At 45.0% G+C, this 57,671-nt stretch carries 31 protein-coding genes, 1 tRNA gene and 1 pseudogene (2 of these 33 running past the window's edge); 17 read left to right on the forward strand and 16 right to left on the reverse strand.

Annotation, left to right across the window (positions count from 1 at the left end):
* The 3 genes from DW800_RS04845 to DW800_RS04855 form a co-directional block, all read right to left on the reverse strand.
* Positions 1–1,057: the 5' end (the start) of a SusC/RagA family TonB-linked outer membrane protein gene (locus DW800_RS04845; RefSeq protein WP_373176811.1), read on the reverse strand. 2,324 nt of this gene lie to the left of the window's left edge; only the first 1,057 of its 3,381 coding nucleotides appear in the window; it begins with the start codon at positions 1,055–1,057; its stop codon lies beyond the left edge, outside the window.
* A 629-nt stretch (positions 1,058–1,686) separates the two neighbouring features.
* A complete protein-coding gene (locus DW800_RS04850; RefSeq protein ID WP_005834397.1) occupies positions 1,687–2,691 on the reverse strand; it encodes a 2-oxoacid:ferredoxin oxidoreductase subunit beta in 1,005 nt (334 codons plus the stop codon).
* 99 nt (positions 2,692–2,790) lie between these two features.
* Positions 2,791–4,638, reverse strand: coding sequence for a 2-oxoacid:acceptor oxidoreductase subunit alpha (locus DW800_RS04855; RefSeq protein WP_005830698.1), 1,848 nt, complete (start codon positions 4,636–4,638; stop codon positions 2,791–2,793).
* Positions 4,639–4,842: 204 nt separating this feature from the next.
* Here DW800_RS04855 and DW800_RS04860 point away from each other — a divergent pair.
* A tRNA-Arg gene (locus DW800_RS04860) sits at positions 4,843–4,914 on the forward strand.
* 135 nt (positions 4,915–5,049) lie between these two features.
* Here the strand turns inward: DW800_RS04860 and DW800_RS04865 are convergent.
* From DW800_RS04865 to DW800_RS04870, 3 genes and pseudogenes are all read right to left on the reverse strand, one after another.
* Positions 5,050–6,171, reverse strand: coding sequence for a heparin lyase I family protein (locus DW800_RS04865; RefSeq protein WP_117589189.1), 1,122 nt, complete (start codon positions 6,169–6,171; stop codon positions 5,050–5,052).
* 120 nt (positions 6,172–6,291) lie between these two features.
* Positions 6,292–8,403, reverse strand: a pseudogene (locus DW800_RS20115) (glycosyl hydrolase family 95 catalytic domain-containing protein); the annotation flags it as partial.
* 13 nt (positions 8,404–8,416) lie between these two features.
* On the reverse strand, positions 8,417–10,378 hold the full coding sequence (locus tag DW800_RS04870; RefSeq protein ID WP_022402192.1) for a sulfatase: 1,962 nt from the start codon (positions 10,376–10,378) through the stop codon (positions 8,417–8,419).
* A gap of 250 nt (positions 10,379–10,628) precedes the next feature.
* Between DW800_RS04870 and DW800_RS04875 the strand changes: the two genes are divergently transcribed.
* The 14 genes from DW800_RS04875 to DW800_RS04940 all read left to right on the forward strand — a co-directional run bounded on the left by DW800_RS04875 (position 10,629) and on the right by DW800_RS04940 (position 36,767).
* Positions 10,629–12,530, forward strand: a complete 1,902-nt coding sequence (locus tag DW800_RS04875; protein ID WP_117589176.1) for a hypothetical protein — start codon at positions 10,629–10,631, stop codon at positions 12,528–12,530.
* A 37-nt stretch (positions 12,531–12,567) separates the two neighbouring features.
* Complete coding sequence (locus DW800_RS04880; protein WP_119957840.1) at positions 12,568–16,605, forward strand: two-component regulator propeller domain-containing protein; 4,038 nt, start codon at positions 12,568–12,570, stop codon at positions 16,603–16,605.
* A gap of 16 nt (positions 16,606–16,621) precedes the next feature.
* Complete coding sequence (locus DW800_RS04885) at positions 16,622–17,743, forward strand: aldose epimerase family protein (protein WP_117703832.1); 1,122 nt, start codon at positions 16,622–16,624, stop codon at positions 17,741–17,743.
* 29 nt (positions 17,744–17,772) lie between these two features.
* The gene (locus DW800_RS04890) at positions 17,773–18,216 is read left to right on the forward strand and encodes a cupin domain-containing protein (RefSeq protein ID WP_016272381.1); all 444 of its coding nucleotides are present in this window, start codon (positions 17,773–17,775) and stop codon (positions 18,214–18,216) included.
* Between the two features lie 255 nt (positions 18,217–18,471).
* Positions 18,472–21,678 carry a SusC/RagA family TonB-linked outer membrane protein gene (locus DW800_RS04895; protein ID WP_117703820.1) on the forward strand — a complete coding sequence of 1,069 codons (3,207 nt, stop codon included), beginning with the start codon at positions 18,472–18,474 and terminating at the stop codon, positions 21,676–21,678.
* Between the two features lie 25 nt (positions 21,679–21,703).
* Positions 21,704–23,470 (forward strand): RagB/SusD family nutrient uptake outer membrane protein, encoded by a 1,767-nt coding sequence (locus tag DW800_RS04900; RefSeq protein WP_057088687.1) that lies wholly within the window; start codon positions 21,704–21,706, stop codon positions 23,468–23,470.
* A gap of 123 nt (positions 23,471–23,593) precedes the next feature.
* Positions 23,594–24,883 carry a DUF4995 domain-containing protein gene (locus DW800_RS04905; protein WP_035447737.1) on the forward strand — a complete coding sequence of 430 codons (1,290 nt, stop codon included), beginning with the start codon at positions 23,594–23,596 and terminating at the stop codon, positions 24,881–24,883.
* A 16-nt stretch (positions 24,884–24,899) separates the two neighbouring features.
* Complete coding sequence (gene hepC / locus DW800_RS04910; protein ID WP_117703821.1) at positions 24,900–26,897, forward strand: heparin-sulfate lyase HepC; 1,998 nt, start codon at positions 24,900–24,902, stop codon at positions 26,895–26,897.
* 332 nt (positions 26,898–27,229) lie between these two features.
* Complete coding sequence (locus tag DW800_RS04915) at positions 27,230–28,834, forward strand: sulfatase (protein WP_057088683.1); 1,605 nt, start codon at positions 27,230–27,232, stop codon at positions 28,832–28,834.
* A gap of 14 nt (positions 28,835–28,848) precedes the next feature.
* Positions 28,849–30,477 carry a hypothetical protein gene (locus DW800_RS04920; protein ID WP_022402182.1) on the forward strand — a complete coding sequence of 543 codons (1,629 nt, stop codon included), beginning with the start codon at positions 28,849–28,851 and terminating at the stop codon, positions 30,475–30,477.
* Positions 30,478–30,503: 26 nt separating this feature from the next.
* Positions 30,504–31,436 carry an ROK family protein gene (locus DW800_RS04925; protein WP_117703822.1) on the forward strand — a complete coding sequence of 311 codons (933 nt, stop codon included), beginning with the start codon at positions 30,504–30,506 and terminating at the stop codon, positions 31,434–31,436.
* A gap of 10 nt (positions 31,437–31,446) precedes the next feature.
* Entirely contained in the window at positions 31,447–32,742 is a 1,296-nt protein-coding gene (locus DW800_RS04930) for a sugar MFS transporter (protein ID WP_022402181.1), read from the forward strand.
* Positions 32,739–35,345, forward strand: coding sequence for a DUF4962 domain-containing protein (locus DW800_RS04935; protein ID WP_016272390.1), 2,607 nt, complete (start codon positions 32,739–32,741; stop codon positions 35,343–35,345). The genes DW800_RS04930 and DW800_RS04935 overlap by 4 nt, the downstream gene beginning before the upstream one ends.
* A 54-nt stretch (positions 35,346–35,399) precedes the next feature.
* Positions 35,400–36,767 carry a sulfatase gene (locus DW800_RS04940; protein ID WP_238615503.1) on the forward strand — a complete coding sequence of 456 codons (1,368 nt, stop codon included), beginning with the start codon at positions 35,400–35,402 and terminating at the stop codon, positions 36,765–36,767.
* 576 nt (positions 36,768–37,343) lie between these two features.
* Here the strand turns inward: DW800_RS04940 and secDF are convergent.
* The 5 genes from secDF to DW800_RS04965 all read right to left on the reverse strand — a co-directional run bounded on the left by secDF (position 37,344) and on the right by DW800_RS04965 (position 45,291).
* Positions 37,344–40,340, reverse strand: coding sequence for a protein translocase subunit SecDF (gene secDF, locus DW800_RS04945; RefSeq protein WP_057088677.1), 2,997 nt, complete (start codon positions 40,338–40,340; stop codon positions 37,344–37,346).
* A gap of 83 nt (positions 40,341–40,423) precedes the next feature.
* Positions 40,424–42,508: a M3 family metallopeptidase gene (locus DW800_RS04950; RefSeq protein ID WP_008662578.1), complete on the reverse strand. Its 2,085-nt coding sequence runs from the start codon at positions 42,506–42,508 to the stop codon at positions 40,424–40,426.
* Positions 42,509–42,543: 35 nt separating this feature from the next.
* Complete coding sequence (locus DW800_RS04955) at positions 42,544–43,644, reverse strand: endonuclease/exonuclease/phosphatase family protein (protein WP_008662580.1); 1,101 nt, start codon at positions 43,642–43,644, stop codon at positions 42,544–42,546.
* 92 nt (positions 43,645–43,736) lie between these two features.
* Complete coding sequence (locus tag DW800_RS04960; RefSeq protein ID WP_009037631.1) at positions 43,737–44,627, reverse strand: rhomboid family intramembrane serine protease; 891 nt, start codon at positions 44,625–44,627, stop codon at positions 43,737–43,739.
* Complete coding sequence (locus DW800_RS04965; protein WP_005830648.1) at positions 44,608–45,291, reverse strand: rhomboid family intramembrane serine protease; 684 nt, start codon at positions 45,289–45,291, stop codon at positions 44,608–44,610. The genes DW800_RS04960 and DW800_RS04965 overlap by 20 nt, the downstream gene beginning before the upstream one ends.
* A 246-nt stretch (positions 45,292–45,537) precedes the next feature.
* Between DW800_RS04965 and DW800_RS04970 the strand changes: the two genes are divergently transcribed.
* Positions 45,538–45,804, forward strand: coding sequence for an HU family DNA-binding protein (locus tag DW800_RS04970; RefSeq protein WP_005830643.1), 267 nt, complete (start codon positions 45,538–45,540; stop codon positions 45,802–45,804).
* 155 nt (positions 45,805–45,959) lie between these two features.
* Entirely contained in the window at positions 45,960–47,777 is a 1,818-nt protein-coding gene (gene argS / locus DW800_RS04975; RefSeq protein ID WP_117703823.1) for an arginine--tRNA ligase, read from the forward strand.
* Between the two features lie 107 nt (positions 47,778–47,884).
* On the opposite strand, the gene DW800_RS04980 is transcribed toward argS, so the two are convergent.
* The 5 genes from DW800_RS04980 to DW800_RS05000 all read right to left on the reverse strand — a co-directional run.
* Positions 47,885–49,789: an LruC domain-containing protein gene (locus tag DW800_RS04980; protein WP_117703834.1), complete on the reverse strand. Its 1,905-nt coding sequence runs from the start codon at positions 49,787–49,789 to the stop codon at positions 47,885–47,887.
* 232 nt (positions 49,790–50,021) lie between these two features.
* Positions 50,022–52,448: a type I DNA topoisomerase gene (gene topA, locus DW800_RS04985; RefSeq protein WP_119957841.1), complete on the reverse strand. Its 2,427-nt coding sequence runs from the start codon at positions 52,446–52,448 to the stop codon at positions 50,022–50,024.
* Between the two features lie 145 nt (positions 52,449–52,593).
* Positions 52,594–54,225, reverse strand: coding sequence for a TonB-dependent receptor (locus DW800_RS04990; protein WP_119957842.1), 1,632 nt, complete (start codon positions 54,223–54,225; stop codon positions 52,594–52,596).
* 15 nt (positions 54,226–54,240) lie between these two features.
* Entirely contained in the window at positions 54,241–57,285 is a 3,045-nt protein-coding gene (locus tag DW800_RS04995; RefSeq protein ID WP_119957843.1) for a tetratricopeptide repeat protein, read from the reverse strand.
* Positions 57,286–57,389: 104 nt separating this feature from the next.
* A protein-coding gene (locus DW800_RS05000; RefSeq protein WP_119957844.1) for an NUDIX domain-containing protein crosses the window boundary here: on the reverse strand, positions 57,390–57,671 show its 3' portion. The gene runs 258 nt beyond the window's last position; 282 of the gene's 540 nt are visible here — the last part of the coding sequence; its start codon lies beyond the right edge, outside the window; the stop codon is at positions 57,390–57,392.

Consider the following 57,671-nt stretch of genomic DNA (forward strand, 5'->3'; position numbering starts at 1 on the left):
CCCAGTAAAGTACCTCGCTGCCGTCGTATTTTGGGCCGAAGGACAAGGTGGTGGAACGGAGGCTTTTGTAGCTTTGTCCGTTTAGGGTTCTCTGATAGAAGCCTCCCGTCTGTTTCTCATAATCGCTGTATGCGGTGTTGTAGGTTCCCGGCCCGTATACGGTCTGTACTTTTGGCAGATAAGCCGGTAAGTTTGCCATGACTTGGGCATTGAAGTCCACCGTCAGCTTGCCGCTTTTGGCGCGCTTGCTAGTGATGACTACCGCACCGTTTGCAGCCTCCGAGCCGTAGAGAGCTGTGGCGGAAGCTCCTTTCAGAATACTGAGGCTCTCGATGTCCTCTGGGTTGATGTCTACCAGACCATTGGAACGGATTTGTCCGTCGTTGCCAAATTCGGCGAAGTCCGTGCTTTTACCCGTGCCGCCGTTGCGGATGGGTACACCGTCCAGAATGATGAGTGGCTGGTTATTTCCAGTGATGGAAGTCAGTCCGCGTACGTTGATGGAGACAGCTCCGGCAGAACCGCCTTGTGTCTGTGTGATGCGGACTCCCGGTGCTTTACCGTACATGGCAGAGGCAAAGTTGGGTGCTCCTGCCTTTACCAATTCGTCTGCACTGATGGTACTGATGGCATAGCCGACACGTTTCGTGTCTTTTTTGATACCCATTGCCGTTACTACGACTTCTTTCAGTTGCTGGGTATCTTCGCTGAGTGTAATCTTCAGGTCGCCTTGCTTTTTTCGTTTTGCCAGGTTTATCTCCCGGGTAGCATAGCCCATGTAAGCGATAGAGAGTGTTGCATCTGCAGGAACGGTCAGTGTGAAGTTGCCGTCCACATCGGTAATGACGCCGTTGTTGGTGCCTTTCTGTATGACGCTGGCACCGATAAGCGGTTCTCCCGTTACATCTCTTACAATGCCTGTAATGGTTCGGTTCTCTTGTGCAAAGGCTGTTCCGGTGAAAAGAAATGTTAATAACCAACTTGCAATAATCAAACTTTTTTGGAAGTGCGACGCTGAATGTGGAATGTCACACCGTTTTCTCATCCTGATTTTCATACTACTGAAAAATAATTGATTTATCTTATTATAAATGTTACGTCCTTTCGGCGGATATTTTAGCAAGAGGTATGCCAAACGAAAGGCAGACTATCCTTTTAAGAATGAATGATATTGATAATCAATTGCTTATTTTCTATCGGGAAAAAGGGAAGTTCGGGTGTTTGTGGTGTGGAGATGTGGAAAAAATCCACAGTAGGTATTCCACAATTTCCCTCTCTTCCCTTGAAGTCTTGTTGTCGACCCTTATTGGTAGCCTTGTTCATCGGAGGTATGCTCTATCACTACAATAAAATCTGGTGCAGTTGCAGTGGTTGCATTTTTTTTCAGGGTGGGAGTGTTTTTGACCTTTATCCGGGAAGGATTACTCGAACGAAAGAGCTATCAGCCTGCGGTTTGTGAGATTGATATTAAGCCAGTATAAATCAGAGAATCACTTTCAAAATGTGACTACTATGGTTACTGTGGCAAATATAGTTATTCTTGATGGAAGAACTGCATGTTTGGCGTAATAAGTATCTATGTTTGGGAGAGAAAGGATAGGGAGGTACTCTTACTTTTAGGAAATTAATATCATGTTTGCACCTTATTTGTTTCGTGCAAACATGATATTAATAAATCTTAGTGGTTTATTTTACTTCCCACGTATCATTCGTCATCAATAACTCCTCGAAGTTGTGATACTTCTTCTTGGCAGACACCTCTTCGATTTGTTCATGAACAGCATCGTCGTAAGTAGGAGCTTCCACATCGCGGATAACACCGAGTGCAATCGGGAAGTCGGGACCTTCCATCAGGGCAAGCTTCAGTTGCAGGGTGTTGTCCATGCAGTGGGCATCGTGGATGAGGATATCCTTCTCTGTAATGCCGTTCTCACCGAGTTTCACGACTTTTAGACCAAAGCCTTCCTGCATCAGTCCGTATTCGTTGTTCTCGCCGAAGAGCATTGGTTCGCCGTGTTTCAAGTAGATAGCATTCTTGGCGCGGTCTTCCTTTTTGGCTACGGAGTCATGCGTACCGTTATTGAAGATAACGCAGTTTTGCAGAATCTCGCAAACGGAAGCCCCTTTGTGAGCCATGGCTGCCTTCAATATTTCCACTGTCCCCGGAGCATCGGTAGCTACCGCGCGGGCAAAGAAACGGCCGCGGGCACCGAAGCAAAGCTCTGCCGGGTGGAATGGATCTTCTACCGTACCATAGGGAGACGACTTGCTGACGAAACCACGTGGAGAGGTCGGAGAATATTGACCTTTGGTCAGACCGTAGATGCGGTTGTTCAGCAGAATCATGTTCAGGTCGATGTTACGGCGTACGGCGTGGATGAAGTGATTACCGCCGATGGCCAGACCGTCACCGTCGCCGGAGATTTGCCATACCGTCAGGTTGGGATTGGCAACCTTGGCACCTGTAGAGATGGCAGCAGCACGTCCGTGGATGGTCTGCATCGCATACGTATTCATGTAATAGGGCAGACGGCTGGAGCAGCCGATACCTGAGATGACGGCATTCTCCCAAGGAGCTTTGCCGATTTCTGCCATTGCTTTGTGCAGTGAAGCCAGAAAGAAGTGGTCACCACAACCCGGACACCAACGGGGTTGTCCTTTTTTATAGTCTTTTGCTGTATATTCGCACATAATCTTTTTTAATTGATAGTTGATAATTGATAGTTGATAATTGGTGGCTGGTCATTGATAATCCGCATATTACGCATGGTTATTATCAATTGTCAACTGTCAATTATCAATTAATTTATTGAACGCTGCGACCAGCTCGGCAACGACGAACGGTTGTCCTTTGACTTCGTTGAACTGGTACGGGGTGAAGTTGTCTATCTTCATACGTAGATAACCTGCAAATTGTCCGAGATTCTGTTCGGCAACTACCACCTTCTTGTACTTCTTCAGAACGGTTTCCGTGTTCTTGGGGAGCGGATTCAGATAAGTGAAGTGAGCGAGGGCAACCTTCTTGCCTGCCTTGTTCATCTCTTCCATGGCCGAATACAAGTGGCCGTATGTACCGCCGAAACCGACAATCAGCAAATCGGCATCGTCTGCACAGCCTTGCACTTCTACATCAGGTACGGGGATTTTGGCAACCTTCTCGGCACGCAGGTGGCACATCAAGTCATGGTTTTCGGGATCGGTGGAGATGGCACCGGTATTGCTGTCTTTCTCCAGACCGCCGAGGATGTGCATATAGCCTTCTTGTCCGGGGATGGCCCAATAGCGGACACCTGTTTCGGGATTGCGTTTGTACGGAGTATAGTTGTCCTTCATTTCGGAAGTCACGTAGGGAGGGGTGATGGCGGGATAGTCTGCCAGTTTGGGCAGCTTCCAGGCGCCGGAGCCATTGGCAACAAAGCCGTCGGTCAGCAATACGACCGGGGTCATGTGCTCCAGTGCAATTTTGCTTGCCATGTAGGCTGCGTCGAAACAGCTTGTGGGTGAAGAGGCGGCGATGACGGGCATTGGGCTTTCACCGTTGCGGCCGAACAATGCCTGCAACAAGTCTGTCTGCTCTGACTTGGTGGGCAGACCGGTAGAAGGACCGCCACGTTGCACGTCGAGCACAACCAGCGGAAGTTCTGTAATGACTGCCAGGTTCATAGCTTCCGATTTCAGGCAGACACCGGGACCGGAAGTGGAGGTCACAGCCAGCGCACCTGCAAAAGCGGCGCCGATAGAAGTGGCGCAACCGGAAATCTCGTCTTCGCATTGCACGGTCATCACGCCCAGAGACTTGTGCTTGGAGAGTTCGTGCAGTACATCGGTTGCCGGAGTAATGGGATAGGAGCCGAGGAACAGCTTCAAGCCAGCCTTTTCAGCTGCGGCGATGAAACCGTAAGCAGTTGCTTTGTTCCCCGTGATATCCATGTATCTGCCGGGAACGGTAGTCTTACTTTCAATCTTATATGTATGGGCTACGGAAGCATGGGTGTTGTGTCCGTAGTCATATCCTGCATGGATGACCTTGATATTTGCTCCGGCAATTTCGGGCTTTTTGGCGAATTTCTCGCGGATGAAATCTTCGGCTATTTTCAGATCGCGGTTGAACAGCCAGCATACCAGGCCTACTGCAAACATATTGCGGCATTTCAGCATGGACTTGTTGTCCATTCCGGTGTCGGCAAGGCAGTCTTTCACCATCTTCGAGATGGGGGCGGCGATGACATCCTGCTTAATACCCATTTCCTCTATCGGATTATCGGTCTTGAAAGCGGCCTTTTCCAAGTCTGACTTCTGGAAAGCATCTGTATCGATGATGATACAAGCAGTGGATTTAGCAAACTTATATTGGGTTTTCAGTGCGGCGGCGTTCATCGCTACCAATACGTCGCATTTGTCACCTGGGGTATAGACTTTCTCTGCACCGATATGTACCTGAAAACCGGAAACACCGGTGAGTGAGCCTTGCGGGGCGCGGATATCTGCCGGATAGTCGGGGAATGTACTGATATCATTGCCCACGGTAGCCGAAACTGTTGAAAAGATGTTGCCGGCGAGCTGCATACCATCGCCGGAGTCTCCGGAGAAGCGGACTACCACTTGCTCCAGTTCTTTGACCATCATGTCGTTTGCCATAACTTACGAATTACTATAGATTATTTGAGGATTACTATTCCGTTTACATAGGCAGCAAATTTCGGAAAGTTAATCGGATTAACAAAACTTTTTTCGGAAAATCGGCAGAATACATTATCTTTGCATCCGTAATCAGCTTGCGTCGTGTAAAAATAGTGTAGAAGTTCTATAAATATTCTACATATTCCGCTGATTATCAGTTGAGGCTCTGTAGTTCAACGGATAGAACAAGAATTTCCTAAATTTTAGATAGGGGTTCGATTCCCCTCGGAGCTACTTTTCAAGCCCGTCTCCATTAAGGTGGCGGGCTTTTTGTTGCTTGTTGAATTCGGCTATTATTTCTTCCTTTTTTGTTTTTCTACGAAAAAACAAGAAATCAATCGTTCTGTGTTGAGTTGAAAAATATGGGATTTAAAATTGCGTGATTCTTGTCGTTACTTTTCGGAACTGCTCTTTATAACCGGCTAGGTTATAGCAAACCGGAATGGTACTGTTGCCGACACGGTATATGCCGAATTTGAAGTAATATCCTTCTTCGTCATTGCGGCCAATCAGTATCTCCTCATTGTTTACGATATGTTCTTTCACTTCCTTTTCTGATTGACGGTAGGACATGGTTACGTCAAGAAGTCCGGGTTTAAGAATGGTTTCTTTTTCTTTTCCATATTCGGTCCAGTCTATATTTACCTGAAAAGTTATCCAGCAATCTTTGGGGAAATTCTCGAATGGCATTTTATATGCTATTGTCGAGGTTTTGAAGGTAGAGGTGACTGGATGCATGATTTCTGCCTTGTCAGGATTGGCATTACAGCGGTCGGTCTTGTCCGTCAGCCATTTGCGGTCCGAATTGGCTTTGATGTAGAAATAACCTTGTGAAAAGCCGAAGGCAAGCGGGGGATAACCGCCTTGTTCTATCAGCCAACCGTTCGGTTTCCCTGCTCTGTAGAGGGTATCTCCTTGGGCGTTGATTTTGATAATTTTATCATATGCCGTATTTTTCTTGAAAATCATTCGCCTCTCCAGTTCCAGAAACTCCTTGGTACTGAGTCTCATTACTTTGCCATCAGGGTCGGACACAAGTGTACGGCTTGGCATGCCGTGCCATTGGGCAAAGATGGTAGATACGTTTTTGTCAAGGGTATGTGGAATGTAAACAGAGAATGTGTAGCTCATGGATGAACCTTGCGGGCAACTTCCCTTGCCATAATGATAGACGGTCTTCATCTTTTGAGCATTGGGATATTCATCTGCCGGATAGTTTTTGAAATCGTCGGATACGGCATAGCAATAGCATAGTTCGGCGCGACCTTTGGTTTCTCCTTTAGAGTAGCCTTCCAGAGTGTTGTCATCTTGTTTCAGCTCAAAACGGTAAGAAGGCTGTCCTTGAAAGGGACGGGAGTAGTCCAGTTGTATGGCATGGGACTTATTGGTACCTACGGCCACCCAACAGCCGTCGACAATCTGTCGGATACGAGCAGAGTCGGCCTGTACATTCACACGTTCCTTGATGGGAGTTAATTCCGGCCATTCCATTATTTCGGGCAAACCTTTTCTTGATTTCACTCCATAGAAGTTGGATTGGGATTTGTTTTTTGCCCGGATAAGGCGTAGTTTGCATTTTGTTGATTTGTCAGGGGCCAGCGTTACGCTTTCTCCGGTTTTCAGGTCCAGTTCATAGGTCTCATTACCCAGCGGTTTGATGGAGACGGTACGTCCTGCAGATAGCTGATGGACGGCATCCCATCCGGATAACTGTATACGGCAAGGTTGTCCTTTTTCACTGGTCAGGCTGACCCATTCGGTTCTTCCGTCTTGGCGTTGAGCCGAGACGGTAAATCCTCCTTCCGCCCTGAGGGCATGGAAAGCACAATCTTTCCAATGGTCTGGCACAGCCGGGAAGATACGTATAGTCTCATCCCAGCTTTGTATAAGCAGCTCAGTAAGGGAGGCCGCAGCACTTAATGGGGTTTCTATTACCGGATTCTTGCCTTGACTTTCCACATAGAATGTATTGGGTAGCAGAATGCTGATTCCGATTGGTTTGTTGATGAAATGTGCCAAGCGTTCGTAAGCCTTGTTACCGTTACCCAAATAGGCATATAGAGAAGCTGCTCCGGTATAGGAATATCCTGCTAATCCTTTCCCATCTTCTAAAGACAACCAGTGTTCGATGGATTTCTCCAGGAATTTACGGTTCTCTGGTACATCGGGATGTAAAAGTCGGAAAGGGTAGAAGGCCAATAGGTGCGAATAATGGCGGTGGGACTTCTCCAGCGGTTTGTTGGCGGCAATCATCAGACCGTTTTCATTGGTGGGATATGGAGCCAGTCGTGTCAGGATTTCTTTCCAGCGTGCATAGTCGGGATGAGTGCTTGAAGTTCTGTCATGACATGCTATCAATGTTTGGAGCAACCAGCTCAGTGAAGCTAATCCGTAATTGCTGTCATTGTATTTTTGGAACCCTTCATATTCGGGAGACTCAATATGGGTGAGATGCCATGTGTTTTCTTTATAACACAGTATTTTATCGAATACGGCAAATGCGTCCAGTGCTTTTGGAACTACTTGTTGTTTGATATCTTGCCAGTCAGCACCGGCATATCGCAGGTACATATAATAGTTTTGCAATGCCCAGGTGTAGTCACCTATCTTGCATGGTTCAATAGAACGGACAAGTGAAGGAAACACTTCATCCATCAGTCGCTGGAAGTTTTTGCCTTGTTCCATCCTATTGGCTGGTCCTATGGGCATATAAGTCAGTTGTATATTTAGGTTCCACCAGAAACTGGGCCATGGGCTCAGTTTGAAGAAAGTGCCCATTACGTCCATTGCCGGGCCATCCGGATGAGAACAAGTGGCAAGTTTGTACATCTGTATGAAATAAAAGTTCTCCAGTTTTTTGTCCGGAATGGAAAGGAAAGAACGTTCGTGGTAGGCATTCCACCACTGGCGTGTCTTTTGTTTCAACAATTTAGTTCCTGTAATCTGTGTTGCTTCTACAGTCTTCATGGCTTTGGCAAGAGAGAGGGATGAAGCCGGCACTTCATTGGCTGTAGACACGTACAATACGGAACGTGATTTTCCGCCCGGCACCTCTTTCCAGTAGGTTGCATAGTCTCCTCCCGCCAACAAGGACTGTACCCAACTACCTTCTTTGTCTTTTTGGTTGACGACAGGTGCGGGGTTGTCCTTGTATTTTAATTTTTCTTTCAAATGGGGAAATACTCTTATGCGGGGAGAGCATGGGTTCCCGGGAATCCCCTTCCAGCGGTAAGGGACTCCGGAGGAAACTTCCACGATATTCACTTCTTCGGGTTGGGGAGTATAGGCGTGGAAAGTCAAGTCTCCTTTGTCTGTTTTTAGGTGTCCGGTCAGTTCGGCATTGTAAATGTCGAGATAAAAAGTGCCTGAAAGTATCTTCCCTTCAGGGAATAATAGCATTTTACCGACATCAAGCCTGCAAAAATCCACCATTTTATCTGCCTCTTCCGTGCCGATGGAGGTTTTTCGGTAGGGAGCTTTCCTATGATCTGTGACATCGGGACGTCCCAGATGGAAAACTAATGCATTGAGTGTGGAATCGGCATATACCATCATGCCGACCAATCCATTACCTAAAAAAGCACCTTCATTCCATTGCATGGGTAATTGTTCCCATATCAAGGCATGTTGGCGCATATACTTTTCCATGTCCGGAAACGAAGCTCCGGACATGGAAGTACATATGAAAAACAATAAAATTACGATTTTGATTGTACTACGCATAAATTTATTCCTTTTAGTTGGGCAACGGTATCATTGCTCTACGACCATAGTTAAATTTCAGACCTCTTTTATAAGCTTCAGGACCATATAGGTCTTGGATATCCATTTCACCCAAGTTCACGAGGATTCCCCGCGCCATGAGTCCGGCATCTTCGTTTTCAAGGCGTGGCAGGGTTTCTGCGGCTTCTCTCAGCTCCGACAGGAAAGGACGGATACAGTCACGCATATCAGGGTCTAAAGATAAGCATTCCAGTGAAGAGTACCCTATTTTTCTGTATTTTTCCTCTGTGGGAATAATTAGGCGGGCAACGCTTTCTTGACTTTTACCCAGATAGGCTGCGGCATAGGCGGCTTCGGAAGCGATGTAGGGATTACTGTCTTGGAGGAGTGCCAACAAGGCTTGCGGACAAGAAGATATTTGCTTTTCTCTGGCAAGTTTGGCATATCCTACTACTCCCCAGAATCTCATTTCGGATAGCGGATTGGTAATTGCTTCTTCTAACATAGACAGAGAGGCGGTGGTTGCTGTTCCAGCTGTTTCAACAAGAGTATAAAGTTCGTTCAGAGGATATTTCTCCTTGCGCACTTTGTCGTAAAGAATATGACCGGTGCGTGAAGTGGGAAGGAAGAACCCCAAATCACCGGTGACACGAATATGGTCAGATAGTGCTTGGCGCATTTTGGACAAGATTTCTGCATATTCGGGAGTACCGGATAAGTCGTGCAGTTCATCCGGATCTTTTTCAAGGTCAAACAGCATTTCTGCCGGATGGGCTTCGAAAGTCAGTTTCCAGTTAGGGTTGGTATTATGCCCTTCCAATACTAGTTTATCCCATGCTTTGTTGGAAGGCATTCCCCATTGATAATAATTGCGCAGGGCAAACTGACGATAGGGGATATAACTACGGATATATTTGAAACGCCCATCGGTAACGGCGCGTACCGGCATGAAATGATGCAATTGATTGGCTGCTAATGCAAATTGCATCTGGCGTTTTTCTTTGTTTGCAAACTTGCCGTAAAGTGCTTTGCCCTGCATCTGTTTGGGTGGTTTTACCCCTGCAAGACTAAGTACGGTAGGCCCTAAATCCGTGAAGTTGACCAAGCTGTACTCTTTGCCTGAAGCCTGCTTGGCCAGGTGTTGCCATTTGGGCGGGAAATAGACAATCAGAGGTACTTTTAGACCGCTTTCGTACAAATATCCTTTACCACGGGGTATACAACCGCCGTGGTCACTGAAGAAAAATATAATTGTATTTTCATCCAAGCCTTTCTCTTTCAGGTCTTTCAGGAAGAATCCCAGCCAGGTATCCACGTCTTGTACTGCTTCTAAATGACCGGCATAGTCGGAACGTACTTCCGGCAAGTCGGGAACATAAGCAGGCAATGAAAGCAGTGCCGGGTATATGCCTTCCCGTGTGTAATCTCTGCGTCCGTCTGTATGGAAAGTTCGGATGCGTCCCATGTGTGAGGTTACCGTGTTGAATACAGCGAAAAAGGGTTGGTTCTTTTTTCGTTTGGGACTATTGTATGAGGCTTTGTTGCTACATTCGTCCCAACATATTTTATTGTCAGTGGTAGAGTTGTAGTGTGTCTTGCTGTTGTTTGTACAGTAATATCCGGCTTCGCGTAATTTCTGTGGAAAGAAGATGTCAGCAGGTGTATCGTAGGGCACAGGATGGATGTCCATGCCGTAAGTGCTTGAATAGCATCCGGTAATCAGTGAAGAACGGGCAGCCGAGCTCTGGGGAGCTACGGACCATGCGTTCATAAACTGTATGCCGCGGGCGGCAAGGCTGTCCGCATTGGGGGTATGTACTCCTCTGTTGCCGTAGCAACCGAATTCGTATGCACTAGTATCTTCAAAGGTGAGCCAAAGAATATTGGGCTTTTCGTTTTTTGTGTCTGCCGCCTTTGTCTGTGTGGAATACAATCCGCAGAAGGCAGTACACATTAATAAAGGTAGGTGTCTCATAAAGCATTAAGAATTAAGAACATTTGTTTCCCGCAGCTAAAGTAGTCCGTTTGTGTTTAACTGAGACTTCCTTATGTTTAAAAGTGTACCAATATTGTTTTGGCAAGTGAGGTTTCAACAATATTAGCATTGATTCAACAATATTACAAGAGGTTTAAACGCCCATTGGCATGATATTGAATAAAAAGAGAGTGAAATACTGATAACAAAGGACTAACTTTGAGCATTAAAATCTAACCATGAAAGAGATATGAAAAACATGTTGTTTATGATGGTGCTGTTTTGTGTATCATCTTTGGCAGGACAAGCACAGAATGTAAATGCGAACTCTTTTGATGATTCATTGCGTAGTGAAGCGGATAAGCTGTTGACGGAATGGATGGATGCTTTTCTGGCTTATCAGTGCACCTATTCCGATTCCGCACTTGATGGAGGAGTCTTATGCCCTGCATGTGCCCGTATGCATGGACGTATAGGTGATGCCGTACTTCCTTTGATGTATTTGGCAGAAAAGACCGGAAACCAAAAATATTTGCTTGGAGCCAAGCGCTTGATGGCGTGGATGGAGAATGTGCACCGTCCGGACGGGTCATGGATGAACGATGTACATGTATCGGATTGGAACGGTACGACGGTATTTGCAGCGATTGCTCTTTATGAAGCTTTGCATTATCACGGACATCTATTGGATGATTCAACCCATCATCATTGGAAACAGCGATTGGTAGAGGCTGGTGAGTTTATGATGAACAATCCTTTCATTTATAGCCGAAGGCGAGAAGGCATGAGAAATATGAATGTAAATTATTCTGCTTCAGCAACCTATGCACTATATGCTATCGGTGAAATGTGCAATCGGCCTGAATTTAAGAAGGAAGCCGAAGAGATAGCTCTCGGATTAAAAGAATATTTTACCGTGAATGACTGTTTCTTGTATGGCGAGGGACCTAATATCGCCTCAGAAACTCCAAACGGTTGCCGTCCGGTAGATTTGCTTTATAATGTAGAAGAATCACTGCCTAATATGGCATATTATGCAGTGATGGCAAACGACATGGAACTATTTTCGCTTGTGGAACGTTCCATGGATACTCATCTTGAGTTTATGTTACCCGATGGCGCTTGGGACAACAGTTGGGGAACACGAAGCTTTAAATGGACTTATTGGGGCGGGCGTACCAGTGATGGCTTTATGGGAGGTTATTATTTGATGGCTGCTGCCCGTCATCCGGAATATTTGGAAGCCATTCGCCGCAATATCCGTTTATTGAGTAAGGCTACCCATGGTGGACTTCTTTATGGAGGAATGCATTATTTTGCATCCGGTGTTTCTCCTTGTATTCATCATACATTTGGGCATGCCAAGGCGTTGGCTTCTTTTTTAGAACTGCCTTCTGTGAAAATGACTTCTTTGGAAAAGCTTCCCCGTGACTCCGTTTACGGAGTGAAGTTCTTTAAGGATATTCGTACGTGGCTTTTATCCCAAGGAGATTGGCGTGCCACATTTACCGGATATGACGCCGAATATAAAGTGAAAGGGACTCATCCAATGGGAGGTGCTCTTTCGTTGTTGTGGCATGCTCAGGCAGGACCTATATTTGCTGCGACTATGAACCGGTATAAATTGATTGAAGCTCCCAATATGCAGGACAATGTCCGTAAATATCTGATGGGAGGTACCCCCCGGGTTGAATCGATTCAGGATGAAGTTGCATATAGTAATCTGGACGATTTGAATACGGACATTACTTGTTTTATAGAAGACGGGTTCTGTCGATTTAATGTAAATTCTCATTTGGTTGATATCAATCAACAGTCTCCAAAGCAGGGAGAAGTACCGGTAGAGGTGAACTATGCATTTTCAGAACAAGGAGTGAGCATAAGCGTGGAACGTTGCAATGACTCGGCTTACCTTGTGTTGCCAGTTATCGCGTCGCCCAAAGAAGAGGTGAGGATAAGTACGCGAGAAGCTTCCATAAAAAAAAATAAGGGGATATTGTACATCACTTGCGAAGCAGGATATATAGATGTAGCACCGACAGATAGTGATGGACGAATCTTTAATCCGGTTCCAGGATTCTCTTTTGTACCTTTGCGAATAATACCGGAAAGTATTGGCAAGAAAATACAGATTAATATTTACTTTTGCTAATGTATTTTATTTATTTGCCTCATAATAGATTACAAACATGAAAATACAGCAATATTTGTTAGTGCTTTTAGAAGTATTATTCCCCTACATGTTGAATGCCGATGTCACTGAAGATATTCACTTTTCCCATATTGGTTTGGAGGAAGGATTGTCGCATAGTACGATTTTTGCGATTAATCAGGATAAAGGAGGGAATTTATGGTTTGCGACGTATGATGGTGTGAATAAATATGATGGTTACAACTTTATTGTATATCGTCATCAATATACCAATCCCAAAAGTATTGCCAGCGATATATCCCGTTGCATCACAATGGATGATTCAGACCGGATTTGGATAGGAACTCGTGAGGGGTTGTCTCTTTACAATCATTATAAGGATGAATTTTCCAATTATTATTATAAGAGAAATGGTTTGAACGTAGCTGTGACCAGTATTATCCCGATAAAAAAAGATTGGTTGATGTTGGGTACTGCCGAAGGCATTCTGCTTTTTGATGTAAAGAAAGAGTGTTTCCTTTCGGATACATTATCCTCTTCTTTGCATGGATTGCAGCCGGCAGCTTTGGTACGCCAGGGTGATTGTATCTATATAGGTACTGAGGAAGGTGTATATATTTATACTTTGTCAAACGGTATTTTGGAGAAACTAGTGGATGTGCCTACTGGCATCCGGGTTCATGCCATTCTGTGCCAGATGTTTAATAGAATATGGCTGGCTACGGAGGGAGATGGACTTTATCTGTACGACATGAAGACAAAGGAGCTGAAGAATTACCGTTATGAAGATGGGAAATCAGGATTGAACTCAAACTATGTGCGTTCTTTAGCACTGGATACAGAGAATCGCCTATGGGTGGGAACCTATGGTGGATTGAATATCTACAAGGAGGGATCAGACAGTTTCTCGTCCATTAAAAGCTCTGAGATTCAGGAAGGAAGTTTATCGCAGAATTCAGTCCGGAGTATTTTCAGAGATTCGCAGGGTGGCATGTGGCTGGGTACTTACTGGGGAGGGCTGAATTATTATCATCCTTTGTGTAACCGTTTCCAGCGTATCAAACATGTCCCGTTCTTGAACTCACTCAGTAATAATGTGGTCAGTTGCATTGTTGAGGATAACAAGCATAATTTGTGGATTGGCACGAGCGATGGCGGTTTGAATTACTATGATAATGCCTCTCAGCTATATAAGAATTATCTATTCAATTCGGGCAATCTAGATGTACCTTTCAAGGATATCAAGACGGTGTATGTAGATGAGGTACAAGATAGAATATATGTGGGGGCACATGCCGGAGGAATGATGGTTTTACATCGTAAATCCGGTTACATAGAATATTATAATCGTCACAATAGCAATTTGCCGAGCAATAATATCTATTCTATCATTTCAGACGGGTATGGGGGGCTTTGGGTGGCATCGCTGGAATATTTATTGCATTTTGATATAGATAAACGCAACTTTACGATTGTTGATGTAGATGAGGACGGGCACAAATTGCAGCAATACAATCGCTTGTTGTTTTGTGACTCAAAGAAACGTATATGGGCTGGGGGAGAAATGGGAATTTCTGTTTTTAACCAGGTAGGTACCTCTTTGCTCCCTAATACGGATTTTCAGATAGCTTCTGTGTTGAAGCAAGCGTTTGTGAATTGTTTTTATGAAACATCTTCCGGATATCTGTGGATTGGAACACGTAACGGATTGTTTGCTTTGAAAGAGAGTGATAAGCAGTTCCTGCAATATACCACAGAAAACGGTCTGCCGAGTAATGTTATTTATGGAATTCTGGAAGATGCTTACGGGCGTTTATGGATAAGTACGAATCAAGGGTTGAGTTGCCTGAATCCGGAGAGTGGGAAGTTTCGTAATTTCACGATTATGGACGGATTACAAGGCAACCAGTTTAATGCTGGGGCTTATTGTCGAAAAGACAATGGCTACATGTTGTTTGGTGGAGTCAACGGCATTACTTCATTCCGTCCTGAAACGTTGATTGATAATCCTTATGCTCCCAAACCTGTAATCAATAAATTATTTGTTCATAATAAGGAGGTATTACCGGATGATGAAACCGGAATCTTAAAGGAAAGTATTACATACGTGAATCGTATAACTTTATCTTCATCTCAGAATTCATTCGCCATTTCTTTTGTCGTTTCCAATTATATAGCGGGTAAACATAATACATTTACCTACAAACTGGAGGGATATGATAATGTATGGTATAAGCAGAATGATATCAGCCTTGTTTCTTACTCCAATTTACCGGCAGGGGATTACACTTTTTGTATAAAAGCAGCAAACAATGATGGTAAATGGAATGAGGAACCCGCCATACTTCATATACATATATTGCCGGTTTGGTATTCTACTTGGTGGGCGCTTTCCTTGTTTGCTTTGTCGTTTGCTTTGTTGGTGTTCGGTATCGTACGCTTCTTCTGGCTACGCAAGAGTATGCAGGCTGAAATACGAATGGAACGGCTTGATAAAGAAAAGCGGGAAGAGATAAGCCAGATGAAAATCCGTTTTTATGTTAATATCTCGCACGAGTTACGGACTCCGTTGACTTTGATTGTTGCGCCCTTGCAGGAATTACTTGATCGTATCAGTGGGCATTGGGAGCATGAACGGTTGCTTTATGTGCAGCGGAATACCAACCGTCTCTTGCATTTGGTTAATCAGTTAATGGATTTCCGGCGTGCTGAGTTAGGGATATTTGAACTCAGGGCTGTGTATTCCAATGCTTATAAGCGGATATTGAACTGTTTTATGAATTATGAAAGTTTGTCTAAAAGGAAGGATATAGACTATAACTTCTATACAGAGTTGCAAGATAAAAATGTTCTTTTCGATGAGAACTATCTGGATTTAATTGCAAATAATCTGCTTTCGAATGCCTTTAAATATACCGAAGTCGGCGAAAGTATCACTGTGAAACTTTACATAGAAGGTGACAATCTTGTCTTGCAAGTGATAGATACAGGCATTGGCATCCCATTGGAGAAGCAGGAAAAGATTTTTGAACGTTTTTATCAGGTGGAAAATGGACGTGAAGGGAGTGGTATCGGGCTCTCATTGGTTCAACGTCTGGTGGAATTACATCATGGGCGGATTATTCTACAGAGTGAAGTTGGTAAAGGTTCTACTTTTACGATTTATCTGCCGCAGGATGAATCCGTATATACGCAAGAAGAGTTGCTTGGAGGAAGTGGGAATGAAGGAGAACAACGTGTATATTCCACCAATGCAAATGACATTTATATCGGTGATGACGAAAAGTTGGGGGAAGAGGATAGTACGGATGAAGTAAACGGTAAACGTGGTACTATCTTGGTCGTAGAGGACAATAGGGAACTGAGACGGTACTTGGTGAACGGTCTGTCTGCGCTGTTTGATATGTTGGAAACGGAGAATGGGCAAAAAGCGCTGGATATTCTGAAAGACAAGGATGTAGATTTGATTATAACAGATGTCATGATGCCTATAATGGATGGCGTTAGGTTATGCAAGTTAGTGAAACAGAATCTACGTACTTGCCATATTCCGGTTTATATGTTGTCTGCCAAAGTAGATATCAAGTATCAGTTGGAAGGTTTACAGGTAGGAGCCGATGATTACATTGCCAAACCGTTCTCTATGGAAGTGTTGAGAACCAAGATTCTGAATATGCTGCGTACACGTTATCGTATATTCGAGCGATATTCCAATATGACGGAAATAAAACCGGAAAAGCTTACGAACAATACGATGGATGAGGAACTGTTGCGGAAGGCTATTGCTGTTGTTGAGAAAAATATGGATAATGTGGAATTTTCTACAGAACAGTTCGCGCGTGAGATGAATATGAGCCGTTCGAATCTTCATTTGAAATTAAAGGCGATAACGGGAAAATCTGCTATTGATTTTATACATAAGATACGGTTTAACCGAGCATGTCAGTTATTGAAAGAAGGAAAGTATACCGTTTCAGAAATCAGTTTTATGGTGGGCTATAACACTCCTTCTTATTTTGCGGCACGTTTCAAGAAGTATATCGGTTGTTTGCCTACAGAATATGGAAAGAAATAGTATAAATCATCAGGTTATGAAGATGCGTATTATTGGAACGTTGATTACCATCTTGGGGTTGTCAGTCTTGTGGGGGCAAACGGATTTATGTCGGCCGTCTGTATTTAAGGATGGTAGCATTTGGAAAGGAAGTGATGTGATAGAAATGTTCACCTTGACCAATGCAAGCGGCATGTCTATCAAAGTGACAAATTATGCCGCTTCGCTGACTGACGTTTCCGTTCCTGACAGACAAGGGCAGTTTGAACATGTGGTTTTAGGATTTGACAGTCTGGAATCTTATCTGGAAAGACATCCTAAGTTTGGAGCCACCATAGGAAGGTTTGCCAATCGCATTAGAAATGCAGAATTCAGCCTGAACGGACAAACTTATCATCTGGAAAAAAACAATAAAGAACATTCCATTCATGGTGGAACAAACGGGTTCAATCGTCAAGTCTTTAAAACAGACACATTTTATACCGTCAAAGATACGGCTATCGTGGTATTCAAATACAAAAGTGCTCACTTGGAAGGTGGATTTCCCGGCAATATAGAGCTTTCAATAGCTTATAAACTGACTAATCATAATGAGATTGTTCTGGAATATACAGCTACTACGGATAAGCCTACGGTAGTTAATTTTACAAATCATAGTTATTTTAATCTGACAGGTTGCACCAGAAACGTGTTGAATCATATTTATAGGATTTATGCGGATTCCATAACTCCTACCGATTCCATGGGTATCCCTACCGGAGAGTTAATGCCTGTGGTGGGTACTGTATATGATTATACTTCTCCACAATCGGTGGAAAAAAGAGTACAGAAAATGGGAAAAGGATATGATGTGAATTATAGACTGGATAAATACCCAGATTCGTTAGAGTTGGCAGCTATCGTAGTGGAACCTATATCCGGTAGAGTGTTGAAAGCATACACTACTGAACCGGGAATGCAATTTTATATTCCAAATTCAAATATGGATTATCTTATTGGTCATGGTGAAAAGAAATATGGCCGATATTATGGATTTTGTCTTGAAATGCAGCATTTCCCCGATGCTCCCAATAATCCTCAATTTCCTGCTACAAGTTTGTTGCCGGGAGAAATATATCGGCAGGTCACTATTTATAAATTTGAAACAATATCAGAATAATATATTTAATCAACTAAAGTTTACTAATTATGAAAAAGAAAACATGGAAAAGATGTGTATGTATGATTGGAGTAGTTCTTTTTGCGGTAACGGGTTTGAATGCCAATAATAGAGTGCCTGATAGTCCTATTAAGAAAACAAGAAGCAATACTTTTATTATAGAGAAAGAAAAAGCGTGGGAGCCGGCAGGTGAAGGTGTGGCCAGACAGATTATGGGCTATGATGGGCAAGTAATGTTGGTTAAAGTCAAATTTGAGAAAGGGGCTATAGGAACTCCTCACACGCATTACCACACGCAAACGACTTATGTGGTAAGTGGTAAATTTGAGTTTACAGTGGGTGATGAAAAGAAGATTGTGGAAGCGGGAGACGGTATTTATATTGAACCGGATATTTTGCATGGCTGCGTTTGTCTGGAGCCTGGAGTTTTGATTGACTGTTTTGCTCCGATACGAGCTGATTTCTTGAAATAAGCCTTGAAAAGATGTTTTGTACAATTTGTTTTTCGTGCAATCCAAGCAGATAAAGCTATTGCTTAATCGGATGATTTTCCTTTTGTGGTAATCTGTGAAGTTGTTTTTGCACAAAAATAGTGTGTAGTGAACAATATTGGTATGGAAAAAGTGTAAAAGTAAAAGTAACAAAAACAATACTTTTGCACTTTTTTTAGTGCTTGTCGTATGTTTGTCATCAGAAAAATTCTAAAGTTAAACCTTAGATTATTTATTATGTACAAATTGAAAGAATTGTTTTTAATGTTTATCCTCGCTTTTGTCAGTTTGGCTGCATACGCACAAAGTTTGACAGTAACTGGTAAGGTGATTGATAGTGAAGGATATGAAGTGATTGGAGGTAGTGTAACCATTAAAGGTGTTGCCGGTGTTGGAACAGTTACCGACGTAAATGGTAACTATACTCTGAAAGTGAATGATGCATCCAAAGATGTATTGGTTTTCTCGTATGTAGGTATGACTCCGCAAGAAGTGAAAGTCAATAACCGAAGTGTAATCAATGTGACTCTACAGGCTGATGCCGTATTACTGGAAGACGTTGTGGTAATTGGTTATGCTGCCGTTCCTCGTAGAGATTTGACCGGGTCGGTAACCTCCGTTAGCAGCAAAGAACTTTCTAAAGTGCCAGTAAGTGATGTTACACAAGCCTTGACCGGACGCATGGCAGGTGTGATGGTGCAGCAGAGTGAAGGTACTCCGGGTGCTTCCATTTCCGTACGTGTGCGTGGAGGTATCTCTATCACACAAAGTAACGAACCTCTTTACATTATCGACGGCTTTCCCAGTGAAGACGGTATGTCTACCCTCGACCCCGCTGAAATTGAAACCATTGACGTGTTGAAGGATGCTTCGGCCACTGCCATCTATGGTGCTCGTGGTGCCAATGGTGTAGTTGTAATCACTACGAAGAATGGTAGTAAATCAGGTGGCAAGGCTACAGTGACTTTTGACAGTTATGTCGGTGTCAAAAAGATTGCAAACAAATTGGATGTACTTAATGCCGGTGAATTTGCCAGATTGGATTACGAACGTACATTGTGGAGAATGGGTACAGGAGATTCCGGTGCGGATGGTATGACCAAATGGGAAGAGAGATACGGTAAGTTCAGCGATCTCGCTTCCATATATAATGGTCGCAAGGGTATCGACTGGCAAGATGAAACCTTGGGTCGTAATGCTATTACTCAAAACTATCGTGTAGGTGTATCCGGAAAGACGGAGAAGATGAATTACAGTCTGGCTTACTCATACTACAACGAAGAAGGTGCTATGGTATACAGCGGTAGTAAAAAGCATAACATCTCATTCAACATGAATCATGAGATAAACAAATGGTTAACGGTAAATTCACGTATCAGTTACGACCAGATGCGTGTGGAAGGCATGGGTACATCAGAAGGTGGTGACCGCTTCAACAAGATGCAGCACATCTTGCAGTATCGTCCTACAGTAGGTATTATGGGGGTAGATGAAGATTTATTATACGGCGAAGATCCTCTGTTGGCAGATGATAATGGCAACGTTATGCAGAATCCGCTGATTTCGGCAGCAGAAGAGCTCAACGATAGGGAATGGCGTACTTTCCAGGCCAATGGTGGCGCTACCATTAAGCTGCTGAAAGGACTATCTTTCCGTAGTACGGTAGGTATGCGCTATCAGACTCGCCGTAATGATGTATTCTATGGTGATGAGTCTATTACAGGTAAGCGTTCCAGTATTCAAGGTTCAATTACTAATTTGGAAAATAGCAGTTTTCAGACTTCCAATGTTTTGACCTATTCTTGGAAAAACAAAATTCATGACTTTACAGTCATTGCCGGACATGAATATGTGGAAAGATGGTCACGCAGCTTTTCTGCAAGTGCCAGTCAGTTTCCGAATGATGAAATAGGTTTGGGAGACCTCTCACTGGGTGTTCCAGGTGTTCCCACTTCCAGTGAAAACTACGATGATAAATTGCTTTCCTTCTTTGGACGTATAAACTACAACCTGATGGATAAATATCTTTTTACTGCTTCAGTCCGTGCTGACGGTTCTTCCAAGTTCGGTAAGAACAACAAGTGGGGATATTTCCCGGCTTTCTCGGCTGCATGGCGTTTAAGCGAAGAAGAATTTATCAAGGATCTGGGAATCTTCTCCGACTTAAAATTCCGCATCGGTTATGGACTTGCGGGTAACAATCGTATTGGTAGTTATCAAAGTCTTGCTCTTATGAATTCTGTTACTGCTGCCAATGGCAACGGTGCACAAGCAGGCTATGCTTCTCGTCAGGTGCCTAATCCCGATTTGAAATGGGAGGCAAATAAGACATTCAACGTAGGAATAGATTTTGGTTTCTTGAACCAGCGTATCACATTCTCGCCGGAATTCTACATCAATCGCAGTAGCAACTTGCTGCTGAATGCCAAACTGCCTAACTCTTCCGGTTATACTAGTATGGTTATCAACGCAGGCGAAACTCAAAATTCGGGTGTGGATTTGACTATCAATACGGCAAACATCGTATCCAAAGATTTTACTTGGAACACTTCGGTTACTTTCTCCCACAACAAGAACAAGGTTAAGAAACTGACAGGTGAAGATGTACAGTTGTATCTGGCCAACTTTGGTTATAGTGGTGCGGGGGCATCCCATCAGATTGGAGTAAATCAACCATTGGGACAATTCTACGGTTATGTGACTGACGGATTGTATCAGGTGGAAGACTTCAATTACGATGCTACAACCAAAACTTATACATTGAAGGACGGTGTACCTTATCATGGCGACAAGAAGAATATCCAGCCAGGTTACTGGAAATTTAAGAACGTGGACGGTAGTGAAGACAACCAAATTACTGAAAGTGATAAGACCATTATTGGTAATGCCTTGCCTGATTTCTATGGCGGTATCAACAATTCTTTCAGTTGGAAGGATTTTGACTTGAGCATCTTCTTTACTTACAGCTATGGTGCGGAAGTACTGAATGCTACTAAGTTGACCAATACCAAGACTGCCCTTACTAATAAAAACGTTCTGTCGGTAGCTGATGATGCTCATCGTTGGGTGACTATTAATGCCAATGGTGAACTGATTACGAATCCGGAAGAACTGGCAGCAGTGAACCAGGGAAAAACAGTAGCTCATTTCGGTGATAACGGATCCAACAACACCTACATTCATTCTTGGGCCATTGAAGATGCTTCTTATTTGAAATTGAGTAATATCACTTTAGGGTATACCTTCCCCAAGAAAGTGATAAATAAAATTGGTCTGACCAAATTGCGTCTGTATGCAACGGGCAATAATTTGTTTACATGGACTCCTTATACCGGTTTCGATCCGGAAGTATCTACCATGAGTAGCGCGTTAACTCCCGGTGTCGATTTCGGTGCTTACCCCAGAAGCCGCTCTTTCGTATTTGGTGTGAACGTAGCATTTTAATTAGAATTAAAAAGGGAATAATAAGATGAAAAACAAAATGATATATGCGCTTGGCGCAATGATGCTTGTAGGGGTTACTTCTTGTGACCTGACTGAAAAGCCCAGCTCATTCTACGAGAAAGATACTTATTTCGTGACAGAAGGAAAAGCCCAGATGGCTGTAGTCGGAATCTATGACTGTCTTGAAACTACAGACTATTATGGACAAAATATCATGCCGTTCTTTGGGTCGGACGACATGTTCATGGTACGTGGAACCGGTTCGGACGGAACTCGCCGTGACATATCCCACTATCTGTACAATGCTTCTAATACTTGGATTGCTAGTGTATGGAGATGTGCTTACCAAGCTCTCGATCGTGCCAATGTGGCTATTGCCAGCATCGAGGCTATGTCAGGTTTTGCAGAAAACAAAAACCTGCAGGAAATTGACGGGCAAGCTCGATTCCTCCGTGCCTACATAGCTTTTGACCTAGTGAAATTCTTTGGTGATGTACCGTTCAGCACGGAATATACGAATGGTTTTGCTAATACATCCAAACCTCGTACCGACCGTGAGCTGATTTATGACCAAATCATCGAAGATTTGAATTATGCAAAAACATATTTGAAATCTGGTCGTGAAGTGGCTTCTTCTGAAATACCTTGTAGCGGTGCTGCCCATACTTTACTGATGCGTGTCTATTTGCAACGCGCTGGCTATAGCCTGAACTGTTCATCGCGTCAATTGACCCGTCCGGATGATACTACCCGAAAGGGATATTTTGAAGCGGTGATTAAAGAATGGGAAGCTCTGAAGGCTGAAGGCTACCATGGTTTTTATGCAGGTGGTTATGAGCAACTGTTTAAGAACTATTCTCAGCTGACATTGGACAATCAGGAATCTCTTTGGGAGATCGCTTTCGAACCCAACCAAGGTTTGAAGGACAATGCCGGTGTATGGGCAACTTACAACGGACCACTTGTAGATGCTCCGGGAAGTTATCCCGGCACAAGCAGTTATATGGGACGTGCCAATGCTTTCTTTGTGGTATTACCATATTGGAAGTCTTTCTATGAGTCAAATGAGGATGGAAGCATAAAAGATGTACGTCGTGACGTGAATTTCGTGGATTATGCTATCAAGTGGGACAAAAATAAAGAAACTCAGGAAAAATCGCATACTTCTGCCGATATCAACAAAAATCTGAACAGATATCCGGGCAAATGGCGCAGAGAATGGATGGCTCCGGGTTTTGTGGATCCCAACAATACAGGCGTCAATTATGCTCCGTTGCGTTATGCTGATGCTGTTCTGATGGCAGCTGAAGCTTATAACGAAATCGGCAACACAACCGAAGCATGGAAACTATTGAATGACGTCCGTGTACGTGCCGGTGCTACTCCTATAAGTACAGCCAATTATTCAAGCTTGTTGAAGGCTCCGAAATTGTATGATTTGCCATTTATTCCGGATGGTGATGATGCCGGCAGATTCCGTACAGCATTGTATTGGGAACGTGCTTTTGAACTTTGCTACGAAGGTCAACGTAAATATGATTTACTACGATGGGGTATTCTGGAAGCATCTTTAAAAGCTGCTCAGAACTACATGGAATCATGGATTCCGGGACCAGATGAATATATAACGGATGCTGCACGTAAAGATTGGAATCCGGTGAAATGGGCTAAGTCCAATTACGTAGCAGGCCACAACTTTACCACAGGCAAGCATGAACTTTACCCCATTCCATTGGCCGAAATCCAATCGAACGCGGCTTTGAATGGAGAAAACAATCCGGGATTTGAGTAATTTCATTTTCTGGGTATGAACTGACAATGGATGGAGAAAGTATAAACATCTTACTGTTTCTCCATCCTTGTATGTAAGGATGATAATTTGAGCAGATATAACCTATAGAATATGCATATATTTATGAAGAAATTTTTATTATTTTGTTACGCAGTTGCTACATTGCAGGGATTCTCTGGCTGTTCACCCAGTCAACCAAAGGAAGATTACGGCTGGTTGAAAAACGCGATAGACACTTCTGTGCAACAACTGGAAGAAACAGTGGCGGATGTAGGGGATTCAGTCTTGTTGCCCCGTTCCATCTGGACGGGATACGATATGGATTTTCTCTGTAGCCAGTTACAAAGAGAGCCTGTAACTTTTAAAGACTCCTTGCGGATGAAACCTGTGAAAGATGCCTTGGGAAGCCGTAGATATTGCAGTTCCATCTATGATTGGACAAGCGGTTTTTTCCCCGGAAACTTGTGGTACGCATATCAGTTGACTGGTATAGAAGACTTGAAAAAAGATGCGGTGAAATTTACGAATTACCTATATCCGTTGAAAGATTATAAAGGTACACACGATATCGGATTCATGGTGAATTGCAGTTATGGTAATGCGCACCGTCTGTCTCCTGCCGACACTATCCGTCAGATATTGGTACAGACTGCTGATAATTTGTGCGGTCGTTTCGACTCGAACATAGGCTGTATCCGTTCCTGGGATTTTGGGAAGTGGAATTTCCCTGTGATTATTGATAATATGATGAATCTGGATTTATTGTTTTACGTCAATCATCTTACGAATGATTCCAAGTATAAAGAAGTCGCATTGAGACATGCTGAGACAACAATGAAGAACCACTTTAGAAACGATCATTCGTCCTACCATGTAGTAAGCTACAATAGCGATGGCAGCGTAGAAATGAAATGTACGCATCAGGGGAAAAATGATGATTCCTCATGGGCGCGCGGACAAGCTTGGGGAGTATATGGATATACATCCTGTTATCGTGAGTCGAAAGATGCAGCCTTCTTACAGCAAGCCCAAAATATCGCGGCATTAATCATGGAACGTGTAAAGACTGACGATGCGATTCCTTTGTGGGACTACGATGCCCCGAACACACCGGAGACGCCTCGTGATGCATCTGCCGCCTCTATCACAGCTTCTGCCCTGATAGAGCTCAGTACTCTTGTAGAGGACGGACAAGTCTATTTTGATTACGCCGAGAAACTGCTCAAGTCTCTCTCTTCCGATGCTTACTTGGCAAAAGTCGGCACCAACCAGGGATTTATTCTGATGCACTCTACAGGTTCATTGCCTAATGGTTCTGAAATTGATACACCTATCAATTATGCTGATTATTATTATCTGGAGGCTTTAGTCCGATATATGCAAGTAAAAGGAATTGATTATAAATCGCTATAAACGAAATTAATATACCATGAAGATAACAAAGTATATTCTTAGCTTTATTTTTCTGTTGGTTGTATTATGTGCGGAAGCACAGCAGTTGCGGAAGGAAGCTTTCGGCTTGCTGAATCTGGATTATCCGGGATTGGAGAAAGTGAAAGCCGCATATGACCGACAACAATGGGACGAGGCAGCCAAAGCCTTATTGGACTATTATCGCCAACGTACTGGCATAGGACACCCTGATATCGATATGCAGAATATCAAGATTTCCAAGGAAGAACAGAAATGGGCGGATGATGCCTTGGAACATACGTTTTTTGTGCATAAAGGCTATCAGCCTTCTTATAATTACGGCAAAGATATCAACTGGCAATATTGGCCGGTACAGGACAATGAGTTGCGTTGGCAATTGCATCGCCACAAATGGTTCACCCCAATGGGTAAGGCATATCGAATCTCTGGAGACGAGAAATATGCCAAAGAATGGGCATACCAATATATGGATTGGATTAAAAAGAATCCTCTGACAGAGGTAGAGAAAGAAGAATACGAACTGGTCAGCGCAGGCGAGGTAAAGGGAAATGCGGAAAATGTACGTTTTGCATGGCGTCCTCTGGAGGTGAGCAACCGTTTACAGGATCAAACGCTGCAATTTCTGTTGTTCGTTTCTTCGAAGGCCTTCACGCCGGAGTTCTTGACTGAATTTCTGATTAATTATCACCGGCATGCACTGCATATTCTTGGCAATTACTCGGATCAGGGTAACCACTTGTTGTTTGAAGCTCAGCGAATGGTGTATGCAGGTGCGTTTTTCCCCGAATTTAAGGAAGCAGGCGAATGGCGAAAAAGTGGGATAAGCATTTTGAACCGCGAAATTAAAAAACAAGTCTATCCGGATGGCGGTCAATATGAATTGGACCCACATTATCATCTGGCGGCAATCAATATTTTCTGCAAGGCTTTGCGTATGGCGGATGTTAATGGCTTCCGTCAGGAATTTCCAGCCGAATACGTGAATACAGTCAAGAGCATGATTGAGTTTTATGCCAACATTTGTTTTCCGGATTACAGCAATCCTTGTTTCAGTGATGCCAAGTTGGGAGACCGTCCGGCAGAAATCCGTAATTATCAGGATTGGCTCAAGCTATTTCCTGATTGTGAGTGGATTCGTTATTATGCCACAGAAGGTCGTGAAGGCGCTCCCTTGCCCAACCTTTCTCACGGTGCGCAGACTTCCGGCTTCTTTACTTTCAGAAACGGCTGGAAGCAGGATGCTACCGTAATGGTTGTAAAGGCCGGTCCCAAAGGGGAATGGCACTGCCAGCCGGACAACGGAACTTTTGAGTTTTGGTTCAATGGCCGGAATCTCTTCCCGGATAGCGGTTCCTACGTCTATGCCGGTGATGATGAAGTAATGAAACTTCGTAATTGGTTTCGCCGGACAAGTTCTCACAATACGTTGACATTGGATGGGAAAAACCTGCAAACAACCCAGTCTGTCACCAAACTATGGAAGCCCGAAGGCAATGAGCAGATTCTGGTGACTGAGAATCCGCATTATGATGGTTTGAAACACAGACGTTCTGTTTTCTTTGTAGACCAATCTTATTTTGTAATTGTAGATGAAGCCGTGGGAAACGCCCAAGGAGTAGTGAATCTGAACTACCATTTGTGTGAAGGTACTGTAAATATAGACAGAAAGAATAATATGCTGACTACAGTTTATGACGGCCCAAGCAACGTGAAACTGCAATGCTTTGCCGAGAAGAAAATTTCAATGAAAGAAAAAGAAGGCTGGCGTTCAACTGCCTATCGTTTACGAGTACCCCGTACAACTGTATCTTTTGATATAGATAAAAAGGATTCGGACGCTGTACGTTACATAACTATTCTTTATCCGTCGAAAAATACAGCTTCCTTCCCTATATTCAAAGCTAAGTTCCTGAACAAGGCATTTGACGAAAATGGGGTGAAAATAGAAATATCTGTTGGCGGAAAGAAACGTCAATTGGAATATAAACTATAATAACCCGTTGGCGGAATTAATTCATTACCGCTGCGGAATGACTGCAATGATACTTTAATGGTTTGTTGTAATATATTGAAGGTATGAATCTGCTTTGTAATATTTTGATTATCAGTACCTATTGGATGCATTGCATTCAGTATACGATTGAACCCTATTCAGTATACGACTGAATGGCATTCAATATACGACTGAATTAGGTTCAGTATACTGCTATTTCTTGCATCTGTATTATTTGTAAGGAATGCAGATTGCTGTTCCGTGCCTTATTGCAGTTCACAATCGTCCGGATTTTCTTAAATTCCGCCAACGGGTTATAAAAGATTTTTATAATGAATCGTTTATCATACATATTTCTGCCTTTGACTGCCATCGGAATGTCCGCTTGCAGTTCCGGCAAAGAGGAAGTGAAACGTCCGAATATCATCTTTATGATGACGGACGACCATACTACGCAAGCTATGTCATGTTACGGTGGACGTTTCCTTCAGACTCCCAACATGGATAGGATTGCCAATGAAGGTGTTCGTATGGACAATTGTTATGCGGTCAATGCTTTATCCGGCCCGTCAAGAGCTTGTATCCTGACGGGCAAATTCAGCCACATCAATGGATTCACAGACAATGCCAGCACTTTCGATGGTAACCAACAGACCTTCCCTAAATTGTTGCAGGCCGCCGGTTACCAGACTTCAATTGTCGGCAAATGGCATCTGATTACCGAGCCTCAGGGATTTGACTATTGGTGTATCCTGACCGGACAACATGAACAGGGGGATTATTACAATCCCGATTTCAACGAGAACGGAAAGCAGATTGTAGAGCAGGGCTATACAACTGACGTTATTACAGACAAGGCTATCGAATATCTGGAACACAGAGACAAAAGCAAGCCTTTCTGCATGATGTATCACCAGAAAGCCCCTCACCGTAACTGGATGCCCGCTCCTCGTCATTTGGGAATGTTCAACAATACCGTGTTTCCCGAACCTGCCACGCTTTTCGATACATACGAAGGCAGAGGCTCTGCTGCTATAGAACAGGATATGTCCATCGAGCATACATTGACCAATGACTGGGATCTGAAACTGCTGACCCGTGAAGAAATGCTGAAAGATACGACCAATCGCCTCTATCAAGTCTACAAGCGTATGCCGGCTGATGTACAAGATAAGTGGGATTCGGTATACGCCCAGCGTATTTCAGAATACCGTAGCGGCAACTTAAGAGGGAAAGAACTGATCAGTTGGAAGTACCAGCAATATATGCGCGATTACTTGGCAACTATTGTAGCTGTGGACGAAAATATAGGAAGGTTGCTCGGCTATCTGGAGAAAAACGGTGAATTGGACAATACAATCATAATCTATACTTCGGACCAGGGTTTCTTTCTGGGCGAACATGGCTGGTTCGACAAGCGCTTTATGTATGAAGAATGCCAGCGCATGCCATTGGTTATCCGTTATCCGAAGGCCATCAAGGCGGGGAGTGTATCGAGCGCTATTGCCATGAATGTGGATTTTGCTCCTACCCTGCTGGATTTTGCCGGAGTAGATATACCAGCAGATATTCAGGGACAGTCTCTCAGGACCATTCTGGAGAATGGGGGGAAAACACCGGCTGACTGGAGAAAAGCCGCCTATTATCACTATTATGAGTATCCGGCAGAGCACTCGGTTAAAAGGCATTACGGCATTCGTACCGCTGACTTCAAGCTGATTCACTTCTATAACGATGTGGACGAATGGGAAATGTATGACTTGAAGAATGACCCGAGTGAACTGAACAGTGTGTTTGGTAAACCGGAGTATGCCGACAAACAAGCGGAACTCATTTCATTGCTGAAAAAGATTCAAAAACAGTATAAGGATGATGACCCCGATGAAAAGGTCAAAGAGTTATTCAAAGGTGACAGACGATTGATGAAAAACAGATAATCTAAATTTAAATTATGGACAGAAGAAATTTTTTAAAGCATACCGGCTGGTCTCTTGTCGGGCTGGCCGCTTCCGGTAGCCTATTATCTGCATGTCAGCAAGGAACTGCCGCAGGAAAGAAAGTCATGCCCTCTGCCAGTAATCTGAAGTATTTCTGGGGAGATTTGCATAATCATTGTAACATAACCTACGGTCATGGCGACATGCGTTCTGCATTTGAGGCTGCCAAAGAACAACTGGATTTTGTATCTGTCACTCCTCATGCCATGTGGCCGGATATTCCCGGAGCCGATGATCCCCGTCTGAAGTGGGTGATCGATTATCATACCGGTGCCTTCAAGCGTTTGCGAGAGGGAGGTTATGAGAAATATGTCGCCATGACCAATGAATACAATAAGGAAGGAGAATTCCTGGCTTTTGTTGGTTATGAGGCGCACAGCATGGAACATGGCGACCATGTGGCTCTGAATTATGACTTGGACGCACCGCTGGTGGAATGTACCTCCATTGAAGACTGGAAACGGAAAGCCCGCGGGCATAAGGTATTTATTACTCCGCATCATATGGGATATCAGACAGGCTATCGCGGATACAATTGGAACTTCTTTACGGAAGGAGACCAGACCCCGTTTGTAGAGATGTATTCCCGCCATGGATTGGCAGAAAGCGATCAGGGAGATTACAGTTATCTGCATGACATGGGTCCCCGCCAATGGGAAGGTACTATTCAATGCGGATTGGAGCAAGGTAAGAAATTCGGTATTATGGGTTCGACCGACCAACATGCAGGTTATCCGGGCAGTTACGGTGACGGTCGCATAGGTATCCTTGCAGAATCGTTGAGCCGTGATAAAATCTGGGATGCCATGAAGAACCGTCATGTCTGCTGTGCCACCGGTGATAAAATAAATATAGATTTTCGTTTGAATGATGCGTTCCCGGGTGATGTCGTACGGGGAAATAGCCGTCGTATTTATCTGAATGTGGAGGGAGGTAGCTGTATTGATTATATTGACATCGTTAAGAACAGAAAGTGCATTGCTCGTTTAAGTGGCCCATTGTTGCCCGAGATGCCAGAAGGAGATATGGTACGTTGCAAGGTAAAAGTTGATTTCGGTTGGAACCGCGAAGAACAGTATGTGCATTGGCAAGGAAAGCTGTCCATAAATAAAGGAACTATCAATGCTGTGGAACCTTGCTTCCGTGGCGCCGCTTTCACTTCTCCGCAACCGGGAGAATCTGAGTTTGAGACAAAAGTTAACCGTATTGTGTCTGTTACAAGTAAGGATGCAGAGTTGGATATGTACAGTTCCAAAAACCCCAATACCACGACTCCTGCCACGCAAGCTGTCATTCTGGATGTGACTATGCCTAAAGATGGCGTGATTACAGCCGAATTCAATGGCAAGAAATTTGAGCATTCGTTGGGTGAACTTTTGGAAGGTTCCCGTTCACATTTCATGATAGGGTGGCTCAGTGAGGCTATTCTCTTCAACCGTGCAATGCCGGAAAGTTGCTTTACGGTTGAGCATTATATGGAGGATACCCAACCCGAAAGAGATACGGACTATTACTATGTCAGGGTTCGCCAGCGTGACCAGCAATGGGCATGGAGTTCTCCTATATGGGTAGAAAGAACATAATGTTTCCTTATTTGATATAATAAACTATGGAATATGCAATTGGCATTGATTTAGGTGGTACATCTATAAAATATGCTTTGGTGGATAAAGCGGGTAATTCTTTCTTTGAGGGAAAATTACCCTCTTTTGCTTCTGTTTCAGCTGCAAAAGTAATAGAGCAGTTGATAAAAGCTGTCATGTTGTTAAAAGATGAAGCTGCCAAACAAAACTGGACAGTATTGGGCATTGGGCTTGGTACACCCGGAATTGTAGATGAGACGAACCGTATCGTATTGGGAGGTGCAGAAAATATTATCGGTTGGGAAAACATAGATGTGGCTTCTCTTTTGGAAGAACAGATGAAACTACCGGTAGTCGTTGGAAATGACGCCAACCTGATGGGGTTGGGGGAAGCGAAATATGGTGCAGGGAGGGGGTGTACCCACGTGGTGTTTCTGACAGTGGGAACCGGCATCGGTGGAGCCGTCATCATTGATGGCAAATTATTCAACGGCTATGCCAATCGGGGTACGGAGCTGGGACACGTGCCATTGATTGCTAACGGTGAACGTTGTGCCTGCGGAGCGATCGGCTGCCTGGAGCATTATGCCTCGACTTCTGCTTTGGTAAGGTATTTCAGCACGTTGGCTAAAGAGCGGAATCTGAGTTTTGATATGGAAATAAACGGAGAACTAATAGTCCGCCTGTATCATGAAAATTTTCCGATGGCTGTTGAATGCATGAGTGAACACTTTTACTATTTGGGAAGAGGAATTGCCGGATTTGTCAATATATTCAGCCCTCAACGGATTGTATTGGGAGGAGGGGTTACAGAATCCGGTATTTTCTATTTAGAGAAAATAAGGGAAGTGGTTCGAGAGCATGTTATAGCCGATTGTGCCTTAAATACAGAAATTGTAGCCGCATCATTGGGTAATAAAGCCGGATTTATCGGAGCGGCATCATTAATCTTAAAATGAACGATATATCATGAAAAGTAACAAGAAATGGAGTATGCTGACATTAATCATGATGTTTTGGTTTACTATTTCATTCATTACGAATATTCTCGGGCCGTTAATCCCCGACATTATCCATAACTTTGAACTGAAGGATCTGGCAATGGCAGGGTTTATTCCGACCTCTTTTTTCTTGGCCTATGCCATCATGTCGATACCGGCAGGTATATTAATAGATAAATATGGAGAAAAGCCGGTGCTATTTACCGGCTTCCTAATGCCATTTATAGGTACTACCTTGTTTGCATGTTTCCCTTTTTACCTGATACTGCTTCTGTCTTCTTTCATCATTGGTTTGGGAATGGCCATGTTGCAAACTGTAATCAACCCTTTGCAACGTGTTGTCGGCGGAGAGGAGAATTATGCGTTTATAGCAGAGTTGGCACAGTTTGTATTCGGAGTAGCCTCTTTTATCAGTCCCTTGGTTTACACTTGGCTGATACATGCACTGGAACCGGAAGTTTATCAGCAGGGACAGAACTTTTTGCTGGATATTCTGGCAAAAGTTACTCCGGTTACTCTTCCCTGGGTTTCTCTGTATTGGGTATTTACAGCACTGTTGTTGGCTATGCTGCTCGTTGTGTCATTCGTTCATTTTCCGCGCATTGAATTGAAAGATGATGAACGCAGTGGTTCCTCCTCTTCCTATAAAAAATTGTTCCGTCAAAAATACGTATGGCTTTTCTTTTTGGGAATCTTCTGTTATGTCAGTACAGAACAGGGTGTCTCTATTTTTATGAGTACCTTCTTGGAACAGTATCATGGCATTGATCCAAAAACTGTCGGTGCACAAAGTATCAGTTATTTCTGGGGTTCGATGACCGTCGGTTGCCTATTTGGTATGTTCTTGCTGAAGCTGATAGACAGTAAACGTCTCCTACAAATATCAGGACTGCTTTCCATGAGTTTACTCTTGATCGCATTGTTCGGTTCTGCAAAAGTTGCGGTATGTGCATTTCCGGCAATCGGTTTCTGCATTTCAATGATGTACTCCATCGTATTCTCACTGGCTCTGAACACAGTAGCCCAGAATCACGGTTCTTTTGCCGGTATTCTTTGCTCCGGAATTGTGGGAGGCGCAGGAGGTCCGCTGTTTGTCAGTCTGCTATCCGATACCACTTCATTACGCATAGGAATGCTCCTTATCTTGGTTTTCATGGGATATATTACGTTTATCGGTTTTTGGGCACATCCACTGGTCAACAATAAGACAGTCAGCCTGAAAGAACTGGTTGGTTTCAAAAACAAAAATAAAATACTGAAATGAGAAAGATATTATTAGGCTTACCCGCCTTTTGCCTATTGATGGCATGTGGCAGTTCCGAGCAATCTGCTGTCATAACAGTTTCCGACGAGACATTGATGCACGAAGTTCGTGCAACTCCCTCTCCTGCGAATGGTGCTTGCGTTAAGATGAATCCGCCGCGCTTTATGTGGCCGGATAAATTCCCGCATTTAGGTCCGGTATTGGATGGAGTTCCGGGACAAGTGGATGAAAAACCGAAAGTAGTCTATCGGATTCGTATTTCTCAGGACAAGAACTTTCAAAAGGAAGTGTTGATTGGGGAACGCGCCTGGGCTTTTTTCAATCCTTTCCAGTGCCTGGCTCAGGGAAAATGGTACTGGCAATATGCTTACGTCACTCCTGGAGGTAAAGAAGAATGGTCACCGGTTTATCAATTCCATATAGGTAAAGATACACCGGAATTTAATCCGCCCACATTGGAGAAAGTCTTGGCAAAATATACGTCTCACCACCCACGCGTATTATTGGATGCGGATGATTGGGAGGAAATTATAACGAAGAATAAAAATAATCCGGAAGCTCAGGCCTATATGGACAAAGCTTCCCGGTGCATTTCTCATCCGTTGAAGCATCTTCAGGAAGAGATAGATACAACAAATGTAGTTACATTAACCAATGTAGTACAGCGTGAGTCAGCCCTTATCCGCGAGAGCCGTAAGATTGTGGATAGAGAAGAAGCCAATGTGGAAGCATTGGTACGCGCCTATCTGCTGACGAAAGACAAGAAGTATTATCGTGAAGGCATCAACCGGTTGAGTGAAATCCTTTCCTGGCAAACAAGCAAATACTTTGCAGGTGACTTCAATCTATCCACTTTGCTCTCTATGAGCACATCGGCGTACGACGGGTTCTACAACCTGTTGTCTCCGTCAGAAAAACAGTTATTATTAGATAATATCCGGAATATCGGGAATAAATTCTATAATGAATACGTTAATCATCTGGAGAACCGTATTGCAGACAATCATGTATGGCAAATGACTTTCCGCATTCTTACAATGGCGGCCTTTGCCACAGTTGGTGAGATTCCGGAAGCATCCGTGTGGGCAGATTATTGCTATAATGAATGGATCTCCCGTCTTCCGGGACTGAATAAGGATGGTGCTTGGCATAATGGAGATTCATATTTTCATGTAAATATACGCACACTGATAGAGGTACCGGCCTTTTTCTCCCGTATATCCGGTTTCAATTTCTTTGCCGATCCGTGGTATAACAACAATGCTTTATATGTCATTTACCAGCAACCTCCCTTTTCCAAATCCGGAGGACATGGCAATTCGCATGAGGGACAGCGCACTCCGAATGGAGGTCGCGTAGGATATGCAGATGCGCTGGCACGCGAATGTAACAATCCGTGGGCGGCAGCTTATGTACACGAAATTATGCAGGAAGACCCTGATATTCTGTCGAAAGCTTTTGAAGCCAAACCGGCGGACTTGACCTGGTATCGTTGTACGACAAAAAAGGAGAGGCCTGCTTATAGTAGCAAGCTGTTGGAGCTGCCTCAGTCCAAAGTTTTCAGCCAGACAGGCACTGCACTGATGAACACAGACATAGGACATCACACCAACAATGCCATGCTCTCTTTCCGTAGCAGCCCCTATGGTGCCACTTCCCATGCTTTAGCTAATCAAAACGCCTTCAATACTTTCTTTGGTGGAAAGGCAATTTTCTATAGCAGTGGACATCGTACCGGCTTTACAGATGACCATTGCATGTATGCTTATCGGAATACTCGCGCCCATAATTCCATATTGGTGAATGGTATGGGACAAAAGATTGGAACGGAAGGTTATGGATGGATTCCTCGCTATTATGAAGGAGAAGAAATCTCCTACGTTGTAGGTGATGCTTCTAACGCTTATGGAAAAGTGGTTTCTCCGTTGTGGCTGGAACGTGGGCGCTTGTCTGGTACTCAGTATACACCGGAGAAAGGTTGGGATGAGAATAAACTGGATTTTTTTCGAAGACATATTGTTCAGCTGGGACGTTCGGGTTTGTTCGTTGTTTATGACGAACTGGTTGGTAAAGAACCGGTAGAATGGAATTATCTGCTGCATACGGTAGAACTGCCCATGGAAGTCGCTGAAGAGAAAGACGGATTGCGCATCTTAGGAAAGAACAAGGCAGACGGAGTATCTATAGCTCATCTGTTCTCCTCACAGAAAATGACTTATGCGCAAACAGACACCTTTTTTGTGGCTGCTGTTGATTGGAAAAAACGACTTGGCAAAACTCTCTCCAATCATTATCATTTTACAGCAACGACAGCTTCTTGCAGCAAAATCTGTTTTCTCAATGTGATTGATGTACATGGAAACAACCGTGCCGATGCTGTAATTAATCGTGAAAGGAACCGCATAACAGTAGAAGAATGGGTTATCGAATGTAATCTGGAAGGTGAAGGTAATGCGTTCTTGTATATAGAGAATAAACAGAACGGTGTTTCGCTGGACTTCAATTATGACTCAAACAAAGGTGCTACGACCATCATAGATCGGGTAGACGGAAAGAAAGTAGAAAAAAGGCTGGTTGATGCCTTACCGGAACTTGAAATATGATATCACTTTAAAACAAAATTGAATTATTGAAATAATATGGTAAAAGAAAATTCAATGAAGTATTTGGCTTGTTTTTCGTTGTTATGCTCTTCTATGGCTTCTGCCATCGAACGTCCTAACATCATCTACATCTTCACCGATCAGCAAACGGCCAGCGCCATGAGCTGTGCCGGAAATCCGGATCTGCACACTCCCAACCTTGACCGTTTGGCAGCGGCCGGTATACTATTTAATAACGCTTATTGTACAGCTCCACTCAGTGGCCCCTCACGTGGAGCTATGTTTACAGGGTACTATCCGGATGCAGTAGGGCTGTCTGTCAACGGATCACCGATGCCCGACTCTCTTAAGGCACAAACACTGGGCACTTTAATAAAGAATGCCGGTTATGATTGTGCCTATGGCGGTAAATGGCATCTTCCTTTACTCGAAGTTCCAGACAAAGAATATGGCTTCGACAATATATATAAACATAGTGATGATGGGCTGGCAGAAGCTTGTGCCGAATATCTCTCGCGCAAACATAAAAAGCCGTTTTTTTTGGTGGCTTCCTATGACAACCCACATAATATCTGCGAATATGCACGTCGTCAGAACTTCCCTTATGGAAATATTGATATACCTGATATACGGGATTGTCCGGGATTGCCTGCCAATTTTGCCAAAAACCCGTATGATGCTGACGTCATTGAAAGTGAAAGAATCAATAACTACAATGTATATCCAACCGCTGGTTTTACCCCCGAAGACTGGCGTATGTACCGATATACTTATTATCGCTTGGTAGAAAAAGTAGATAGAGAAATAGGAAAGATTATTGATGCCATCGATCGGAATAATCTTTGGGAAAATACAGTGGTAATCTTTTCCAGCGATCACGGCGATGGTATAGGTGCCCATCGTTGGAACCAGAAGTCTGCTTTATATGAGGAGATTATCAATATCCCTCTTATTGTAACGCTGCCAGGCAAGAAGAATGCAGGCAAAGTGTTACCCCAGCTTATTAGTAACGGTGTAGATTTCTTTGCCTCCGTGTGTGACTGGGCAGGTGCCAAAATGCCGAAGGGAGCAGCAGGAAAGTCTTTCCGGAAAATTGCAGAGGAAGGAAATCCGCAAGCTTTACATCAAGAATATATCATCACCGAAACACGGTTTGACGGTAGCAAGACGAGGGGCTGGGTAGTACGTAGCGAACGTTATAAATATGTGCTTTACGATAAAGGAAGATATCGCGAACAGCTGTTTGATATGCAAAATGACAGAGGGGAAATGAGAAACCTGATAATGGAAAACTCATATGGCCAGAAACTGCAAGAATTACGCGATATTCTTGAGAAATGGATGAGCATCTATAACGTACGTCCAAGTCGCCCGAAACTGCATGATGTCCCTGGGAAAACACTTAAAAATGTTCATAAGTAACGTTTGTCTGATGGCTTAATCACAAGGAGGAGTCGAAATGACCAATCAGTTTTATGCCTAGCTGGCATTGTTTAGGTCTCGTGTTTCTCATTCTGATATGAAGCTTGATTAAGAGATCTTTTCAGTGAAAGGTACCGGGCCCTATCAATCTCAACTTGGCAAATGTAACCCTTCGCTTGGCCATGCTGAAGTTTACAATTATGCTTCAAGTTTTAGAATTGAATATCATCGCTTGTATTGAATAGGTGTTAAGTAACTTCTGTTTATAGAATTTTCAAAGCCACCAGGCTCGAAGGCCGTTTCGGTACACAAAAACAGTATTACTCACTATCGAAAATTAAAGTACGGAACAGGAAAACAGAAATCCTATAGAGGAAGTTGTTAGGCTTCTTCCAAACGGATAAGATTTTAGCTCAGAGAGAGAAAATACAATAAAATGGCATATGAGATGGTAGGAGCAAATCATCTGCATATGCCATCTTACTTTTTTATGACATTTACTGAATATCCCTAATTAAGGGGCTATCTATTTTCGAATAGCCCCTTAATTAGGGATATTATTATAGTAAAATCCTTTTATTCTGAAACTTCATTAAGTTCACTGCTCTTTTTGCCTTTTATCAGTATGTAAGCGATAGGAGATGCAACGAACAGAGAAGACATTGTACCGAATACAACACCCAGAATCATGGCGAATGCGAAGCTGCGGATAGAGTCACCACCGAGGATGAAGATACACAGCAATACAATCAAGGTACTCAGTGAAGTATTGATGGTGCGTGCCAAAGTTGTATTCAATGAGTCATTGAACAACTGGAACTTGTCACGCTTCGGATAGAGACCGAAGAATTCACGTACACGGTCGAAGATTACCACCTTGTCATTGATAGAGTAACCGATAGCTGTCAGGATGGCACCGATAAAGGTCTGGTCGATTTCTAGAGAGAACGGCATCCAGCCCCAACAGATGGAGTAGGCACCCAGGATGATGATGGTATCACAAGCCAATGCGGCTACTGAACCGATACTGTATGCAATATTGCGGAAACGGATCAGGATATAGATACCGATGGCAATCAATGCAAGTACAACAGACCAGATGGCTGAAACCTTGATGTCGTCTGCGATACTCGGACCTACCTTCTGGGAACTGATGATACTTCCGCCCGTATGGTTTTCGCGGTCGATGAAGGTTTCCAAAGTGATGTTCTGAGTCAATACCGGCTTCAGAGTCTCATACAGATATGCTTCGATTTCAGAGTCGATGTTGTTACCTTCTTCTTCAATGCGGTAGTTCGTGCTGATACGCACAGTCTTGCCGTCTGTACCGATAGCGATAACGCTGACATTGGCATCGCCGAACTTGCTGGAGATAAGTTCACGAATCTGTTCCGGTTCCACTTTGTTCTCAAACTGTACCTTGAAGTTACGTCCACCGGTGAAGTCGATGCTCTGGCTCAGTCCACGGGTAGCGAGGAAAGCGATACATACAACTACGGCAGCTCCGGTGATGGTCAACCACAGCTTGTTTCTGCCCATGAAGTCGAAGTGTACGTTCGCCATCAGGTTCTTGGAAATCTTGGAAGAGAATGTCAGGTTCAGCAATTTGTCTTTGCCCATGAAATAATCATAGAACAGACGCGTCATGAATACGGCAGTAAAGAACGAAATCAAGATACCGATAATCAATGTAGTGGCAAAACCACGGATAGGACCTGTACCGAAGTTGAACAAGATAATACCGGTGATGATAGACGTCAAGTTGGAGTCGAAGATAGCAGAGAAGGCGTTGGAGTAACCGTCAGCCAATGCTTTCTTTACACCCTTGCCTGCACGGAGTTCTTCTTTGGTACGTTCGTAAATCAATACGTTGGCATCTACAGCCATACCCAGTGCCAACACCATACCGGCAATACCGGACATCGTCAATGCTGCTTGGAAAGAGGAAAGGATCCCCAATGTGAAGAACAAGTTCAGCACCAAAGCACCATTGGCAACCATACCCGGAATGAATCCGTACATAGAGCACATGTAAACCATCAGCAGAATCAATGCTACGATGAATGACATGATACCGGCATTGATGGAAGCTTGTCCCAGTGAAGGACCAACGATGTCTTCTTGTACGATATGTGCGGGAGCCGGCATCTTACCTGATCTCAATACGTTTGCCAAGTCTTTTGCTTGTTCCGGAGTAAAGTGACCGGTAATCTGTGAGTTACCACCAGTGATTTCATTGTTTACGTTCGGTGCGGAGTAAACGTAACCGTCCAGCACGATAGCGATGCTCTTGCCGATATTCTGCTTGGTGAGCTGAGCCCAACGGCGTGCACCGTCAGTGTTCATGGACATACTTACGGCAGGTTTACCGTAATGGTCGTATTCGTCTTTGGCGCTAACCACTACATCACCTTCCAGAGGCGCCTTGCCGTTACGTTCTGTAGAACGGATGGCATAAAGTTCGAAAGTCTGAGCTTTCGGATCATATTCATAAGGAGATACTCCCCATTTCAGACGCAAGTCTTTCGGCATTTCGGCCTGAACTTCCGGCATGGAAAGGTATCTGTTGATTTCAGCTGTATCCTTGTAGTTGGCATAGGCTACAACAGGACCTTGTCCGCTGGGGTTGACTTGCAAGATTGCGAACAGCGGGTGTTCTTTCTTTATTTGTGCAAGGTCAGCGGTTTGTGTCTTGTTTTCACCCTTTAAAGCAGCGGCAAGACTGTCGGCTGTGCTGGTAGCTTGGGCTACGGCAGGAGCTTCGGTAGCTGCGCTGTCTGCCTCTTCTGCCGGAGTTTCGCTTGCAACGATGGCACGCAACTTGGTGTCGGCAGCTTGCAGATAGGGAGTAACGTCTTTTGCTGTGTATGTTTCCCAGAATTCCAGATTGGCAGAACCTTGTAATAATTTTCTTACACGTTCAGGCTCTTTGATACCCGGAAGTTCTACCATGATACGGCCCATTTTGTCTTCCAGACTCTGGATATTGGGCTGAACTACACCGAAACGGTCGATACGGGTACGAAGTACATTGTAGGAGTTGTCAACAGCTGCCTTTACTTCTTCGCGCAATACTTTCTCAACTTCCGCGTCGGTAGATTTCTGAGTTACCTTGTCTTTTAATTGTTGGGTTGCGAACAGCTGTGACAGCGGAGCACCCGGAGCAAGCTTGTGATACTCTCTGACGAATAGGGTGATCACGTCATCCTGGCTTGTGGTAGCTTGCTTGGCGGCAGTGGCCAATGCTTGGTTGAATGCTTCGTCAGTCTTGTTGTCAGCCAATACTTTGATGACATCGGGTACGGAAACTTCAAGGATGACGTTCATACCACCCTTCAAGTCCAAACCTAAACTGATTTCCATCTCACGACATTGTTTCAGCGTCCAATTGCCGAAATACACTTTCTCATTAGCCAGAGAATCGAGGTAGTCCTGCTCTACTTTCACATCGCCTTTTGCAAACTCTTTGGCCTTACTTGTGTAATGGCGAGTTACAAAAGAGAAGGAGAGATAGAACACACACACCAGTGTGAGCAATATCGCAAAAACCCTTACAAATCCTTTGTTTTGCATGTTACTTTTAGTTTATTATGATTACTTTTTAATTAAATTCTGTTGCATACAAGGCTGCAAATATAGCTTTTTTTTCACAAATCTTACTTCATACCGCGATTTTTTAACATCGGGTCTAATTGAGGCTCAGTTCCTCTGAAGTTTTTATAGAGAGTCATCGGGTCTTCGCTGTCTCCTTTTTCCAGAACATTCTGGCGGAAGAGGTCGGCTGTCTGCTTGTCGAAGATACCGTGTTCCTTGAAAGCTTCGAAGGCATCGTTGTCCAGAACATTGGCCCAGAGATAGCTGTAGTAGCCTGCAGCATAACCGCCGATGATGTGGTTGAAGTATGTGGTACGGTAGCGGGGAGCTATTTCCGGAATCAGCCCCAGTTGGTCCATCGCTTCTTTTTCGTATGCAACGACATCAAGACCTTCGGTATCAGTCAGGTTATGCAGGTTCATGTCGAGGATGGCGGCGGCCAGCAACTCGGTAGTCATGAAACCCTGGTTGAACGTTTTCTGGTTCAGTATCTTTTCAATCAGGCTGTCGGGAATGACCTCGCCGGTCTTGTAATGCTTGGCATACATTTTCAACACTTCGGGTTCGGTAGCCCAATGCTCGTTGATTTGAGAGGGGAGTTCCACGAAGTCGCGTACGACATTGGTGCCTGAAGTACCTTTATACTGGCATTGGGTCAATAATCCGTGCAGGGCATGGCCGAATTCATGGAACAAAGTTTCCACTTCGTCGATAGTCAGCAGGGAAGGAGTGTCGCCTACGGGCTTGGTGAAGCTGCATACGTTGCATACCAATGGACGTATGCTGCCTTGTTGTTCGCGGTAATTGCTCATCCAAGCACCACCGCTTTTGCCGGGACGGGGGAAGTAATCTACATAGAAGATTCCTACTTGTGAGCCGTCTGCGGCTTTCACTTCAAACACTTCTACATCGGGATGATAGACGGGGATACCTTCGAGCTTTGTCAGCGTGATGCCATAGAGCTTATTGGCAACGGCAAAGGCGCCTTCACGTACGTTTTCCAGTTTGAAGTAGGGCTTAATCTCTTCTTCTTCGAGGTTATATTTCTCCTTACGGAGTTTTTCGGTGTAGTACCACCAATCCCATGCTTCCAGTTTCTCTCCTTTGCCTTCCTTGTCCATCAGCTTTTGCAGTTCGGCTGCTTCGGCTTTTGCTTTGGGGAGTGCATAACTCCACAAGTTGTTGAGGAAGTCCATCACGGCGGTGGAATTCTTTGCCATTGTATTGTCCAATACAAAGTTGGAGTAACAGTCGAAACCCAGCAGTTGCGCCTTTTCAAGTCTCAGGCGTACGATGTCGGCAATGATTTTCTTGTTGTCGTTCTTGTCATTGTTATTGCCGCGGTTGATGTAGGCCTTGTACATCTGTTCGCGTAGCGGCCGGTTGGCGGAGTATTGGAGGAAAGGCAGGCGGCTTGCATTATGGAGGGTAAACAGCCATTTGCCTTCCTGTCCGGTGGCACGGGCTTCAGCCATGGCGCTTTCGCGGAACCATTGGGGAAGTCCGGCGAGGTCCTCCTCTTTTCCTACATAAAGCTTGAAGTCGTTGTTTTCGTTCAGGATGTTGTTGCTGAACGTGATTCCGAGTGTGGAAAGCTGCTTGTTGATTTCACGCAGACGGGCTTGTTTGTCGGCCGGAAGATTGGCGCCGGAACGGATAAATTTCTTATGGGTTTTTTCCAGCAGCCTTTGTTGTTCGCGGGTCAGGCCGAGAGCATCTTTCTGGCTGTAGACAGCATCCACTTTCTTGAAAAGCTCCTGGTTGAGGGAGATGTTGTCTTCGTGTTCGGCCAATGTCGGAGCCAGTTTCATGGAAAGGGCTGTCAGTTCATCGGTAGTTTCGGCCTCCGTCAGGTTGAAAAATACACCGCCTACACGGTCCAGGGTGGGAGAGCTGTTGTCGAGGGCAACAATGACATTTTCGAAAGTAGGGGCTTCCGTATTGTCAATGATGGCTTGGATATTGGCGTTCTGCTCTTCTATACCTTTCTGGAATGCGGGTTCATAGTGCTCCAACTTGATTTTATCGAATGGAGGCACGCCATTGGGTGTTTGAAACTCAGTAAGGAACGGATTGCTTTCCGTCTGGGTGGCACAGGAGTACATCATACAACTTGCTGCTAAAATTAGAATACATTTTTTGAACATTGTTTTCTAAGTATTAAATGTTTAAGTATTAATTTTCAATATCTCTTAGTGATATAGCACCATATCGGATAGTGGTCTGACTCTTTGATGGAGCGGTCTACTGTACAATTGTAGGCTCTCAGGTTCTTGCTTGTCAGTATGTTGTCTATCCGGAAATAGAATCTGTTCTGGTTGTAGGAGATGCCCAGCCCCCGTCCTGATTGGGTGAATGCGTCGTCCAAATCCTGGGCGATGGTGCGGTGGGTATAGGAGATGGGGGTATCGTTGAAATCGCCGCATACAATAATGTAAGGATGCGGTGAAGCGGTTATTTCATGTGCAATAGTGTCAGCCTGCGGGGCACGGATGGCCGATGCTTCTGCCAGCTTGCGTATGAGCAGGCGTGCGCCGCTTTTCACTTTTTCCTTTTCGGGAGATTTCAGCATGTCTTCGTACACGACTTTATCGGCTTTGGTCAGCTTGTTGGACTCCAGATGATTGTTGATGAGGGTAACCGTGTCTTCCCCAATCTTGATTTCATAGAGTACCGAACCGTTGTATTCGCTGGGATAATCCAATATGCGTGACGAGAGAATCGGAAATTTAGAGTAACATGCTATCTTGTTGGTATGTCCCTTTCCGCTACCCACTGTGTTGATGCGGTGGTATGGATATGCCTTGAGTTCCCGCTCTACGTCTTTTTGCGAAAGATGCTTTGAGGATTGTACTGTGGAATATTCCTGCAGACAGAGGATATCGGCGCCACTTTCCTTCAAATAGGTCAATATCGGGTTTTTGCCATCTTGTTTGGCGGCACCGTCAAATCCCATAATGTTGTAGGAGAGCAGTTTGATACTTGTTTCCGGTAAGTGGTCTGTATGGAAGTTGATGGGCAGATAGGTGCGTATCTGCGAATAGCAGAGCAACATCCCTATTAGGGGCAGCAAAGCCGACCTATAGCGCTGGATGACCAGCCAAAAAATGAGGAAGCCGGCATTTATCATCAGGAACACGGGAAATGTCAGCCCCAGGCACGATTGCACCGGATGTGTGACCGGCTGGATGTGCGGACTATAGGCGGTGAACAGTAATAGGCCCGTAAATAAGGCATTGACCGCTAAAATCAGGAGAGCGACAAAATTACCGAGATGCTTCATTATAATAGTTGAAAATTGAAAGGTGAAAACTGAAAATAAGAGTGGCGGTTATATTCTCATTTTTCATTTTCCGTTTTCCATTTTCCATTGGTTTAACGTTTACTCGCGTCGAACAAGCTTTTCTTTTCCTCTGTAGTAAGGCTTTCGTATCCCGATTTCTTTAATTTGTCGAGAATGCGGTCTATCTCGTCGGATTGGGCTTTTTTCCGTGCGTTGTAATCATAATCTTTTTGTTTGCCAGTACCGTAGTGTACTTTCATTTTCGGCTTTCTGGGTTTGAAGTTGACGATGGAAACTAAGGTATCCAGACATTTGTTTATCCATGAGGTCAGGTCACTACCTTTGCTGAGGCTGGCGGCAAACCATACCCCTGCCAGCGCACCTCCTAAATGTGCGATGTGTCCACCGGCATTGCTGGAGGTGATGAACAGTAAATCGGTGCCTATAACGATGAGTGCCAGGTATTTCAGCCGGATGGTTCCGAACAGCAGTAGCCGTATCGGATAGTTGGGCTCGCGATAGGAGGTGGCGGCTACAATGGCAAGTACAGAGGCAGAAGCACCCAGCATGAAAGAATAGTCTGTCATGGGACGGAAATACGGGAAAATGTTATAGGCGGCCATATAGAGCAGACCGCCGCAAATTCCTCCCAGAATGTATACACCCCGGAGATGCTTTGCAGAGAAGAAACTCAGGAACAGTGCACCGAACCAGTAAAGCCACAGCATATTGAAAAGAATGTGCATGAATCCTGCATGCATGAACATATATGTCAGTAGTGACCATGGTTGCAGGATGAAGCGTATGACTGATGCCGGCAGTTCCAACCATTCGAATACGCCTGCTATGCTCCGGTTGAACAACTGGAACATGACTTCGGTTAGCGTAGTAAGTATGAATACCGCTACATTGATGTAAATCAGTTGGATATAAATGTTCCCCCTACGGAAGGTTTCTTTCAAATCAGTTATAATAGTAGCCATTTCCTCTGTTCTTTTTTCTCCAGTACATAATTAGGATAAAGCCGAATACCATACCACCCAGATGTGCGAAGTGAGCCACATTGTCTCCTGCACTGTTTGCAAATCCGGCATAAAGTTCAATCAAGGCATATCCGATAACAAAATATTTGGCCTTGATGGGAACCGGTAACGGGAAGATGAACATTTGCTGGTTGGGGAACAACATGCCGAATGCCAGCAGAATGGCGTATACTGCTCCCGAAGCTCCCACGGTAGTCATCATATTGAGATATTCCTCCATCGGGATGATGGCCATGCCAGTATTTACGCTGTCATAGGCGGAAAGTACTGTCTCATAATGAATATACTGTACCACCTCCTGGATAATTCCGGCTCCTATACCGCACACCAGATAGTAGAACAGAAATCGTTTTGGCCCCCATACCTGCTCTAAAATACGTCCGAACATCCATACAGCAAACATGTTGAAAAATATGTGCGCGAATCCGGCGTGCATGAACATATATGTTATCAATTGTGCTGCATTGAAATCTTCGGCAAGGAAAAAATGCAATCCCAGATATTGGGCGAGGTCGATGCCGTAGCTTTGGGCGACAATGGTGCCCAAAAACATCAGCACATTAATGATTAAAAGGTTTTTGGTTACAGTAGGTATAGTATTCATAATCTGTTGTTTCAATTCATTTTACAGTTCAAAAACAGTTGTCTGTTTTTGCTTTCTCCGGCAAAAATACGAATAAATTCTGTTCTATAACAGAAAAAGCAGATTCTATTCCTTCTTTTTCGTTGTTTTCCAATATTTTTTTAATGTTTTTATTTGATATTCAGAAATATTGCTCTATTTTTGTGGAGGTTTGTGATGAAAAGTAAAAATATCTTTTGTGTAACATATTAATTAATTTTAAGCATTATGAATAAGGCGGAACTTATTAGCGCTATGGCAGCGGAGTCTGGTTTGTCAAAGACTGATTCAAAGAAAGCATTGGATGCATTTATCGCGTCAGTCACTAAGGCAATGAAGGCCGGTGATAAAGTATCATTGGTTGGTTTTGGAACTTTCAGTGTGGTGGAAAGAGGAGCGCGTATGGGTATCAACCCCTCTACTAAAAAGCCTATCGAGATTGCTGCAAAGAAAGTTGTTAAATTCAAACCAGGTACGGAATTGACAGCTGAATAAGAACAGTATACTCAACATACAAAGAGGGGACGTTTTACAAAGAGCGTCCCCTCTTTGTATGTTGAATATCTTGTGAGGCCATAAAAACAAGCCTGCTTGTTTTGTACTGATTTCGGTTTACGCTATCTTTGCACGCAGGAAAATACATTTGAATCATGAATATAGAACAGAAACTGGTATCGTCCGTCATCGGCGGACTGAAAGCGCTTTACGGACAGGATGTTCCTGCCGCACAAGTGCAGTTGCAGAAAACCAAGAAAGAATTTGAGGGACATCTCACGCTGGTTGTATTCCCTTTCCTCCGTATGTCCAAGAAAGGACCGGAGCAGACGGCCCAGGAAATCGGTGAATACTTGCAGGCAAACGAGTCTTCGGTTGCAGCATTTAATGTCATTAAGGGCTTCCTGAACCTGACCATTGCCTCCTCTGCGTGGATAGAATTGTTGAATGGCATTCATGCGGACAAGCAGTACGGTATCGTGGCTGCTACTGACAACTCTCCATTGGTGATGATTGAGTATTCTTCTCCCAACACCAACAAACCGCTTCATTTGGGACATGTACGCAATAATCTTTTGGGAAATGCGCTGGCTAATATAGTGGCTGCCAACGGTAATAAGGTAGTAAAGACAAATATTGTCAATGACCGTGGAATTCATATCTGCAAGTCCATGTTGGCATGGCAGAAGTACGGGAATGGTGAAACTCCCGAATCATCCGGCAAGAAGGGAGACCACTTGATTGGCGATTACTATGTTTCCTTCGACAAGCATTATAAAGCGGAAGTGAAAGAACTGATGGCCAAGTTCCAAAGCGAAGGCATGAATGAGGAAGAAGCCAAAGCCAAGGCGGAAGCTGAATCTCCTTTGATGAAGGAGGCTCGTGAAATGCTGGTAAAGTGGGAGGCCAATGACCCGGAAGTACGTGCGCTCTGGAAGAAGATGAACGACTGGGTGTATGCAGGTTTTGACGAGACTTACCGTATGATGGGTGTAACTTTTGATAAGATATATTACGAATCAAACACGTACCTCGAAGGTAAGGAGAAGGTAATGGAGGGCCTGGAGAAAGGCTTCTTCTACCGGAAAGAAGATGGCTCTGTATGGGCAGACCTCACGGGTGAGGGGTTGGACCACAAGCTGCTGTTGCGTGCGGACGGTACATCTGTCTACATGACGCAGGATATAGGTACTGCCAAACTCCGCTTTGCAGATTATCCCATCGACAAGATGATTTATGTGGTAGGTAACGAACAGAATTACCATTTCCAGGTATTGTCCATCCTGCTCGACAAACTGGGCTTCGAATGGGGTAAAGGGTTGGTGCACTTCTCTTACGGTATGGTGGAACTTCCCGAGGGCAAGATGAAGAGCCGCGAAGGTACCGTGGTTGATGCTGACGACCTGATGGCGGAGATGATTGATACAGCCAAGGAAACCAGCAATGAACTGGGCAAGCTGGATGGTCTGACAAAGGAAGAAGCAGACAATATCGCCCGTATCGTTGGTCTGGGTGCCTTAAAGTACTTCATCCTGAAAGTGGATGCCCGCAAGAACATGACATTCAATCCAAAAGAGTCCATCGACTTTAATGGTAATACGGGACCGTTCATCCAATATACTTATGCACGTATCCAGTCTGTTCTCCGCAAGGCAAAAGAGGCCGGTATCGAAATCCCTGCCCAGTTACCTGCCGGCATTGAACTGAGTGAGAAGGAAGAGGGACTGATACAGATGGTTGCCGACTTTGCCGCTATTGTGAAGCAGGCAGGCGAGGATTACAGTCCGTCCATCATTGCAAACTATACGTATGACCTTGTGAAGGAATATAACCAGTTCTACCATGACTTCAGCATTCTGCGTGAGGAGAACGAAGCAGTGAAGGTATTCCGCCTTGCATTGTCCGAGAATGTAGCCAAGGTGGTACGCTTAGGTATGGGCTTACTGGGAATTGAGGTACCTGACAGAATGTAACTTTACGCAAGTTTCTTATAAATGAAAGCGGAGCGTAGCCGGATTGATTCTCGGCTATGTTCCGCTTTTCTGTTCTATGTTCTATTGTTGGCTTTGCAACATGTCCTTTATTTCTTATACCAATTTTTGTGGGTGCTTCCGTCCGATTTGACCCATTCGATGAAGTCGGGATATGTGTTGTATATCTTTACGCCCTCTGCAGGTATATTGAAATCTACGATGTTGGGGAGGTTGATTCCGAAGGGCATCAGTTGTATTTCCTCTTTATAGCGTGCAATATAATAGATTCCTGCTGAGGTGTTCGACACATCGTCCTGGGTATTGAAGAGCTTCATATCGGCTTTGTTGGTGGGCGGATAATTCACTAAGTGTACCTCTCTGTTTCTGTCGTTGACAAAAATGAACGGGTTGTAGGGAGGATTCACAGAGTTGTCTTTGGAAGAGATGTCTATCACTTCAGTGGTGACAGTGATTTTTTGTCCCAGCACTTTCTTGATATCGTTAAAAAGAGTGATGGTGGGGTGTGACTGTCCCGTTTCCATTTCCCAGCTGTCTGAACCGGTGACATTGATGCTCCTTACTTTGGACGGGTCGATATTGGAAAGTTGGTAACCGAATCCGCAAATGTAGCTCCCTCCATTGTGGATAGGGGTAAACTCATCCATAATTTTATATATCTTATCGTCCAGAGCACTTTTGTAGATGGTGGATTGGTATTCGACCACTACATCGTTCATGTCATAATCTCCTTCAGAGGGCCATTGGTCCTCATAGGTCAGTGTACCATAAACAGTATATTCCAGGTTGCTGGGCGGATCTACCGGAGGCAGTTCTGGTCCTTCAGGGTCAATGGCATTGGCTTCTGCTATCTTGACATAGAATGTGGCGTCACAGTAGTCGTAGTCTGTATTGTCTTCGAATCCGATGGCTACAATCTGGTTTGTTCCTCCATCGCGCAGGGCTACCACACGTTGTGCATTGTCACTGTTCATAGAACTGTAAGAAAAGCGGGTGTGACCGGTCTTCTTGATATTTCCGTTGTTAAAGCCCATTCCTTCCAGACACCAGCCTAGAGTAACGCCGGCAGGGAATTTATCTTCGAACTGCTGTGTACTTTCATTCCAATATTTCAGTTTCATTTCATGGCCGCAGAGTAGTCTGCCCGTTCCGCTTGACTTGCTGATGGGAGACGCATTAGGGAATGCAAGGATTTTCTGGACCGTACTTTCAGTAGGGACTTCGTTGGTCGGATAGGTGAAATATCCGATGGTATTGTTCCATCCGGCACCACTGCTAATGAATACAAGACTCACTTCCGTCGCTTTGGTGATTTTGATTTCGGATGTTGTGTTATTGTTGAGCCATTCCGGATGCATGACTTTTATTCCTTCTTTGGCCACCTTGGTATATGTTTTTTTGATGCTGTACAGAATTTCAGCCGGTGGCATACTCAAGATACTTTCTATATTGACTGGAAGACCATAAACATCCCAATCCGTACCCGGAATGAGTTTCCAATCGTCAGGATAGCTGTAGCCGCCTGCTGTCGTTGCCCTTGTCTTGGTTTGTAAGGATGCTATATATTCCGCCTGGTCAAAATTGATTTCTTCATTGGACACTGCTAACTTGACCGGAGAAACGGCACCGGGATAGTCACTGTAAATCCATATTTCCGTAATGTCGGAGGGGATGGTGATTTTCCCTGAGTACTGCCCTTTTTTGTCTGTGGAGGCTGCATAGATGGGGGAGAGCTTCTCATCTTTTATCCAAGAGTTGTTCTCTTCCTTCATGGGATTCTGATTGTAGAGCTCGAAAATAATGTAATAGTCGTTGGTGAAACCATAGTCGACGTTCAGTTTTACTTCTTTCGTCAGACTGAAATCGAATACCTCTGTGGGGTTCAACGGTGTATTCTTATCTCCTTGATACACGTCTTTTTCCATACAACTGCTGAATAGAGATATTGCCAGTAACAGAATGGAAGTTCTTTTGGTAAAGAAAATTTTATTCATACCTTTCATTTTTTGTTTGTTTGCTTGCTGTAATAGCCTTTAGTACAAATATATATATTTATTTGACATAGAAAGAAAATTTTCACTTGTTTCGACCTTCTTGGAGCTCTTTTATGAGAATAACGGTAACAACAACCTTAAATTGGAAGGGAAAGATGAAAGAAAAAAGAAAATCCTCCTTTGCCGGACAAAATATCCGGCAAAGGAGGATTTTGTATCATGTACTTTCATTTTACTTTTTCTTGGCTGTTGAAGTGGCCTTGGTTGTCGCTGCTTTCGTCGCCTTACTGGTTTTCGTTGTTGACTTGGCTGTGGCCTTGGTTGCCTTTGCAGTCCGCTTAGACTTGCCCGTATCCTTGTCGCTTTGCAGTTTCACAATTTCCAGACAAGCTTGAAGGTTCAGGTCTTGAGGGATGATGTCTTTAGGAATCTTGTAGTTGCTGCCTTTATAAGCGATGTAAGGGCCATAGCGTCCATTCAGGATTTCCAGTTCCGGTTCTTCCTCAAACTTCTTGATATGTTTTTGGGCTTCTGCTTCTTGTTTCTTTTGCAAAAGTTCAATAGCTTCTTCCAGCGTAACAGTCATCGGGTCCATTGTCTTGGGTAACGAGGCATACAAGCCGTTGTTCTGGATATAAGGTCCGAAACGTCCCGCACCTACGACTACATTCTTACCTTCGTACTTTCCGAGAGTACGGGGAAGTTTGAACAGCTCCAGCGCTTCTTCCAGCGTAATGGTCTCGATGGACATTTCTTTTTTTACCTGAGCGAAACGGGGCTTTTCCTCATCTTCGGCAGTACCTATCTGTGCTACTGGGCCGAAACGTCCGATTTTTACAGACACTTGCTTTCCGCTGACGGGGTCTGTTCCCAGAATCCGTTCGCCTGCCTTGTGGGCGGTTTTCGCGGCAAGTGTGTTTTCTACTGAAGGATGGAATTTTTTATAGAATGTTTTCAGAATGGCGGTCCATTGCTTGTCACCTTCGGCTATTTCGTCGAATTGCTTTTCGACGCTCGCAGTGAAGTTGTAGTCAAGGATGTCCGGGAAGTACTCTATCAGGAAGTCATTGACCACAATACCGGTGTCTGTCGGCATCAGTTTTGACTTTTCGGCTCCGGTGATTTCTGTATGGTTGTTGTCCGTTATTTCATTACCCTGCAGGTTAAGCACATTGTAGGTGCGTTCTTCACCTGCTTTTTCTCCTTTTATCACGTATTCGCGTTGCTGGATAGTGGAAATGGTAGGAGCATAGGTAGACGGACGTCCGATACCCAGTTCCTCCAATTTGCGCACAAGGCTTGCTTCCGTGTAGCGGGGAGGGTGTTGGGTGAAACGTTCGGTAGCAGTGATACCTTCATGTTCGAGCTTCTGTCCTTTTTTCAGAGGGGGCAGTAGGCGTGCCTCATCTTCCTGGGTTTCTACGTCATCATCGTATGATTCGCGGTAGACACGGAGGAAACCGTCGAATTTCACCACTTCGCCGGTTGCAGTGAAAGTCTCCGTCTCGTTGCTGATAGCAATGGTTACGGTTGTCTTTTCCACTTCGGCATCTGCCATCTGCGAGGCGATGGTACGTTTCCAGATGAGGTCGTACAGCTTTCTTTCCTGCGGGGTACCTTCTATCTTGGCATTCTCCATATAGGTGGGGCGGATAGCTTCGTGGGCTTCTTGCGCTCCTTTGGTCTTGGTGGCGAAGTGGCGGTTGTGTACGTAACGTTCGCCCATCAGGTTGGAGATGGTTTCACGGCTGGCGTTGACGGCAAGTTCGGAAAGGTTGACGGAGTCGGTACGCATGTAGGTTATCAATCCGGATTCGTACAGACGTTGCGCCACCATCATGGTCTGTGCCACGGTGAATCCCAGTTTGCGGGCAGCCTCCTGCTGCAAGGTAGAGGTGGTGAACGGGGCGGCGGGAGTTTTCTTCAGCGGACGGGTAGTGATGTCGCTGATGGTAAACGTAGCTGCTTTACAGCTCTCCAGCAATTTCCGGGCTTCTGCCTTTGTCTTGAGCCGGTGCGCCAGTTCGGCTTTCATTTCCACTGTTTTGCCGTCAGTGTCCGGAACGAGGAATACGGCGGTAACACGGTAGGATGCTTCGGTTTGGAATGCATGTATCTCGCGTTCGCGCTCTACAATGAGACGGACGGCTACGGACTGTACACGGCCTGCAGAAAGGGCAGGTTTCACTTTCTTCCACAATACCGGTGAAAGTTCAAAACCTACGATACGGTCCAGGATACGTCGGGCTTGCTGGGCATCGACCAGGTTGATGTCAATGTCACGGGGATTTTCTATCGCTTTCAGGATGGCACCTTTGGTGATTTCATGGAAGACGATACGTCTGGTGTGTTCCGGTTTCAGTTTCAGCACTTCGTACAAGTGCCATGCGATGGCTTCCCCTTCGCGGTCCTCATCGGAAGCCAGCCATACGGTTTCTGCCTGCTCGGCTTCTTCTTTCAGCTGGGTTACGAGTTTCTTTTTATCCGCCGGTATCTCGTAATGCGGTTTGAAGTCTTTGTCTACGTCAATACTGAATTCTTTTTTCTTTAAATCACGTATATGGCCGTAGCTGGAAAGGACTTTGAAATCTTTTCCAAGGAATTTCTCGATGGTTTTTGCTTTCGCCGGAGACTCGACTATGACAAGGTTTTTCTGCATAAATTTCTGTTTTTTAGTGACTCCCGCCACTGAATTCGCCCGCAAAAGTAGGAAAAAAAGATTCTTCCCACCTTATAATATAAGGAGAATTTAGCAAAAATGACCTTTTTTGTTCAAATTAGAGCTCCGGCTTGTGCTGCCCCTATTAAAAGAGGAAGCTTACTCCGCCTAAGAAACTGAGACCTTCTGAAGGGTATCCCCAGTAGTACTGGTAATCTTTGTTCAGCAAGTTGTTCACGCGCGCATACACGGAGATACCTTTGAAGAGTTCGTAACTGCCGTTTAGATAGAGATTGCTGACGGGGTCTGCCTTGTTGCCCTCCACGCCTTGGCGTGAGATGTGCTGATAGCCGATGCCGACAAGCAGTGGGGAGATGGGGCGTACCTTGAGATTGAGATTGCCTTCTACGGCCGGTTTGAAACTTACTACGACATCAGAACCGTCTGAGTCCGTTGTCCAATGGCGATAGACGGCATTGGCGGCGAGATAGAAAACATCCTTGTAGTTGTAGCTCAGGTCGGCTCCGGCGTAGAGGTTCTTGGTATCTTCTGTGAGGTAAACATTGCTTATCCCGTCGGACTTAACAGTCGGAGTGTCAATCAGGTCGTTTTTCAAATCTTGATACCCGCCGTATAGGTTGAACCACAATCCGCTGACCGGGCTTGCCTTGAAGCCGATGGCTGCGTTGAGCTGTTCGTAGGTATTGTCAAGCTGCTGGCTTGTAATGCCATAAGGCGTAATGGTTTCCAGACGGCGGAAATCGTTCTGTAGCCGTCCTCCCTTACCTTGTGCGTAGAGGATGTAGCTGTCCGAGAAGATGTATTGTATTTCTACGTCGGGAGCGGCGCGGAACTTCTTGCCGAAGCCGAAAGCCAGGTCGACGTGTGCGCCGAGACGTATTTTCCAGTCGTCATTCTGAAAGAGATAGTATGGATTGAAGTCTACGTCGGTGTGATTCTCGAAACGTCCGTCGCTGTAGAATGTATTGTCCATGGCAAAAGCCATGCCGATGGTCTGCTCATCGGAGATGGAACCGGTGACATCGGCTTTGGTACGCACGATATTTTCTTTGATATTGCTCACCATGAGGTCGTGTTGGCGCTGGTAGACCAACAAATTGGTTTCGGCACGGAATTGGAGAGGCATATCGTCGCTCGTGGAACTTACCCCGAAATGTACATCACCCGAAACGAATTTCTGCTTGTTGCTGACGAAGTCGGGCAGGAAGTTGAAATTGCTTTGGTTGAACTTTCCGGCAATATTCAAATCGACTTTGCTGAAGGCATGTACATAATCCATGGCAGCATGGGTACGGTAGTAGAATGAATTCCACTTCCCGCCATTATCCGGCAAGTCCAGTTTGCCATCCATGCCATCCATTGTGAATGTCAGGTTGAGGCGGTCTTTGAGGGATAAAGAGAAGAGGTAGTTGGCGCGTACATCGAGGTTACCGTAGTTACCGTATCCCAAGCGTACATATCCGGGCAGCGCTTTCGCCTGCGTCTCTTTTCCGGTATAGGCTTGCATGATACCTGCCGGGATATGGGTTGCCGGCATCAGGGTGGCGTCATATTCCACCGCCTTTTTGCTGACGGTAGGAGGTTCCACCTTGGGAAGCACGTTCACTTTGGAGGCATCCATGATGTCCGGATTATATTCTTGTTCCACGACTACCGTACGGTTCATGGTGGTGTCTTGGGGTTGTGTCTGGGCTTGTGCTCCCAAAGAGAGGGAGACAAGCATAGTTCCTGCGAGGATATATTGTATCTTTTTCATAATGTGCTATATTTCTTACTTTAATTTCTCCAGTCTTTCGTTAATCATGCTTGCTATATCGTCGTCGGCCTGGTAGTTCTGCTGCAGGCTCAATAGGTATTGGCGTGCATCGAGCTTCTTGTCCATGGCTACATATACATCAGACAGAAGGATGAAACTGCGTGCCAGCCAGTAGGCATGCGGTGTGCTCTGGTCGATGAAATTAAGGATTTCCTTTTCTGCAGGGGCATAATTACCGGCGTTGTACCATTGTAATGCCACCAGATATTTGGCTTCGGCTCCATAAAGGGTACGGGTGTCTTTGGCCAGCAGCTGAAGGTCATCCATTGCCTTCTTGTCGGCTTTCTGGTTGAGGTATGCCTTGGCACGGTAGTACAACGCCTCGTTCCGGAGCTCCGGAGACAGCTTGGCTTCGGCAAGCAAGGCTGTGGCGGCGTTGATGACTTCCGCATCATCATGCATCAGTGCTCCACAGCGCAGTACACCGATAGCGCCAAGCTGGCGGCGCTCTGCCGTGGTGGCTTTGGCCTGCAATTTCTTGTAGTCGGCCAATGCCAGGGCATATTGCTGGCGGTTGAACAGAATTTCTCCATGCATCAGCAAAGCCTCTTCAGAATATGGGTTATCGGGGTATTCCAGCAGTTTTCCGGCATGTTCCAATACCGCCTCGTCATCTTTCTGCTCTTTGCCTATGACGCAGAGGTAGTAGTGTGCATTCAGGCTGAAAGCGCCTCCCGGATAACTTTGCAGATAGCGGGTGAAGCTCTCTTTGGCAGGTGCGGCTTCGCCTTTCATATATACTTTTTCGGCAGCGATGTAAGTCAGCGAGTCTTGCTCACTGGGTTCGAAGCGGATTTCGCCCGGCATCTGGGCGGCGAGGGCGGCAAACTCGTCCACGCGGTTGGCATCTACGTAGATGGACTTCAAGTCGCGCATGGCAAGGCGGGCTTCCTCGCTTCCGGGATATTGGGTGACCACATGCTTGTAGGCTTCTATGGCACGGTCATAGTCATCGTTCTGGTAGTAAAGCAGACCGATTTCGGCGGCGGCTTTACGGCTGACGGGACTCTCGGGATACTTGCCGAGCAATTCGCGGAAGGCGGCGATAGCTTGGGGGCTGTTGTTGCTCTGTACGTAGGAGCGCCCTTTTTCGTAAAGGGCATTGATGGCATAAGGCGAATTGGGATATTTGACGGCAAGGCGGTCCAGTAAAGTAACCTTTCCGGAATAGTCTTTTTGCAGGCCGGCTACAAGGGCCAGCTGATAGTAAGAGTAGTCTCCGGCAGGTGTTCCCAGACTTTCTGCTTTTGTATAGTATTGCTTGGCCTCGTCGAAGCGGCGGACGTGCAGGTTGCAGTCACCGATACGGTTGTAGGCATCTGCCAATGCGGTCGGGTTTTCGCCTTTCTCCAGTTGGACAAAGTTGCGGAAACGGTTCTCTGCCGTCGAATAGTCTTTCTGGTGGAAAGCGATGTAGCCCAGGTTATAGTAGGCAAGGGCAAACATTTCCGTATCCCTCTGCCGGGTGAGTGACAGATATTCGTTGAAATTGCGGGCGGCTTCTCTCATCCGGTTCAGGCGGTAATAAGACTCGCCGAGCCAGTAGAGGGCGTCTGCCTTGGTCTGGAGGTTGTATTGTCCCAGCGTGACGCTTTGGTTGAAGTAACCGATGGCTTGCTCGAACTGTGTGTTGGCAAAAGACTGGGTCCCGAGTTGGAACAGAATCTTCTGCTTGGCTTCCAGAATGGCTTTGCTGGGATGGGAGATGCGGTCGATGGATTTGAGTGCGGCATCGTAGCTGCGTGTATTCATGTACACTTCCACCAGGTAGTTGCTGACTTTCTCGGCATAAGGAGAGTTTGGAAATTCGTTCAGGAATTTCTCAAAGACGGTCACCGATTCGCCGAAAGCGGAATAGGAGGTCTCGTGAATGCATAAGGCGTAGTTATAGGCGGCTTGTTCCTTGATTTTCGGGTCGGCATTGGAAGCGGCAGCCTGCTCGAAGGCCATACGTGCCTTGGTCTTGTCGGCCAGTTGCAGGTAAGCCAGTCCCATGTGCAGGTAGGCATTTTGGGAGAGAGCGTCGTTCTCGGTAGTCACTTCGCCAAGGATGGCAGGAACTTGAGAATACACGCCGCATTGATAATAGGACATACCCAGCATGTAGAGGGCATCTCTTCTATGAGTGGCAGATTCGGCATTGTGCTCCAGGTATTGCTCGAAGGACTTTATGGCTTCGTGGTATTTCCCGAAATGGTATTCGGCTGTACCGAGGATGCGGTTCAGCTCTGCCGTGTGCGTGTAGCTCAGACCGTCGGGGTGGGTTGACAAGGCATTTTGCGCTACAATTTCCGCCTTGTCGTACTGTTTCTTCAGCAAGTAGATTTCGGCGATGTAATAGGGGACCAGGTTCTTGTACTTGGCATTGTCCTGCAGAGGCAGGAAACCGCTGAGCGCTTCGTCATACCGTCCTTGGATATATCGGATATAAGAGATGTAGTAAGCACAGTCCGCTGCATATTTCCTGCTGGTGCTGCGCAGGGTCTCGAACCAGATGGCTGCTTCCTTTACATTGCCCGTCTTCAGATAGCAGGTGGCAAGGCGGTAGGTCATGTCGTCACGCTCCTCGGTACCCAGAAGGTCGAGGCGGGCGGAGTTGAACATGGCGAGGGCATCGTCATAATTGCCTTCGAAGAAATAGGAGGAGGCGATTAATGCATAGATGCGGTTGGCATGGGGAGTATCGGGATATTCGTCCAGGAAGGCACGGAGCAGGTCTATGCTTTTGGGGTCTCTGAGTTCGTATGCGGCGCATACCAGCATGTATTCCGCTTCCTGTCGCTCGCCCGTGTCGGGCAGAGGCTTGCCGTCTGCATTCATCTGGCGTACATAGGCTTGCAACGGGGAGATGGCGGCGGCATAGGCCTTTTGTTGGAACAACGTCTGTCCTTCCTGGTAGAGTCGCTTGGGAGAAGTACTCTTCTCGCTTGTTTGTGCTGAGGCGAGTAAAGGTGCGCAACAGAGTGCTGTGCACAATATTCGGGAGATTTTATGTTTCATTTTCTTTTGTTAGAATAGGTATTTTACAAAAATACGGGTTTTAACCCGGAAATGTTACACTTGTTTGGCTTTTTTAGGATATATACCATAATAGGAACGAATAATCATTCGCTTTTGTTCTTCCGTATGTCTTCCAGGAAGATACCCACTCCTTTGCGGATGGAGCCGAGCCCGAACTCTTCCGTACGGATATCTTTTAAGGGGAGGAAGAAGAGGTCTGCCGCGTCGTCCATCGCCTTGAAGTGCAAGGTGTCCTCCACCGTACAACGGAAAAACATATCCAGCGTGTGTACGGGGAAGCCGGAATAGATGTAGATGTTGGGCAGGGAGAAGAGATATTCGGCCTTTGCCACCTTCATGCCGGTTTCTTCTCTTACTTCGCGGGC

Origin of the sequence: Bacteroides sp. AM32-11AC (assembly GCF_003603515.1) — a bacterium.
Taxonomy (GTDB): domain Bacteria; phylum Bacteroidota; class Bacteroidia; order Bacteroidales; family Bacteroidaceae; genus Bacteroides; species Bacteroides uniformis.

Bases quoted from the DNA above. Each gene is read 5' to 3' on its own strand.
- DW800_RS04850 (WP_005834397.1), bottom strand. From the start codon at position 2,691: ATGTGCGAATATACAGCAAAAGACTATAAAAAAGGACAACCCCGTTGG.
- DW800_RS04855 (WP_005830698.1), bottom strand. From the start codon at position 4,638: ATGGCAAACGACATGATGGTCAAAGAACTGGAGCAAGTGGTAGTCCGC.
- DW800_RS04865 (WP_117589189.1), bottom strand. From the start codon at position 6,171: ATGGAATGGCCGGAATTAACTCCCATCAAGGAACGTGTGAATGTACAG.
- DW800_RS04870 (WP_022402192.1), bottom strand. From the start codon at position 10,378: ATGAGACACCTACCTTTATTAATGTGTACTGCCTTCTGCGGATTGTAT.
- DW800_RS04875 (WP_117589176.1), top strand. From the start codon at position 10,629: ATGAAAAACATGTTGTTTATGATGGTGCTGTTTTGTGTATCATCTTTG.
- DW800_RS04880 (WP_119957840.1), top strand. From the start codon at position 12,568: ATGAAAATACAGCAATATTTGTTAGTGCTTTTAGAAGTATTATTCCCC.
- DW800_RS04885 (WP_117703832.1), top strand. From the start codon at position 16,622: ATGAAGATGCGTATTATTGGAACGTTGATTACCATCTTGGGGTTGTCA.
- DW800_RS04890 (WP_016272381.1), top strand. From the start codon at position 17,773: ATGAAAAAGAAAACATGGAAAAGATGTGTATGTATGATTGGAGTAGTT.
- DW800_RS04895 (WP_117703820.1), top strand. From the start codon at position 18,472: ATGTACAAATTGAAAGAATTGTTTTTAATGTTTATCCTCGCTTTTGTC.
- DW800_RS04900 (WP_057088687.1), top strand. From the start codon at position 21,704: ATGAAAAACAAAATGATATATGCGCTTGGCGCAATGATGCTTGTAGGG.
- DW800_RS04905 (WP_035447737.1), top strand. From the start codon at position 23,594: ATGAAGAAATTTTTATTATTTTGTTACGCAGTTGCTACATTGCAGGGA.
- hepC (WP_117703821.1), top strand. From the start codon at position 24,900: ATGAAGATAACAAAGTATATTCTTAGCTTTATTTTTCTGTTGGTTGTA.
- DW800_RS04915 (WP_057088683.1), top strand. From the start codon at position 27,230: ATGAATCGTTTATCATACATATTTCTGCCTTTGACTGCCATCGGAATG.
- DW800_RS04920 (WP_022402182.1), top strand. From the start codon at position 28,849: ATGGACAGAAGAAATTTTTTAAAGCATACCGGCTGGTCTCTTGTCGGG.
- DW800_RS04925 (WP_117703822.1), top strand. From the start codon at position 30,504: ATGGAATATGCAATTGGCATTGATTTAGGTGGTACATCTATAAAATAT.
- DW800_RS04930 (WP_022402181.1), top strand. From the start codon at position 31,447: ATGAAAAGTAACAAGAAATGGAGTATGCTGACATTAATCATGATGTTT.
- DW800_RS04935 (WP_016272390.1), top strand. From the start codon at position 32,739: ATGAGAAAGATATTATTAGGCTTACCCGCCTTTTGCCTATTGATGGCA.
- DW800_RS04940 (WP_238615503.1), top strand. From the start codon at position 35,400: ATGAAGTATTTGGCTTGTTTTTCGTTGTTATGCTCTTCTATGGCTTCT.
- secDF (WP_057088677.1), bottom strand. From the start codon at position 40,340: ATGCAAAACAAAGGATTTGTAAGGGTTTTTGCGATATTGCTCACACTG.
- DW800_RS04950 (WP_008662578.1), bottom strand. From the start codon at position 42,508: ATGTTCAAAAAATGTATTCTAATTTTAGCAGCAAGTTGTATGATGTAC.
- DW800_RS04955 (WP_008662580.1), bottom strand. From the start codon at position 43,644: ATGAAGCATCTCGGTAATTTTGTCGCTCTCCTGATTTTAGCGGTCAAT.
- DW800_RS04960 (WP_009037631.1), bottom strand. From the start codon at position 44,627: ATGGCTACTATTATAACTGATTTGAAAGAAACCTTCCGTAGGGGGAAC.
- DW800_RS04965 (WP_005830648.1), bottom strand. From the start codon at position 45,291: ATGAATACTATACCTACTGTAACCAAAAACCTTTTAATCATTAATGTG.
- DW800_RS04970 (WP_005830643.1), top strand. From the start codon at position 45,538: ATGAATAAGGCGGAACTTATTAGCGCTATGGCAGCGGAGTCTGGTTTG.
- argS (WP_117703823.1), top strand. From the start codon at position 45,960: ATGAATATAGAACAGAAACTGGTATCGTCCGTCATCGGCGGACTGAAA.
- DW800_RS04980 (WP_117703834.1), bottom strand. From the start codon at position 49,789: ATGAATAAAATTTTCTTTACCAAAAGAACTTCCATTCTGTTACTGGCA.
- topA (WP_119957841.1), bottom strand. From the start codon at position 52,448: ATGCAGAAAAACCTTGTCATAGTCGAGTCTCCGGCGAAAGCAAAAACC.
- DW800_RS04990 (WP_119957842.1), bottom strand. From the start codon at position 54,225: ATGAAAAAGATACAATATATCCTCGCAGGAACTATGCTTGTCTCCCTC.
- DW800_RS04995 (WP_119957843.1), bottom strand. From the start codon at position 57,285: ATGAAACATAAAATCTCCCGAATATTGTGCACAGCACTCTGTTGCGCA.